This window comes from Pseudomonas arsenicoxydans (assembly GCF_006438915.1).
GTDB classification, from domain to species: domain Bacteria; phylum Pseudomonadota; class Gammaproteobacteria; order Pseudomonadales; family Pseudomonadaceae; genus Aquipseudomonas; species Aquipseudomonas arsenicoxydans_A.
Map to the genome: position 1 here is coordinate 57,124 of NZ_RCZE01000015.1, position 55,305 is coordinate 112,428.

Here is a 55,305-nt window from a genome sequence, read left to right on the forward strand (position 1 = left end):
ACCGCCGGGGCTCATGATCGCTTCACCTTTAGGGTGAACCTTGATCGCCTCGGAAAACAGCATGTTGAAGTCGAAGTTGACGTGCTTCATCACCATCAGCGCCATGAACGAGGCACCGGACAGCAACAACACAGCCTTGATGATCTGCACCCAAGTGGTTGCCAGCATGCCGCCGAACAACACGTACATGCACATCAGGATACCGACCAGAATCACTGCAACGTAGTAGTCGAGACCGAACAGCAGCTGGATCAGCTTGCCGGCGCCGACCATTTGCGCGATCAGGTAGAACGCCACCACCACCAGCGAACCGCAAGCGGACAACGTGCGGATCTGGGTTTGCCCAAGGCGGTAGGACGCCACGTCGGCAAAGGTGTATTTACCCAGGTTACGCAGGCGCTCGGCGATCAGGAACAGAATGATCGGCCAGCCCACCAGGAAGCCGATCGAGTAGATCAGGCCGTCGTAGCCAGAGGAGAACACCAGGGCGGAAATACCCAGGAAGGACGCCGCGGACATGTAGTCACCGGCAATCGCCAGACCGTTCTGGAAGCCGGTGATCTTGCCGCCCGCTGCATAGTAGTCAGCGGCCGAGTTGTTGCGCTTGGAAGCCCAGTAAGTGATACACAGGGTCAAACCGACGAACGCCACGAACATCAGGATCGCGGAAACGTTGAGCGGTTGTTTATGCACTTCACCCGTCAGGGCTTCAGCCGCCCACGCACCCGGCGCGAAGGCCGCGATGCTCAATAGAGCCATTAGACGCCGGATCATTGCTGAGCCTCCTTGAGAATCGCATTGTTCAGGTCGTCGAATTCGCCATTGGCGCGTCGCACGTAAATTGCAGTCAGGATAAAGGCCGAGAGAATCAGCCCGACACCAATCGGTATCCCCCAGGTAATCGAAGATTCAGGGCTGATTTTCGCTCCCAGAATATGCGGCCCGTAAGCAATCAAAAGGATGAATCCGGAGTAAAGCCCAAGCATGATCGCGGAGAGTATCCAGGCGAACTTTTCTCGCTTGCTAACCAGCTCCTTGAAGCGCGGGCTGTTTTGAATCGAGAGGTAAATGCTGTCGTTCATTGTTTTTATCCTCGCAGCACAGATTAAAGTTGGAACGTTATCCACTCTATGCGGCTGCGGAACAGGTTCCAGACGACCTTAGTATTAGAACGACATGACAGAATCGCCATTTTCCAGCAGACACGCCCACAAGGAAAAGCAAAAGGCCGCTTGGCGGTTATACCAAGCGGCCTTCAGAGGTGCTGACCAGACGCATCAGCTCAAATCATTTGGTCCATTCGGCAACACGCTCCGGGTGTTTGGCCACCCAATCTTTCGCCGCGGCTTCCGGCTTGGCACCATCCTGGATCGCTAACATGACTTCGCCGATTTCGTCTTTCGACGCCCACTGGAAGTTCTTCAGGAACTTGGCCACTTCCGGTGCCTTGGTGGCGAGCTCTTTGCTGCCGATGCTGTTTACAGTTTCAGCAGCGCCATAAACGCCTTTCGGATCGTCCAGGAAGCGCAGTTTCCACTTCGCGAACATCCAGTGCGGCACCCAACCGGTCACGGCAATGGATTCGTTTTTCTTCTCGGCACGGGTCAGCTCGGCAATCATGCCAGCACCGGAACTGGCCTTGAGTTGATACCCGGTCAGGTCGTAATCCTTGATGGCCTGTTCGGTCTTGAGCATCACACCTGAACCGGCGTCGATGCCGACGATGCGTTTTTTGAAGCTGTCGTCGGTTTTCAGATCGTCGATGGTCTTGGCTTTCACGTACTCCGGCACGATCAGACCAATTTTTGCATCTTTGAAGTTCGGACCGTAATCGACGACCTGGTCCTTGTTCTTGGCCCAGTAATCACCGTGCGTTACTGGCAGCCAGGCCGACAGCATGGCGTCGAGTTTGCCGGTGGCCACGCCTTGCCACATGATCCCGGTGGCGACGGCTTGCAGCTTCACGTCATAACCGAGTTTCTGTTTGATCACTTCGGCCGCTACGTGAGTGGTCGCGACGCTGTCGGACCAGCCGTCAACGTAACCGATGCTCAGGGTCTTGCTCTCGGCGCTGGCCATGGTGGAGCCAATCGCAAGCACCAGTGCGGCACCTGCGCCTAAAAGTCGTCGCATCTTCATCGTTACTTCCCCGAAAGTGCTGCGCTCGACGGATGCCGAGTCGCGTCAACGTATTGTTATGGTGCACAGCGCCCCCATCACGCCCACCGCAAACTCGTCCGACCATCAGCGTGATTTATCTATGGGTGCACTGATGCGTCGATAATCAACCTGACGACAACCGCGACCTGCTCTGTCAGCGACCTCAAGGCATCGAGAAACGACATCAGAACGCCATTAATCTTGAGTCGTCAAAACGCCCCCGCCAGTCCGCCCGAACTTTGCATGTCAAAATTGTGCAGGCCTCCTGACCCGGAGCAAATGCAGGTAACATGCGCGGCTTTGCTCCCAGACGGCCTGACCATGCCCGCGACATCTCGCTTTCCTTTTTTTGCCTATCTATTCGCCTGCCTGCTGGGGCTGTTTGCCTTCGGCGGCTTCTGGTACGGCCTCGGCAAGCCGGTAATTCTGCCGGACGTGGCCAGCGCGACGCACAAGCTGCAATGCGCCTCCTACACCCCGTTCGACAAGGATCAATCGCCGTTCGATCAGCCGTTCAAATTGCGCCCCGAGCGCATGGACGCCGACCTCGCGCTGCTGGCCAAAAGCTTCGAATGCATCCGCACCTATTCCATGACCGGCCTGGAGGCGCTGCCTGATCTGGCGCGCAAGCATGGTTTGAAGCTGATGATCGGTGCCTGGGTCAACAGCAACCCGGTCGATACCGAGAAAGAAGTCGACCTGCTGATCGCCTCGGCGAATGCCAACGCCGACGTGGTGACCGCGGTCATCGTCGGCAATGAGACCTTGCTGCGTAAAGAGGTCACCGGCGCGCAACTGGCCAAGCTTATTAACAAGGTCAAAAGCCAGGTCAAGCAGCCTGTCACTTACGCCGATGTCTGGGAGTTCTGGCTCAAGCACCCGGAAATCGCCCCGGCGGTGGACTTCCTGACCATCCACTTGCTGCCGTACTGGGAAGATGATCCCTCGAACATCGACGCGGCCCTGCAACATGTGGCCGAAGTGCGCCAGGTGTTCGGCAACAAGTTCGCCCCCAAGGACGTGATGATTGGCGAAACTGGCTGGCCGAGCGAAGGCCGTCAACGTGAAACCGCCCTGCCGAGCCGGGTCAATGAAGCCAAGTTCATTCGTTCTTTTGTGATCATGGCCGAGCAACAAGGCTGGCACTACAACCTGATCGAAGCGTTCGACCAGCCGTGGAAGCGTGCCAGCGAAGGTGCGGTCGGCGGTTACTGGGGGCTGTTTGACGCGGACCGCCAGGACAAGGGCGTGCTGGCAGGACCGGTGTCGAACGTGCCGTACTGGTCGCAATGGTTGGCCGTGGGCGGCGTGATTTTTCTTGTGACACTGATGCTTGGCGGCCGCGTTCGCAGCACCCGCGCGGCGCTGGTGCTGCCACTGCTCGGCGCATTGGCAGCGTGCTCGATTGGCGCTTGGGGTGATCTGGCTCGTGTCACCACGCGATTTGCCAGCGAATGGTTATGGGTGGCGCTGCTGACGGCGGTGAACCTGTTGGTGCTGGCCCACGCCGCGCTAACGTTGAGCGCTCGCACCGGTTGGCGTGAGCGGGCATTCAATGTGCTGGAACGTCGGGCGGGCTGGTTGCTCGCGGCCGCAGGGTTTGCCGCGGCGGTGATGATGCTGGAACTGGTGTTCGATCCGCGTTATCGCAGCTTCCCGAGCGTGGCATTCATCCTGCCGGCACTGGTTTACCTGTGCCGCCCGGTGAGTGTGCCACGTCGGGAAATTGCGTTGCTGACCTTCATCATCGGTGCAGGCATTGCGCCGCAGCTGTTCCGTGAAGGTTTGCAGAACCAGCAGGCCTGGGGATGGGCGCTGGTGAGTTTGCTGATGGTTGCTGCGTTGTGGCGCAGTTTGCGGGTTCGCAAAGCTTAAATCTTCAGCGGCCTTGACGGCCTCTTCGCGAGCAAGCCCGCTCCCACATTCGACCGAGCTCTTTCAGGGAAATGCGGTTAAATGTGGGAGCGGGCTTGCTCGCGAAGGCGATTTATCAGGCGCTACGAGACGCCCTGACCAACCGCAACCCAGCAATCACCACCGCAAAAACCGCCAAAGTCGTGTTGTACAACGCCAACGCCGGAAACCCGAACACCAGCGCCAGCACCGCAAGCCACCACCCTGCCCGGCCCGGCAGGACGAAGCCGATCACCGCTGCAGCAATCGCCGCCCAACCCAACACTCCGAAGTGAATCATCAAGCCCAGGTTGGAGCGAACCCCACATTCCCAACGGCTCGCCTCGTCCACGCAGATGCCGACCCACTGCGCATCCTCCATGAAGCCATAACGCGCGCCGTAACTGGCGGCCAGCCATAAGGGCAGCAAAACGAGCAGCAAAATCACGGGCAGACGGCGGGACATGAAACACTCCAATAGGCGAAAACGGCGGCCAGCTTAATCCCCTGCCAGCGGGATGCAAACGCGGGTAACAGAAAACTGGTCACGAAATCGCTGCAAAGTGTATCGTCCAGCTACTATTATCCGAAAATAAGCCTGTTTGGTGCCGATGCGTGGCACTTTGGCGCAACACCTGTGGTCATAGCCTGCGAACTTCATTCGGCACCTTCTTCCAAGGGATCTAGTCATGCTCCGCTTCTTGCGCTTCGCCGCCCTCTTTGGCGGCCTTATATTGAGTGCGTCCGCACTGGCGGTCGATATCGACGCCGCCAGTTATGGCTACCCCTTGACCAACCCGTTCGAGGCCACCATCGCCACGACACCGCCAGACCTGCGTCCGACGTTGCCGCTGGACGAAGACATCAACCAGAAGGACCGCAGCCTCACGCTGCGCCCGGAGCGTGAATTCGAACTACCGGACAACTTCTGGGCAGTGAAGAAGCTCACTTACCGAATCGCTACACAAGATAAACCGGCCCCCCTGATTTTTTTGATCGCCGGCACGGGCGCACGCTATGACAGCAGCCTTAACGAGTACCTGAAAAAGCTCTACTACCAGGCCGGCTACCACGTGGTGCAACTGTCGTCGCCGACCAGTTTTGACTTCATGAGCGCCGCCTCCCGCTTCGCCACACCAGGCGTGAGCAAAGAAGACGCCGAAGACATGTACCGGGTGATGCAGGCCGTGCGCGCACAAAACCCGAAACTGCCGGTGACCGACTACTACCTCACCGGTTACAGCCTGGGCGCACTGGATGCAGCCTTCGTCGCACACCTGGACGAGACGCGCCGTAGCTTCAACTTCAAGAAAGTCTTGCTGCTGAACCCGCCGGTCAACCTGTACACCTCAATTACCAACCTGGACAAGCTGGTCCAGACCGAGGTCAAGGGCATCAACAGCAGCACGACGTTTTATGAACTGGTGTTGAACAAACTGACCCGCTACTTCCAGCAGAAAGGCTACATCGACCTCAACGATGCCCTGCTTTATGACTTCCAGCAGTCCAAGCAGCACCTGACCAACGAACAGATGGCCATGCTGATCGGCACCTCGTTCCGCTTCTCGGCGGCCGACATTGCCTTCACCTCGGACCTGATCAACCGCCGCGGCCTGATCACCCCGCCGAAATTCCCGATCACCGAAGGCACCAGCCTCACGCCGTTCCTCAGGCGTGCGCTGCAGTGCGACTTCGACTGCTACATCACTGAACAGGTCATCCCGATGTGGCGCGCCCGCACCGACGGCGGCAGCCTGTTGCAACTGGTCGACCAGGTCAGTCTTTATGCCCTCAAGGACTACCTGCACGACAGCCCGAAAATCGCTGTGATGCATAACGCCGACGACGTGATCCTGGGCCCGGGCGACCTCGGTTTCCTGCGCAAGACCTTCGGCGATCGCTTGACCGTTTATCCACTCGGCGGCCATTGCGGCAACCTTAACTACCGCGTCAACAGCGACGCCATGCTGGAGTTCTTCCGTGGCTAAATATCTCCTGCTAATCGCTGCGTTACTCTGTGCAGGCGTCGCCAATGCCGACAACAGCAAAGCCAACGCCCCCGTTGTGGTCGACAGTGACGGCTTCAAAGAGCCGCTGAGCAAACTCAAGTTCAACCCGGGGCTGGACCAGCGCGAGTTCGAACGCTCGACGCTCAGCGCGCTGTCCGTCTATGACCCGCTGGAAGAGTGGAACCGTCGGGTGTATCACTTCAACTACCGCTTCGACCAATGGGTGTTCCTGCCCGTGGTCGACGGCTATCGCTACGTCACGCCAAGCTTTCTGCGTACCGGCGTGAGCAACTTCTTCAACAACCTCGGCGACGTGCCGAACCTGGTGAACAGCCTGCTGCAACTCAAGGGCAAGCGTTCGATGGAAACCTCGGCGCGCCTGTTGCTCAATACCACCATTGGCATCGCCGGCCTGTGGGACCCGGCTACCGCCATGGGTCTGCCGCGCCAGAACGAAGACTTCGGTCAGACCCTGGGCTTCTACGGTGTACCGGGAGGCGCCTATCTGGTCTTGCCAATCCTCGGCCCTTCCAACCTGCGCGACACGAGCGGCCTCGCGGTCGATTTCACCGTAGAGGACGCAATCAATTACCTGAACGTGGCTGAAGTCAGCTCCAACCATCCTGAAGTCTGGATCCTGCGGGGCATCGACAAACGCAACCAGACCAACTTCCGTTATGGCCAGTTGAACTCCCCGTTTGAGTACGACAAAGTGCGCTTCGTGTATACCGAGGCGCGCAAGTTGCAGATCGCCGAGTAAATTCGGCAGCCACAAAAAAGGCCATTCGATGCGAGTCGAATGGCCTTTTTACATTCCCGCCGCACCACACCCCCCAGTAGGAGCCGAGCTTGCTCGCGATGCGGTGTATCAGCCGACATCCATGTTGAATGTGGCACCCTCATCGCGAGCAAGCTCAGCTCCTACAGTTGGACAGCGTTTAGCTTTAGCCTTTGAGCGCTTTCCAGATCTTGCTGGCAACCATCACACCCGCCAACACCACCGCACCCGCGACAATCCCCGCCACCGCGTTCAGCAGCGTCGGCACGATAAACCCGGCACCACCCGCCGCGGCGCTGACGCTTTCGATCCAGTGATGAACCACCGGCACGCCGTGAGTCAGGATCCCGCCACCGACCAGGAACATCGCCGCCGTACCGATCACCGACAGGCTTTTCATCATGTAAGGCGCTGCTCGCAAAATACCGCCGCCGATGCTTTTTGCCATCTGCCCAGGCTTTTGGGTCAGCCACAAACCGAGGTCGTCGAGTTTGACGATGCCCGCCACCAAGCCATACACACCGACGGTCATGACGATGGCAATGCCCGACAGCACGATCACTTGCTGGGTCAGCGAAGCCTCCGCCACGATGCCGAGGGTGATGGCGATGATTTCTGCTGACAGGATGAAGTCGGTGCGTACCGCGCCTTTGATCTTGTCCTGTTCGAAAGCCACCAGATCCACCGCCGGATCGGCGACCGCCTCGACCAGTTCCGCATGTTCGGCCTGGTCTTCAGCCTTGCTGTGCAGGAATGTGTGCGCGAGTTTCTCGAAACCTTCGAAACACAGGTAAGCGCCGCCGACCATCAACAACGGCGTCACCAGCCACGGAATAAACGCGCTGATAGCCAATGCCGATGGCACCAGGATCAGCTTGTTGCGAAACGAGCCCTTGGCCACGGCCCAGACCACCGGGATTTCCCGCTCGGCCCGCACGCCGCTGACTTGCTGGGCATTGAGCGCCAGATCGTCGCCGAGCACGCCGGCGGTCTTCTTGGCGGCCATTTTGGTCATCAATGCCACATCGTCGAGTACCGCGGCGATGTCGTCGATCAGCACCAGCAAACTGCTTCCTGCCATGAATCAGGTTTCCTTCTTGAATGAATGCCGCGCAGCATAGCGCGGCCGAGTGCCACACGGGGCATTCTTGAGCGCCGCGCGAGCCCGGTGATACCATGCGCAACCGCCAGAACAGGCAAGGAACCCCCTGGTTTATGAGCACTATCCGCGAGCGCAACAAAGAACTGATCCTGCGTGCCGCCAGTGAAGAATTTGCCGACAAGGGCTTCGCTGCGACCAAAACCAGTGACATTGCAGCCAAGGCGGGATTGCCCAAGCCCAACGTCTACTACTACTTCAAATCCAAGGAAAACCTCTACCGCGAGGTCCTGGAAAGCATCATCGAGCCTATTCTGCAGGCCTCGACCCCGTTCAATCCTGAAGGTCAGCCCAGCGAAGTACTGAGCGGCTATATTCGCTCGAAAATCCGCATCTCCCGCGACTTGCCGTTCGCCTCGAAAGTGTTCGCCAGCGAAATCATGCACGGCGCCCCGCACCTGAGCGCCGACCTGGTCGAACAGCTCAACAGTCAGGCCAGGCACAACATCGACTGCATCCAGACCTGGATCGACCGCGGCCAGATCGCCGCCATCGACCCCAACCACCTGATGTTCAGCATCTGGGCCGCGACCCAGACCTATGCTGACTTTGACTGGCAGATTACGGCGATTACCGGCAAAGCCAAGCTGGATGAGGCGGATTATGAGGCGGCGGCGCAGACGATCATTCGGTTGGTGCTTAAAGGGTGTGAGCCGGATCGATAGACCGCGGTGCGCCCTTCGCGAGCAAGTCGAATCGTCGCACCGCCGCTCCCACACTCGACCGCGTTCTCAATTTGAAACCCGGTTAAATGTGGGAGCGGGCTTGCTCGCGAAGGGGCCGACACGTTTCAAATCAAACCCAGATCGCATCCCACAGCGGATAGTCGCCCAACTTCTCTACCAGTCTCGCCCGCAATGGGTTAGCAACGACATACCGCGCAATCCTGACCAGGCTTTCTTCCTGTCGCAGTGAATGATCATGAAAACCCTGCTGCCAGAGGCTTCCCGTTCTACCCGTCGCCGCATTGATTGATCGCGCACTCAACGACTTGGTCTGGCACATCAACTCCCCGAGTGAACCTCGGTGCAGTTGTATTAACCAGTGAAAATGGTCAGGCATCACGACGAAAGCCAAGGTATCGGCGAAGCCTTGCTCCTGCACTTTCCTGAATTGGTGCGCAACCTTCCTGCCCAAGACATAGCCCCTGAAGACAGGCTCCCGTTTGAGTGTGTTTGCAGTCAAATGATAGATGCGGTTTTGTTCGGCATAGCGGCCGATGCGCAGGCGATGTGAAGCAGACAGTTCAGGCATTCCTTTGCCCTCCTCATGAATCAGGAATGAGAAGGCTAGACCGATGAATGCCTGAAGGTAGGGCAGACTTTTAGCTGGATGTGTCTGTGAGGCCGCCTTCGCAAGCAAGCCCGCTCCCACATTTGATCTGCGTCGTACACAAATCCAGTGTGGGAGAGAGCGTGCTCGCGAAAGCGGTAGCTCAATCACCCACTTATCAAGCCGTAACCCCAGCATCCGCCGTCAACCCCAGCGCCTCAATGGCGGTGATCGCACACTGCTCATCCACATCCGAAAGATCCCCGCTGATCCCCACCGCCCCCAGCACGTTGCCGTCCTGATCCCGAATCAGCACACCACCCGGTGCCGGCACCACGCTGCCCTGCCCCAGGCTATTAAGGGCGGCAATAAACGCCGGACGCTGTTGCGCGTCCAGCGCCAGCAGGCGCGAGCCTTTGCCCAGTGCGATCGCGCCCCAGGCTTTGCCGATGGCGACCTGCGGGCGTAGCAGGCTCGCGCCGTCTTCGCGTTGCAGGGTGATCAGGTGACCGCCGGCATCCAGTACCGCGATGGTCAAGGGTGCTGCCGAGATTGCACGCCCTGCAGAGATGGCCTGGTTGATCAGGTTGACTGCAACTTTCAAGGTTAAAGCGCTCATGGTGCCGTCCTCATTTTGTTTTTCGGAAAGGCGTTGGGCTGCGCCGTTGTGCCGCAGGCCGATGCAACAAATAGAACACAATGAGTTATTTTTTTGTATACAATAATTATCGAAAAGCGCCACATGCGACGAAAAGCCACACTAGATAAGGCTTTCGACGAATGAAACGCTCGCTTGAGAAAATGGATTGACCTGCGCCGTCCGCCGTGAATACACTCTGCGCAAAGCCACTTGTATACAATTACAAAACGTAAGAGGCACAAAACCATGAGCAAAATGAGAGCAATCGAAGCCGCCGTTCTGGTGATGCGCCGTGAAGGGGTTGATACCGCTTTTGGCATCCCGGGCGCCGCGATCAACCCGCTGTACTCCGCCTTGCAGAAGGTCGGTGGCATCGATCACGTCCTCGCTCGCCACGTTGAAGGCGCCTCGCACATGGCCGAGGGTTACACCCGCACCAAGGCCGGCAACATCGGCGTGTGCATCGGCACCTCCGGCCCTGCCGGTACTGACATGGTCACCGGGCTCTACAGCGCCTCGGCCGACTCGATCCCGATTCTCTGCATTACCGGCCAGGCCCCCCGCGCCCGTATGCATAAGGAAGACTTCCAGGCTGTCGACATCACTGCCATCGTCAAGCCAGTGACCAAGTGGGCAACCACCGTCATGGAACCGGGCCAGGTGCCTTACGCGTTCCAGAAAGCCTTCTACGAAATGCGCTCCGGCCGTCCAGGTCCCGTGCTGATCGACCTGCCGTTCGACGTGCAGATGGCGGAAATCGAATTCGACATCGACGCTTACCAACCGCTGCCGCTGGCCAAGCCCACCGCGAACCGCGTGCAAATCGAGAAGGCCCTGGCCATGCTCGATCAGGCCGAGCGTCCACTGTTGGTGGCCGGTGGCGGCATCATCAATGCTGACGCCAGCGACTTGCTGGTCGAGTTCGCCGAACTGACCGGCATTCCAGTCATCCCGACCCTGATGGGCTGGGGCACCATTCCGGACGATCACCCGTTGATGGTCGGCATGGTTGGCCTGCAAACCTCGCACCGCTACGGCAACGCGACGATGCTCAAATCCGACGTAGTGTTGGGCGTGGGTAACCGTTGGGCCAACCGCCACACCGGCTCGATCGACGTCTACACCGAAGGCCGCAAGTTCATTCACGTTGATATCGAGCCGACCCAGATTGGCCGTGTGTTCAACCCGGACCTGGGCATCGTCTCCGACGCCGCTGCCGCACTGACCGTGTTCATCGAAGTCGCCCGTGAATGGCAAGCCGCCGGCAAGCTGAAAAACCGCAGCGCCTGGCTGCAAGACTGCCAGCAACGTAAAGCCAGCCTGCAACGCAAGACGCACTTCGACAACGTGCCGGTCAAGCCGCAACGCGTTTACGAAGAGATGAACCAGGTGTTCGGCAAAGACACCTGCTACGTCAGCACCATCGGTCTGTCGCAAATTGCCGGCGCGCAGTTCCTGCACGTCTACAAGCCGCGTCACTGGATCAACTGCGGCCAGGCCGGCCCGTTGGGCTGGACCATTCCAGCGGCACTGGGCGTGGTCAAGGCTGATCCGACTCGCAAGGTCGTGGCGCTGTCGGGCGACTATGATTTCCAGTTCATGATCGAAGAATTGGCGGTGGGTGCGCAGTTCAAACTGCCGTACATCCACGTTGTGGTAAACAACTCGTACCTGGGGCTGATTCGTCAGGCCCAGCGCGGTTTCGACATGGACTACTGCGTGCAGCTGTCCTTCGATAACCTGAACGCTCCGGAGCTCAATGGTTACGGTGTCGACCACGTCGCGGTCGCCGAAGGCCTCGGCTGCAAGGCACTGCGTGTGTTTGAACCAAGCCAGATCCAGCCTGCCCTGCGCAAGGCTCAGGAACTGATCGAAGAGTTCAAGGTGCCGGTGATCGTCGAGATTATTCTGGAGCGCGTGACCAACATTTCCATGGGCACCGAGATCAACGCCGTCAACGAATTCGAAGACCTGGCGCTGGTCGGCAACGACGCACCGACGGCGATTTCGTTGCTTGATTAACTGCTGATCGTTCCCACTGTGGGAGCGGGCTTGCTCGCGAAGACGGCTTCACATCCAACAAAGATGTTGACTGACCCACCGCTTTCGCGAGCAAGCCCGCTCCCACAGGGGACCTCATACACATTCAGGAGACCACCATGCCGCGTTTCGCAGCCAACCTGTCCATGCTGTTCACTGAGCAGGATTTTCTTGCCCGTTTTGAAGCGGCCGCCAAGGCCGGTTTCAGTGGTGTCGAGTACCTGTTCCCTTACGACTTCAGCTCCGCCGAGATCAAGGCCAAGCTCGATGCCAACGGTCTGACCCAGGTGCTGTTCAACCTGCCGGCCGGTGACTGGGCCAAGGGCGAACGCGGTATTGCGTGCCTGCCGGACCGAGTTGAAGAATTCCGCGCCGGTGTCAACCTGGCTATCGCCTACGCGCAAGTGCTGGGCAACACCCAGGTCAACTGCCTGGCGGGTATTCGTCCACAAGGCGTCGACGATGCCACCGTGGAAAAAACCTTCGTCGCCAACCTCAAATACGCGGCCGAAAAACTGCAAGCGGCGGGCATCAAGCTGGTGATGGAAGCGATCAACACCCGCGACATCCCGGGCTTCTACCTGAACAACACGGCGCAAGCCCTGTCGATTCGCGAGCAGGTGGGCAGCGCCAATCTGTTCCTGCAATACGACATCTACCACATGCAAATCATGGAAGGCGACCTGGCCCGCACCATGGCCGCGCACTTGGGCGAGATCAACCACATCCAGTTGGCCGATAACCCAGGGCGCAACGAACCGGGCACCGGTGAAATCAACTACCGCTTCCTGTTCGAACACCTGGACCGGATCGGTTATCAGGGGTGGGTTGGCTGTGAATACAAGCCGCTGACCACCACCGAAGCGGGCCTGGGCTGGTTGAAAACCCATAACGCGATCTGATCTGACACGTAACCACTGTGGCGAGGGAGCTTGCTCCCGCTCGGCTGCGAAGCAGTCGTAAAACCTGCAAACCAGATTTACTTGATATACCGCGCTGGCTGATTTGGGGCCGCTTCGCGCCCCAGCGGGAGCAAGCTCCCTCGCCACAGGTGTATCGCGCACATTATTTGGCAAGACAAAAACAAGAGGAATTTCTCATGGCTAAAATCGGATTTATCGGCACCGGCATCATGGGCCACCCAATGGCGTTGAACCTGCAGAAAGCCGGTCACAGCCTGTTCCTGTCGGCGCACCACGACGCCGCGCCTGCTGACCTGATTGCTGCTGGCGCCGTTGCCCTGGCCAACCCGAAAGAAGTCGCGCAAGAAGCCGAATTCATCATTGTCATGGTGCCGGATACCCCACAGGTAGACGACGTGCTGTTCCGCGCCGACGGCGTTGCAGCCGGCGTGGGCAAAGGCAAAGTCGTCATCGACATGAGCTCGATCTCGCCCACCGCGACCAAAGCCTTCGCAGCCAAAATCAATGAGAAAGGTGCGCAGTACCTCGACGCGCCGGTGTCTGGCGGTGAAGTCGGCGCTAAAGCCGCGAGCCTGAGCATCATGGTCGGCGGCGATGCCGATGCCTTCGAACGCGCCCTGCCGCTGTTCCAGGCGATGGGCAAGAACATCACCCTGGTCGGCGGTAACGGCGACGGTCAAACCGCGAAAGTGGCCAACCAGATCATCGTTGCGCTGAATATCCAGGCGGTGGCCGAAGCCCTGCTGTTCGCCTCGAAAAACGGTGCCGATCCAGCCAAGGTTCGTGAAGCACTGATGGGCGGTTTCGCTTCCTCGAAGATTCTTGAAGTGCACGGCGAGCGCATGATCAAAGGCACCTTCGATCCAGGCTTCCGCATCAGCCTGCACCAGAAAGACCTGAACCTGGCCCTGCAAGGCGCCAAGGAGCTGAACATCAACCTGCCGAACACCGCCAACACCCAGCAAGTGTTCAGCACCTGTGCGGCCATCGGTGGCAGCAACTGGGACCACTCGGCGCTGATCAAGGGCCTGGAACACATGGCGAATTTCTCGATTCGCGATAAGTAAGCCCTGCACAAAACCCTGTGGGAGCGGGCCTGTGGCGAGAGGGCTTGCCCCCGTTTGAGTGCGAAGCACTCACAAGATCGTTGTCGCATCACAGATTTTGGGGCTGCTTCGCAGCCCAACGGGGGCAAGCCCCCTCGCCACAAGTCGCTCCCACAGGGACCTGAGTCGTTCTCCAATAACAAGAATTCCGGGAGCCCGCCATGTCGGTCGATCCGCAACAATTCCTGCGCGAGCTGTTCGCCACAGCCATCGACGCCGCTCATCCGCAGCAAGTCCTCGAAGCCCATTTACCCAAAGACCGCAGCGGTCGGGTGATCGTCATCGGCGCCGGCAAAGCCGCGGCCGCCATGGCGCAAGTGGTCGAGCGGTGCTGGCAGGGTGAAGTGTCCGGTCTGGTGGTGACGCGTTACGGTCACGGCGCCCCATGCGAAAAAATCGAAGTGGTCGAAGCGGCGCATCCGGTGCCGGACGCTGCCGGCCAAGCTGTCGCCAAGCGAGTCTTTGAACTGGTCAGCAACCTGAGCGAAGACGACCGCGTGATCTTCCTGCTCTCGGGTGGCGGCTCTGCTCTGCTGGCATTGCCAGCGGCCGGCATCACCCTCGCCGACAAGCAATCGATCAACAAAGCCCTGCTCAAATCCGGCGCAACCATCGGCGAGATGAACTGCGTGCGCAAGCACCTCTCGGCGATCAAGGGCGGCCGCCTCGGCAAAGCCTGCTGGCCGGCCACTGTTTATACCTACGCGATTTCCGATGTGCCGGGCGACCTCGCCACGGTCATCGCTTCCGGCCCGACCGTGGCCGACCCAAGCACCTCCGCCGAAGCGCTGGCGATCCTCAAGCGCTATGGCATCGACGTACCGGCCTCGGTGCGTAACTGGCTGCAAAGCCCGGAATCGGAGACGGTCAAACCCGGCGACCCTGGCTTGGCACGCAGTCACTTCCAGCTGATCGCCCGTCCACAGCAATCGCTTGAAGCCGCCGCGGTGAAGTGCCGTCAGGCCGGTTTCAGCCCGCTGATCCTCGGCGATCTGGAAGGCGAATCCCGCGAAGTGGCCAAGGTGCATGCTGGTATCGCCCGTCAGGTCGTGCTGCACGGCCAACCATTGGCGGCGCCTTGCGTGATCCTCTCGGGCGGTGAAACCACCGTGACCGTGCGCGGCAATGGCCGTGGCGGGCGCAACGCCGAATTCCTATTGAGCCTGACCGATAGCCTCAAAGGCCTGCCCGGCGTGTTCGCCCTGGCCGGGGACACCGACGGCATCGACGGCTCCGAAGACAACGCCGGCGCGATCATGACCCCGGACAGCTACGCCCGCGCGGTCGCACTCGGTCTGAGCGCCAGCGACGAGTTGGACAACAACAATGGCTACGGCTATTTCGAGGCGCTGGACGCGCTGATCGTCACCGAGCCGACCCGCACCAACGTCAACGACTTCCGTGCCATCCTGATTCTCGAGAGCCCTAAAAATGACGCCTGACAAGAAGGTTAAAATCCTCGCCACCCTCGGCCCTGCCACCGACGGTATCGACGACATCCGCGAACTGGTGCAGGCCGGGGTCAACATTTTCCGCCTGAACTTCAGCCACGGTGATCACGCCGACCACGCTCAGCGCTACCAGTGGATTCGTGAAGTCGAGCGCCAGCTGAATTACCCGCTGGGCATTCTGATGGACCTGCAAGGCCCGAAACTGCGGGTCGGCAAGTTCGCCGAAGGCAAGGTGCAACTGCATCGCGGTCAGGCCTTGCGCCTGGACCTGGACCCGACGCCGGGCGACGAGCGCCGCGTTAACCTGCCTCACCCGGAAATCATCGCCGCGCTCGAGCCGGGCATGGACTTGCTGCTGGACGACGGCAAGCTGCGTCTGCGCGTGGTGACCACGTACGCCGACGCCATCGACACCACCGTGCTCAATGGCGGGGAACTGTCGGACCGCAAAGGCGTGAACGTGCCGCAAGCGGTGCTGGAACTGAGCCCGCTGACTGCCAAGGATCGCCGTGATTTGAGCTTCGGCCTGGAGCTCGGTGTGGACTGGGTCGCGCTGTCGTTTGTGCAACGTCCGGAAGACATTCGCGAAGCTCGCGAGTTGATCGGCGACAAGGCGTTCTTGATGGCCAAGATCGAGAAACCGTCGGCGGTGACTCAGCTACGGGAAATCGCTGAATTGAGCGACGCGATCATGGTCGCTCGCGGTGATCTGGGCGTGGAAGTGCCGGCCGAAAGCGTGCCGCAGATTCAGAAAAACATCATCACCCTCTGCCGTGAGCTCGGCAAACCAGTAGTGGTGGCGACGCAGATGCTGGAATCGATGCGCTTCTCCCCGGCACCGACCCGCGCCGAGGTCACCGACGTGGCCAACGCCGTGGCTGAAGGTGCGGATGCGGTGATGCTGTCGGCGGAAACCGCCTCGGGCGAATACCCGCTGGAAGCCGTGCAGATGATGAGCAAGATCATCCGCCAGGTGGAAAACGGCCCGGACTATCAGGCGCAATTGGACGTGAGCCGGCCGAAAGCCGAGGCCACGGTGTCTGACGCGATCAGCTGTGCGATTCGGCGTATCAGCAATGTGCTGCCGGTGGCCGTGCTGGTGAACTACAGCGAGTCCGGCACCTCGAGTTTGCGCGCAGCGAGGGAACGGCCGACGGTGCCGATTCTCAACCTGACGCCGAACCTGCAGACCGCTCGCCGCCTGACCGTGGCGTGGGGCGTGCACTCGGTGGTCAATGATCGGCTGCGGCAGGTGGATGAAGTGTGTTCGACGGCGCTGGAGATTGCCCAGGCCCAGGGCATGGCTCAGCGGGGCGACACGTTATTGATCACCGCGGGTGTGCCGTTTGGGCAGCCGGGGTCGACTAACTCATTGCGCATCGAAACCCTGATTTAGCGCCTGTACTGGCCTCTTCGCGAGCAAGCCCGCTCCCACATTAGATTTGTGTTGATCACAAATTTAAAACTGAACACAGATTCAGTGTGGGAGCGGGCTTGTTCGCGAAGCAGGCAACTCGGTCCTCCAGACACCCCACAGACTCCTTCATGCCTGCCAATCACTTCAACACCCACTGCCCCGACTGGGCGACTGCCCTGCTCAACGGTTTCAGTCAGATCTTCCTCCAGCGAAATCCGCTGTGCGGCCTGCTGTGCCTGTTGGCCATTCTGTTTACCGCGCCCACCCTGCTCGGCGGCGCGCTGCTGGGCGGTGTCGCCGGATTGCTTACCGCGCAACGTCGCAACTACGCCAAGGAAGATCGTCAGGCTGGACTGTTCAGCTACAACGGTGTCTTGCTCGGCTTGCTGCTGAGCCTCTATTTCCCCTGGTCCGCCATGCTGCCGCTGATGATCATCGCCTGCGGTGGCCTGAGCGCGATGCTGACTCAACAATGGCTCAAACGCTCCCGGTTCAGCCAATACCTGCCCGCCTACACCGCGCCCTTCGTGGTGTTGGGCTGGTTGCTGCTGTGCTTTGCCACGCCGTCGACCCAGGCGCACCTGATCGAAGTCAACGCCCTGAACATGCTGGCCGCCCCCTTCAAAGGCCTCGGTCAGGTGATATTCCTCGGTCATCCGCTGGCCGGTGCGCTGATCGCCGCAGGGTTGCTGATCGCTGACCGTCGCGCCTTCTGCTGGGCGATGTTGGCGTCTGTCGCGGGCATGGGCTGGAGCCTGCTGCACCACGATTTCTACACCGCCCTGCTCGGCCTCGGCGGTTATAACGCCGTGCTTGCCGCCCTCGCCTTCAGTTCGCAGCGCCAACAACCATGGCTGCCACCGATCGGTATCGCATTCGCGCTGCTGCTGACACCCGTGTTTTCGGCTATTGGACTGCCCACATTGACAGCGCCGTTCATCCTCGGATGCTGGCTGATCCGTGCGACCGCTCAAGTGCTCGGCAAAGCCACGCGGACCACTGCGCCTTGCGCTCCTGGGGAGAATCAACCTAGGCTGCGCTGATCATTGGTTCAGGCGGTATTCATGGACAGCAGCAAAAACTGGCGTGAAGAGCTTTACGTCATGGTTTTCCAGAGCGACACCAAGGCCGGGCGACGTTTCGACGGCATCCTGTTGTTGATCATCCTCGCCAGCATCGTCATCGTGATGCTCGACAGCATCGACGCGGTTCACCAGAACTACGCCGATCTGCTGGCGTATATCGAGTGGGGCTTCACCTTCGTTTTCGCCGTCGAATACATCCTGCGGTTGTATTGCTCACCCAAGCCGTTGCGCTACGCGTTCAGCTTCTACGGTCTGGTGGATTTGCTGGCCATCGTGCCCGGCATCCTCGCGCTGTATTACGCCGATGCGCAGTACCTGCTGATCATCCGGATCATTCGGATGCTGCGGATTTTCCGCGTGCTCAAGCTCAGCCCGTACCTCAAGCAAGCCAACTACCTGATGTCGGCGTTGCGCGGCAGCAAACAGAAAATCGTGGTGTTTCTGGTCAGCGTCTGCACATTGGTGACGGTGTTCGGCACCTTGATGTACGTGATCGAAGGTCCGGAGCACGGCTTCACCAGCATCCCCAAAGGCATTTACTGGGCGATTGTCACGCTGACCACCGTGGGCTTCGGCGACATCGTGCCGAAGACGCCGCTGGGCCAGGTGATTTCGTCGCTGGTGATGATCACTGGTTACTCGATCATCGCCGTGCCCACCGGGATTTTCACCGCCGAGCTGGCTAACGCGATGCGTGGCGAACAGCTGCAACACGACTGCCCGGTGTGCAAGAAAAACAGCCACGAACACGGTGCAGCATTCTGCTCGCAATGCGGCAACGCTCTGTTTAAGAAACTGGAATAAGCAAAGAGCTTTTTAATCTTTAAAGGCCTATGCGAGCCCGGCTATAGTCGCTGGCAAATTGCCTCACTTTTAAATTAGAACAAGGACTGCGCAGTGAAAAAACTCTTTGGCGCCTCACTTCTGGCCGCTGGCCTGGCATTGACCAGCGTGGCTCAGGCCGCGCCCACCCTGCTCAACGTTTCCTACGACGTGATGCGCGATTTCTACAAGGATTACAACACTGCCTTCCAGAAACACTGGCAAGCCGAGCACAACGAAAACATCACCCTGCAGATGTCCTTCGGCGGCTCCAGCAAACAGGCTCGCTCGGTGATCGACGGCCTGCCGGCTGATGTCATCACCATGAACATGGCGACCGACATCAACGCCCTGGCGGACAACGGCAAACTGGTGCCGGAGAATTGGGTCACGCGCCTGCCGAACAACAGCGCGCCGTTTACTTCCGCCACTGTATTCATCGTCCGTAAAGGCAACCCGAAAGCCCTGAAAGACTGGCCCGACCTGCTCAAAGACGGCGTTCAGGTGATCGTGCCGAACCCGAAAACCTCGGGTAACGGTCGCTACACCTACCTGTCGGCCTGGGGCTATGTGCTGAAGAATGGCGGTGACGAGAACAAGGCCAAAGAGTTCGTTGGCAAGCTGTTCAAACAAGCCCCTGTGCTCGACACCGGTGGCCGTGCAGCCACCACCACGTTCATGACCAACCAGATCGGCGACGTACTGGTGACCTTCGAAAACGAAGCGGAGATGATTGCCCGCGAGTTTGGTCGTGACCAGTTTGAAGTGATCTACCCAAGCGTTTCTGCCGAAGCTGAGCCACCCGTGTCGGTGGTCGACAAAGTGGTCGACAAGAAAGGCACTCGCGCGGCAGCCGAGGAATACTTGAAGTACCTGTGGTCGCCGGAAGGTCAGGAGATTGCGGCGGCGAACTACCTGCGTCCGCGTGATCCATCGGTGTTGGCCAAGTACACCGACCGTTTCCCGAAAGTGGACTTCCTGTCGGTTGAGAAGACCTTTGGTGACTGGCGCACGGTGCAGAAGACCCACTTCAATGATGGCGGGATTTTTGATCAGATTTACACCGGTCAGTAATTCCTGAGCGAAATGAAAAAGGCGACCTGAGCAGGTCGCCTTTTTTGTGCCTGAACACAAACCCAAATTTACTGAAGATCCCTTGTGGGAGCGGGCTTGCTCGCGAAGAGGCGGTGTCAGTCGACATCATTATTGAATGACACCCCGCATTCGCGAGCAAGCCCGCTCCCACAGGATTTTGCCTTGCCATTACATCGGCGGTGTCACGCCATCCTTGCCCGCCGAGATCGACTGCGCCGTCAGCGTGCCATCCGCACTCTGCGTCACAAACGTCACGATCTTCACCCCCACCTTGAGCAAACTGCGATCCCCCGGCATCAGGTTCACAATCGGCACGTCCATCGGCACCAGGATCTTCTGCTGCCCGCCCTTGTAGTTAACCGTCAACACCCGGCCATTGCTGACCACCAGATCGCCGACGCTGCCATTGGTCATGCTGCTGCCCTTGACCAGATCAAACGGCCGATGCCCGTCGCCACTGCCGGCCAGTTCCGGCGGGAAGACGTGGACTTCCAGCGCTTTGAGGGTGCCATCGTCCTGAGGAATGGCCGCCGAGCCGATGTAGCTGCCGGGTTTGATGTCTTCGATGTTGGCCAGGGTGACGGCGCGGATTTTGGTGTCATTGGTCAGGTTGATGACCACGTTTTCTCCGCTGTTGGCGTGGACTTTCAACACATCAGGGCTGACCCCGGTGATCTCGCCACGCACACCGATGCGCAAGCCCGGCGCGTCGGCGGCCTGGGCCAGGCCAGTAGTAAACAAGGTCATCAGTGTCAGGGCTGAAGCGCCGCGAATCAGGTGGCGAATCATCGCATTCATGGCAGTGCCTTCCAGTTATGAAACGTGAGAGAGAACATAAGCACGCTATCGAACAGGATGTAAGTGAATGTATCATCGGACCTCACATTTTTTGGACGCAAGGTGCATCGGCAAACAGCACATGGCCGGCGCCACTCATTCCGCAATGGAATGATTACTATCACCTCAACCTCTCTTCCGCCGTTTGGGCTTGCCGCTTAGCCTTCGCGCATTCCCTTTTGTCCAGCGAGACCCGTTATGAAACCAGTGACCCAGGCGCCCCACGGTGCCGCGACAATGACCAAAGGCATGGTGCTGCTCTTCGCCTTCTGCTGCGGCGCCATCGTGGCCAATATTTACTATGCCCAGCCGATCATTGGCCTGATCGCGCCGGACATCGGCCTCACCAGTACCATGGCCAGCCTGATCGTTTCGTTGACGCAGATTGGCTATGCGCTGGGGTTGTTCTTCCTGGTGCCACTGGGTGATTTGCTGGAAAACCGTCGATTGATGATCATCACCACCGTGGTGGCGATCGCCAGCTTGCTGGGCGCTGCGTTCACCGATCAACCCAATGTGTTTTTGCTGATCTCGTTGCTGGTTGGGTTCAGCTCGGTGTCGGTGCAAATCCTGATTCCACTGGCGGCGCACCTCGCACCGGAAGAATCTCGCGGCCGCGTGGTCGGCGGGATCATGGGTGGTTTGCTGCTGGGCATTCTGTTGGCACGACCGGTGTCCAGTGTGGTAGCTGACCACTTCGGCTGGCGCGCGATGTTCATGATTGCGGCCGCGTTGATGGCAGCGATCAGCATCGTGCTCGCGCTGACCATTCCCAAGCGCCAGCCTGATCACAGTGCGTCTTACGGGCAGTTGCTGGGCTCGTTGTGGACGCTGTTGCGCCAACAACCGGTCTTGCGTCAGCGTGCGTTTTATCAGGGTTGCATGTTCGCCACGTTCAGCCTGTTCTGGACCGCCGTGCCGCTGGAACTCGCCCGCAATCACGGCCTGTCGCAAACCCAGATCGCGATCTTCGCCCTGGTCGGTGCCATCGGCGCCATCGCCGCCCCCATCGCCGGTCGCCTGGCCGATGCCGGCCACACGCGCATCGCGTCGTTGCTGGCCCTGATATTCGCCAGCCTGAGCTTCCTGCCGGCGTTCATCCATCCGCTCTACAGCGTCATCGGCCTGGCCGTGACCGGCGTGGTGCTCGACTTCTGCGTACAGATGAATATGGTCCTCGGCCAACGCGCGGTCTACGCCCTCGACGCCAAGAGCCGCAGCCGCCTGAATGCGCTGTACATGACCAGTATCTTCATCGGTGGCGCATTCGGTTCGTCGGTGGCCAGCGCAGTGTATGAACACGGTGGCTGGTTGTGGATCGTGATGGTGGGGAGTGCGTTTCCGCTATTGGCGTTGTTGCGGTTTTTGAGTGCTTCGCAGAAGACTTCGTTGGCGACGGCTTAAGCAGTCTAAAAGTCTGGCGGGCAAGCTCCAGAGTCGAGCTTGCCCGCCAGATGCATATCAAGTCACTCAGTGTCGAACCAGCTTCTCCATTGCCGCATCCGCCAGAAAAGAAGAGCGGCTTTTCACATTGTGCTCACGCACATATCGATCAATGCGCTGAATCACATAGCCAGGCAGAGTCACGTTGACCTTCTCGGTTTTGCCCATGTACGGCGAAATGTCCAACTCGAGCATTCCCCAGCCCATATCCGCGAAGTCCGGATTCCCACGGTGAGTAGCCGCAGAGGTAGGCATGGGAATCGACTCCCCGTCCGCTGCAATCTCCTGAAGCAGGATGTGCGCTATCTCGACTGCCGCATTGTAGGCATCTTCAAACGTATCCCCGGCCGTTGCGGCGCCTGGAATATCGGGGATCTGAATACCGATGGCGGTGTTCTCGTCGCCCCACTCGATACAGATTGGATATTGCATTATGGATCTCCTGCGTAACTGGCTCCCGGGCAGTACAGCCCGGCGCGCCTCCTGATGCTCTTGGCCGTCCCGACCGGCAAATCCTTTTTCGGGTGAGGGACGGGAATCGTGTAAGGGTTGTATCGATGTTTAAAGAGGTGGTGGCTTCCGGTAATCCGATCCAGAACCCAGCCGGCCTCCTCCAATTCCTTGATCAATAGCCTGCTCTGCACCAATAGCCTCCTTGCTCAAGCCCAAACAAAAGTAACCCTAGAGTTATATTTACTCAAGCACAAAAATGCGGATCGCGACGCTCGGTTGTTTTACAGGGTGTGATTTAACGTGCCCTCATTCCCCCCAAGAATGAATCCTATGCCCCCCACCTGCGTTCCGCCCTCCCCGCCCCAAGGTCACTATCGATCCCAGCCAACCGGCTTCCTCACCCAGGACTACGATCATGACCCTGCAAGCAAAACTCGATGCGTTCAAAGCTGATTTCAAAGCGGGCAAGCCGCCCTACAACGCGCCCGCTGAAATCCACCCGATCATGGAGCGGGCTACCGCTGAACTGATTGCTTCCAGTGCGGCAAGCAAGGCGTTAAAAGTGGGAGACAAGGCGCCGCTGTTCACGCTCAAGGACCCCGACGGGCATCCGGTGTCTTCCGCCGATCTAGTGGCCAAAGGTCCGTTGGTGCTGACGTTCTACCGTGGCGTGTGGTGCCCGTACTGCAACATGGAGCTGCAAGCATTGCAGGAATTCCTGCCGACGCTGCGCGAAGCCGGCGCAACTCTGGTGGCGATTTCGCCGCAAATTGCTGCCAACAGCCGCAAGTCTGTGCGCACCAACGGCCTGGAATTCCCGATCCTCAGTGATACCCACAATGAGGTGGCGCACGCCTTCGGTTTACGTTTTGAGTTGCCGGATTATCTGATTGAGCTGTACAAGAATCTGCGCAACGACTTGCCGACTTTCAACGATGATCCTTCGTGGACGCTGCCAATGCCGGCGCGTTATGTGATCGGTCAGGATGGCGTGATTCGTTACGCCGAGGTCAACCCGGATTACACTCAGCGTCCTGAGCCTGAAGCGATGCTGGATGCGATTCGCGGCTGACCCTTTTACTGCCGCCCGCCCCGGCGGCAGGTTTTTTTCAAGGAGTGTGAAATGACCCGTCGTACTTTTCTCATCACTGGCGCCAGCAAAGGCATCGGTCGCGCGGTGGCCGAGCATCTGGACCGCGCCGGGCACCGGGTGGTCGGGATTGCCCGAACCCCTGACCTGACGTTCCCCGGCATTCTGTTTCCGCTGGATTTGAGCGACCGGGCGCTGACGCAGGAAGTCATCGCGGATCTGGCCAGGACCTACGAGTTTGATGGGCTGGTGAACAATGTCGGTCTGGTACGCCCGCAAGTGTTGGGCGAGATAGATCTGGATACGTTCGACGATGTGATGCGGGTCAACCTTCATTCGGCGTTGCAGGCCACCCAGGCACTGTTGCCGAACATGCGCGCCAAAGGCTGGGGTCGGGTGGTGAATATTTCCAGTTTGACTGTGCTCGGGATCACCCAACGCACGGCGTATGCGGCGGCGAAAGCGGCGCTGATCAGCTTCACGCGATCGTGGGCGCTGGAGCTGGCGAAAACTGGCGTGACAGTGAACGCCGTGGCACCGGGGCCAACCGAAACCGAATTGTTCCGTACCAATAATCCGCCGGGCAGTGAGGGTGAAGCGCGGTATCTGGCAGGCGTGCCGATGGGGCGTTTAGGGCAGCCGCAAGAGATTGCGGCGGCGATTGCGTTTTTGCTGTCCGAGCAAAGCGGTTTTATCACCGGGCAAACGCTGTTTGTCGACGGCGGCTCCTCCATCGGCAAAGCCGCGTTCTAACCAACAACACAAAACCCCGTAGGAGCTGAGCTCCTACAGGGGGCTTCCTGAAGGCATCAGACTGCACAAGGGTTTCGAATGGACCGCCTCGCCGCAATGGAAACCTTCGTCTACGTCGTGGAAACCGGCTCGTTTTCCGCCGCCGCCCGGCGTCTGAATATCGGCCAGCCCGCCGTGTCGAAAGCCATTGCTCAACTCGAATCACGCCTGGCCGTGCGACTGCTGTTGCGCTCGACCCGAGGCCTGACGCCCACCGAGGCCGGCCTGGCGTTTTTCGAGCGCGCCAAGCGTGCCATCGAAGAATCCGATGAGGCCGACAACGCCGCGCGCGGTGCCGCCAGCGGGCTGACCGGCAACCTGCGCATTTGCGCCGCTGTGACCTTCGGCCGAATACATATCGTGCCGCACCTCGGGCGGTTCCTCGAACAGAACCCGGACCTGAACATCGACCTGCTGCTCGACGACCGCAACCTCAATCTGGTCGAAGAAGGCGTCGACATCGCGCTGCGCATGGGCGCCCTGAGCGACTCCGGCCTCACCGCCCGCAAGATCGCCGAATGCCGACGCGTGGTGCTCGCCACGCCGGCCTACTTCGAAAAACACGGCGAACCCACCTGCCCCGCTGACCTGTGCAAACACCAGGCTGTGGTCTACGCCCTGGGCGGTGGCGCCAACTGGCAATTTCGCAACGCGAATGAAGAACAGTCAGTGATCATCAACGGCCGAATTCGCGTCAGCGCCGCCGAAGGATTGCGCGAAGCGGTCTTCGCCCATCTCGGGCTGACCATGGCCTCCGAATGGATGTTTGCCCCGGAGCTGGCCAGTGGCGCCGTCAGGGAAGTGATGACGGACTGGACATTGCCGAACCAGGATTTGTGGGCGGTGTTTCCTACTGGAAGAATGGCCAGCGCAAAGGCTCGGGCGTTTGTGGGGTATGTGCAGGGGTTGTTGGTGAAAGGAGCCTGACGTTTCGATTTTCGATTTTCGATTTTCGATTTTCGATTTTCGATTTTCGATTAATTCGAAGCTCGCGGCGGGCAACGCCGTCAAAGTGGTTCCGGTTCACGCCGAACTCACCCCCCAGGAAGCCGTCGACCTGCTCAACGTCTCACGTCCGCACCTGATCAAACTGCTCGAATCCGGCGACTTGTCCTACCACAAAACCGGCAAGCACCGACGTGTGCGCTTCGCCGATTTGATGGACTATAAAAACCGGCGCGACACTGCCAGCGAGCAAGCAATGACGCTTCTCGCGGAGCAGGCACAAGCGTTAAGGACAGGATACGAGTGAGGCATTCCACTTTCACCGCTGTATATGACGCCTGTGTTTTGTACTTTTAAGAACAGGCCGTTCGGCCGCGTCGCTTTTGCTTTAGCTTTGGATTTTGATCTTGATCTGCCCCGTCGGAAGGCCGAGCGGAGGTTCTGCGCAGTGGGCACCGCGGCAAGGAAGCCGCGGTAGCCGCCCCCGGCCATGGATGGCCGATGGCGGCGGGCCCACGGAGCAGGACCGGAGCGAGGGCATGCCGAGCCTGGGCGAGGCACCGGACGTCAGGGGCGAAAGCGTTTGGTTACTTTGCGCTTTTCAAAGTCACCAGCCGTAAGGGCGGAACCAATAGGCGGCCATTACCGCAGAAACGGATATGTACACCATCGAAAACCGCATCTTTCTTTTCCAGCGCCCACAAAAAAGGCGACTCGAAAGTCGCCTTGTGCGTTATTCCCCGAATTGACGCCCCAACCCACCCGGCACGCCATGGATATTGGTCTCTTCCCACGGCCCGTTCGGACTGATCGACCGGCTCCAGCCATTGTTCCAGCGGTAATAGGTGCGCTGACGGTAGAAGGTGTTTGGCTGATCATCAAGCACATAGACGCCAAGCTTGGCATCCCAATGGCTGTTGCCACCCGGTGGCGGTGCGAAGCTGGCGGAGGTGCGCGGCATCGGTTTGGCCGGCTTGGCGGGGATGCCCGGTTTACTCGGCGAAGGTGATGTCGACGGTGTAGGTTTTGGCTGCGAGGGCGGAATCGGCTGCGGCGACTCGCGCTCCGGCGGCTGGACCGCACATGCACTCAACCCCAAAACCAGACTGAGCAGGGTGATTCGAGCGATGGCGGTCATGGGCGTTTTCCTGTTATTTGTCCGGGCTGTCGATGGTCAGTGTCTGCGTCGCGGTGGTGCTGCTGGCCAGAGGCTGGCTGCGACCGACCCATTCACCGGCAGTCGGCTGGCCGGCACGGGAGACGCGCGCAACCAGTTGGACTTCAGGGAAGTTCGACAGTTTCAACTGCGGCATCATTGCGTCGGCATCACCCAGTTCGACGGTCACCGGCAAGTCGGCCACGGTCAGGCGTTTGGCGGCCAACGGCGCAGGTGGGCCTGAGGTGGCGCGGGCGAAGATGAAGACGCTGTCACCCGGCTGGACCTTGGCTTTGAGCGCTGGCGCCAGGTCTACGGTGACTTTCAGCAACGCTGCAGTCTTCGCCGCAGGTGCCTGGGCAACCTTGCCGCCGCTGGCTTCCAGCTTCTCGGTGGCCCGGGCGATACCGCCTTGCAGGGCGGCGCGGGAGCTGTCCTCGGGCGGCAGCTGCGCCAGCAGGCGATTCCAATAGTCAATGGCGTCCTGGTAACGCTGCGCTTCGAACGCCGCGATGCCCAGCAAGCCAAGGCTGGTGACTTCTTTCGGATCGGCTTTCAGCGCTTCATCGGTCAGCGCCTGAATCTTGTCAGACCACTTTTTGCCATCGGCAAAGTATTGGGCCTGCGCCCATTGGCCGAGCAGCTCCGGTTGACGACCGGCCAGGTTCACCGTGCGTTCGAAGATCTTCGCCGCATCGCCCGGACGGTCTTGAGCCATGTAGGTGCGACCGAGGAAATACAGGCCTTCAGCCGATTCCGGCTGAGCCGCGACGGCGCGTTCCAGGCGACGGGTCATCTCTTCCATCGACTGTGGCGCCTGGGAAAACTCGCGGGTCAGTTCGACTTTGTCGCTGGCGCCGAAATGCAGGTACAACCCCAGGCCGAGCACCGGAACCAGTACCGCCGCCAGCAACGGCAACGGCTTGCCCAAGCGGCCCACACGCGGCGCCGCAACGCCTTCGGTATCGGCGAGCAGCTCACGGGCTGCTTCGGCACGGCCGGTGTCCATTTGCCCGGCGTCGAGCACGCCCTCTTCCTGCTGAGTCTGCAACTCAGCCACGCGCTCTTGGTACAGTGCGACGTTCAGGGCGGTACGATCCTCTTCAAGTTGAGCGCGACGAACGCGCAAAACTGGGATCAACAGAAAACTCAGGGCAACCAGAAGTAGCAGACCTGCAGCGAGCCAGAAATCAATCATTCTTGGTTTTTATCCAACAGGTGGTCGAGGCGCTCACGCTCCTCGGCAGAAAGCGCGTCCGGGGTTTCGGCGCGTTGCGCACGACGACGGCGGACGATCACGGCGATGATCACGAAACCGCCCAGCAGCAGGCCGGCCGGGCCGAACCAGAGCAGTGCAGTCTTGGCGTTGAGAGCCGGTTTGTAGCGGACGAAATCACCGTAGCGGTCGACCATGAAGTCGATGATCTGCTGGTTGTCCTTGCCCTCGCCGAGCATGCGAAAAATCTCTTTGCGCAGGTCGGCGGCAATCGGGGCGTTGGAGTCGGCGATGTCCTGATTCTGGCACTTGGGGCAACGCAGCTCTTTGGTCAGCTCGCGAAAACGCTCGCGATCACCCTCTTTGGCGAACTCGTAGGTGTCGATGGCCGCGTGTGCCACGCCGGCCATGCTCAAACCCAGTACCGCTGCAGCTATCCAGCGCTTCATGGCTTGGCCTCATCGACCAGCGCCTGATACTTGGCGGCCAGTTTTTCACGCCAGACCTGCTCGTCGATCACGCCGACGAACTTGTCGCGGATGATGCCCTTGGCGTCGATGAAAAAGGTTTCCGGCGCGCCATACACACCCAGGTTCAGGCCCAGGGTGCCGGCGTCGTCACGGATGTTCAGTTGATACGGGTTGTGGAATTCCACCAGCCACTTCAAGGCGTCGGCGTTGACGTCCTTGTAATTGATGCCGTAGATCACCACGCCCTGCTGGGCCAGTTTGTTCAGCACCGGGTGCTCGACCCGGCAGGAAATGCACCAGGTGCCCCAGACGTTGACCAGCGCCGGTTTGCCCACGATGTCTGCCTTGGTCAAGGTCTTGTCACCTTGCACCGATGGCAGGGAAAACTCCGGGAACGGCTTGTTGATCATCGCCGAAGGCAACTCGGCCGGGTCGAGGTACAACCCGCGATACAGGAAAACAGCCACCACCAGAAAAATAATCAGTGGCAACAGCATCAACCAACGTCTCATGCAGTGGCTCCCTTCATGCCCAGTGCTTCACGCACCCGGCTTTTCACCTTGACCCGATAACGCCGATCCAGCGCCGCCAGTAACCCACCGAAACCAGTCAGCAAGCCACCGAACCAGATCCAGCGCACGAACGGTTTGACGTGAACGCGCACGGCCCAGGCGCCATCACCCAGCGGTTCGCCGAGGGCGACGTAGAGGTCGCGGGTGAAACCGGCGTCGATCCCGGCTTCGGTCATCACCGAATTCTGCACGGTGTACAGGCGTTTTTCCGGGTGCAGCACGCTGACTTCCTTGCCGTCGCGGATCACCCGAATGGTGCCCTTGTCGGAGGTGAAGTTCGGGCCTTCGAAGTGCTTGGCTCCTTCGAACACGAAGTGATAACCGGCCAGGTCCATGGACTCGCCCGGCGCCAGGCGCAAGTCGCGCTCGGCACTGTTCTGGCTCGACAACACGACACCCAGCGCGCACACGGCAATGCCGAGGTGAGCAACCTGCATGCCCCAATAGCTGCGAGTCAGGGTCGGCAGGCCTTTGATCAGGCCTTTGTGACGGGTCTTGTCGAGAATATCCCGGACACCGGCGAGCAATACCCAGGCCGCGAGCATGAAGGTCGCGATCACCGCCCAGTTGAAATCGCCATAAGCGACGCCGGCGATCACGGCCAACGCAGCGCTCCCCAGCAATACCGGGGTCAGCATGCTCATCAGCCATTTGACCGGGGTGTCTTTCCAGCGCACCAGCATCCCGACGGCCATCACCACCATCAGCAACGCCATCAACGGAATGAACAGCGCGTTGAAGTACGGCGGGCCGACGGACAGTTTGGCGCCGGTCATCGCGTCGAGAATCAGCGGGTACAAGGTGCCGAGCAGGATCATCGAAGCCGCCACCACCAGCACCAGGTTGTTCCCCAGCAGCAGGGTTTCCCGGGACCAGAGGTTGAAGCCGACCTGGCTCTTGACCACCGGTGCCCGCAGGGCGAACAGCGTCAGCGAACCGCCGACCACAAACAGCAGGAAAATCAGGATGAACACACCGCGCTCAGGGTCGGACGCAAACGCGTGAACCGAGGTCAGTACGCCGGAACGCACGAGGAACGTACCGAGCAAGCTCAGCGAGAACGCGGCGATGGCCAGCAACACGGTCCAGCTCTTGAACACGCCACGTTTTTCCGTGACCGCCAACGAGTGAATCAGCGCCGTACCGACCAGCCAAGGCATGAAGGAGGCGTTTTCCACCGGGTCCCAGAACCACCAGCCGCCCCAGCCGAGTTCGTAATAAGCCCACCAGGAACCGAGGGTGATACCAATACCGAGGAAGGCCCAGGCGACGATGGTCCACGGGCGCGACCAGCGTGCCCACGCCGCATCGAGGCGACCGCCCATCAGCGCCGCAATGGCGAAGGCGAAGGCCACCGAGAAACCGACATAACCCATGTACAGCATCGGCGGGTGAACGATCAGGCCGATGTCTTGCAGCAACGGATTGAGGTCGGCGCCATCACTCGGCACTTGCGGCAGGATGCGCTTGAACGGGTTGGACGTGAGGATCAGGAACAGCAGGAAACCGGTGCTGATCATGCCCATCACCGCCAGCACACGGGCCAGCATGACCTGCGGCAATTGCCGGGAGAATACTGATACTGCGAAGGTCCAGCCGCCGAGGATCAATGCCCACAACAGCAATGACCCTTCGTGTGCGCCCCACACTGCACTGAATTTGTAGTACCACGGCAAGGCGCTGTTGGAGTTGCTGGCGACGTAGCCGACCGAGAAGTCGTCGGTCATGAACGCGTAGGTCAAGCACCCGAAGGCGAATACAAGAAAGGTGAACTGGCCCCAGGCAGCGGGTAGAGCAAGGCTCATCCACAAGCGGTCACCGCGCCAGGCACCGAGCAACGGCACCACGGCTTGAACCAGCGCGAAACACAACGCCAGAATCATAGCCAGATGACCCAGCTCCGGGATAAAGATTGCAGAAGTCATCTATTAACCCTCTTTCGCAGGAGTAGGTGCCGACATGCCGCTGTCTTTCAGGGCCTTGGTCACTTCCGGCGGCATGTATTTCTCGTCGTGCTTGGCCAGCACTTCGTCGGCCACCACCACGCCGTCGGCGTTGATTTTGCCCAGGGCGACAATGCCCTGCCCTTCACGGAACAGGTCCGGAAGAATGCCGCGATAGGTGATGGTCACGGATTTGTTGAAGTCAGTGACGACGAATTTGACGTCCAGCGAATCGCCGGAACGTTGCAGCGAACCTTTCTCGACCATGCCACCCGCCCGAATACGCGTGTCTTGCGGCGCTTCGCCGTTGGCGATCTGGGTCGGGGTGTAAAACAGATTGATGTTCTGCTGCAGGGCGCTCAGGGCCAGGCCGACGGCTGCGCCGACCCCCACCAGGATCGCGAGAATGATGATAAGACGCTTTTTGCGCAGCGGATTCACTTGCCGTTCTCCCGGCGCAGACGACGCGCCTCTTGTTGCAGATACCGCTTGCGGGCCAGGATCGGCGCCGCCACGTTGAGGGCCAGCACCGCCAGGCAGATGCCATAGGCGGACCAGACATACAGGGCGTGATGGCCCATGGCGAGGAAGTCGCCGAATGAAGCAAAACTCATCGAGCGGCCTCCAGACTGTTCTGTACTTCGGCCTTGACCCAACTGGCCCGCGCTTCGCGCTTGAGCACTTCAAGGCGCATGCGCAGCAACAGGACCGCGCCGAAGAAACAGTAGAAACCCAGCACCGTCAGCAGCAGAGGCAGCCACATCTCGGCCGGCATCGCCGGTTTTTCGGTGAGGGTGAAGGTCGCGCCCTGGTGCAGGGTGTTCCACCACTCCACCGAGTACTTGATGATCGGGATATTGATCACGCCGACAATCGCCAGCACCGCACAGGCCTTGGCGGCGCTGTCACGATTGCTGATGGCGTTGCCCAGCGCAATAAGACCGAAGTACAGAAACAGCAGAATCAGCATGGACGTCAGTCGCGCATCCCAGACCCACCACGAACCCCAGGTCGGTTTGCCCCAGATCGCGCCAGTGACCAGCGCCACAGCGGTCATCCAGGCACCGATGGGCGCCGCGCATTGCAGGGCGACGTCGGCCAGTTTCATCTTCCAGACCAGCCCGACGATCCCGCACACGGCCAGCATCACATAGCAGGACTGCGCCAGCATGGCGGCCGGAACATGGATATAGATGATGCGAAAGCTGTTGCCTTGCTGGTAATCGGGCGGCGCGAAGGCCAGGCCCCAAACGACACCGACGCCGATCAGCAGCAACGCCGCGACGCTCAGCCAGGGCAGCAGTTTGCCGCTGATGCCGTAAAACCATTTGGGCGAGCCGAGCTTGTGAAACCACGTCCAGTTCATACTGTTTCCATCACGGTTGCCCTTCGCTGTGAAGGGCTGGGTCTTTACTGGTTAAATTTTAACCAGACCTCATTATTCGCCGACGCTGATCTTCAGGCCAGCAGCTATTGCAAAAGGTGTCAGGGTTATCGCCAGGGCGGTCAGGCTACCAAGCCACAAGAGATAACCGGTCGCCGGCATGCCCTGCAAGGCTGCCTGCAAGGCGCCACTGCCGAGAATCAACACCGGGATGTACAGCGGCAAAATCAGCAGCGCCAGCAACAGGCCACCGCGCTTCAATCCGACCGTCAGAGCTGCGCCCACCGCACCGAGCAGGCTCAGCACCGGTGTACCCAGCAATAAGGAAAGCAGCAACACCGGCAGACAAGCGGCAGGCAAACCGAGCATCAACGCCAGCAGTGGAGCGAGCAAAACCAGTGCCAGGCCAGAGAAGGCCCAGTGTGCCAGTACCTTGGCCAAAACCAGAAGAGGCAGGGGGTGCGACGAAAGGACCCACTGTTCAAGCGAACCGTCTTCAAAATCACTGCGAAAAAGCCCGTCCAGCGAGAGCAGAACCGATAAAAGCGCGGCCACCCAGACCAGTCCCGGAGACAAGGTTTGCAACAATTGAGCCTCGGGGCCGACCGCCAGCGGGAACAACGCCACCACGATGGCGAAGAACACCAGCGGATTAGCCAGTTCCGCAGGACGGCGAAACAATAAACGGGCCTCACGGGCGACCAACAGGCCGAAAACACTCATACGGCCCAATTCCCCAGGTCAATGTCGCGATAGCCGGCCGGCATCCGGCTCAGCGTGTGGTGCGTAGTCAACACGACCATGCCGCCGCGCTCGCAGTGCGCGGCCAGGTGTTCTTCAAGTTGCGCCACGCCTTGTTTATCGAGCGCGGTGAACGGTTCATCGAGAATCCACAGCGGCGGGCTGTCCAGGTACAACCGCGCCAGCGCCACGCGACGATGTTGGCCAGCCGACAAGATGTGGCAGGGAACATCCTCGAAACCGCGCAGCCCCACCGCAGCCAGCGCCTCCCAGATCGCTTCATGGGAAGCCGGGTGATGCAGGGCACAGAGCCAGCTGAGGTTTTCCTCAGGGGTCAGCAACTCCTTGATACCGGCGGCATGACCGATCCACAGCAGGTTGCGCGCCAGCTCGAAACGTTGCTCATTGAGCGGCTGGCCGTTGAGCAGCACCTGACCGGCGGTCGGCTGCATCAGGCCACACAGCAGGCGCAACAGGCTGGTCTTGCCACTGCCGTTGGGGCCGCTGATTTGCAACATTTCGCCACTGGCCAGTCTCAAATCGAGATTTTCGAAGAGCAGCCGAAGGTCTCGCTCACAAGCGAGGGCAACGGTTTGCAGGACTGGGCTGGTCAAGGGATTACGGGCCTTTTGCGGTTCAAGTCGGCGGCGAAGCGGCCGCTAAAGAGATGCAGCATAGATGCATTGGCGGCCTGTTCTAGAGAGCTGCGTCAAACAATTGCAATGTTTTCGCCACTCCCCGAAAGACGGGCGGCATTATACATGCCATGCCCTACTCTAAAGAGTGCATTTTCCTCAGGTTGTGACCGCGTATGACAGGCGAAATGAACATCCTTCCGCTACCCCAGACCACGCCCGCGACTTCGCGGCCACTGGTGGTGAGTGGCGATCTGCTGCAGTTGCTCAAGCCAATGGAGGGCCTGATCGACGTCGGGCAGACCGCCAAGGCTGAAGTACTGTCGCTCAAGCAGACGGATCAGACTTTTCAACTGCTGCTCAAAGTCACCCTCGACAGCGGTCGCCAGACCACCGTGCAGGCCACCAGCACGCAACCGCTGCCCCAAGGCACCAGCCTGGCGATCACGCAGCCGTCGGCGAGCAATCTGGCAATCACCGTGCAACAAGCCATCGCTTCCAGCATCGCCACCCTCACCCGCATCGACACGGCGCAACTACCGGTCGGCACCTTGCTGCAAGGCAAAGTGTTGACCTCGCAGGTGCTGCCGCAGGTGCCGGGGCAACCGACGGTGTTTCGCTCGATGGTGAGCTTGTTGAACACCGTGCTGAGCGGCAGCACCTTGAGCATCGACAGCCCGACGCCGCTGCGCATCGGCACGTTGTTGAGCGCCATGGTGCAAGACACCCAGACGCTGAAGTTCGTCCCGTTAAGCAGCCGCCAGGAACAATTGGCGGTGACACAGCAACTGGTCAGCCAGCAAAGTCGCCAGGGCTCGCTGGATGGCTTGATCAAGGCCCTGCAAAACCTGCCCTTGCCGTCCGCGTCCGCGTCCGCAGACCAGACTTCCAACGACTTGCGCGCTGCCGTAGAAAAACTCCTCGCTGGTTTGCCGGATGTTCAGCAATTGAGTACGCCAAAGGGTCTGGCTCAGGCGCTGGCCAACAGTGGTCTGTTCCTCGAAGCGAAACTGCTCACCGGACAGAACCCGACGCTGACTCCAGACATGAAGGGCGATTTGCTCAAGCTGATCGCGCAACTGACGCCGGGGCTGCCGGCTAACACCAACCTCAATGCAATCATCGCCGCCAACACATTGGTGCAGGCGATGCCAAGCTTTGTGCGCAGCGCACTCGGCATGCTCGGCCAGGTCAGCGCCAAACCGCTGCCGACCAGCTTCCCGCTGCCCGAGCGTCTGCTGCAAAGCCAGGACGGTGAAGGTGATCTGGAGCACTTGCTGCGTTTGGCTGCGGCGGCGGTTTCGCGCCTGCAAAGCCATCAACTGTCGAGCCTGGAGCAAACCGGTCTGACAGACGATGGGCGGCTGGTCAGCACCTGGCAACTGGAAATTCCGATGCGCAACCTGCAGGACATCGTGCCGTTACAGGTCAAGTTCCAGCGCGAAGAAGCCCCCGAGAAAGAACAACCGCACGAACGTCGCGACGAACGTGAGCCCAAGCAACAATTGTGGCGCGTCGACCTGGCGTTCGACATGGAGCCGCTAGGCCCCTTGCAGATTCAGGCGCAGTTGATCAAGGGCAGCCTGTCCAGCCAACTCTGGGCTGAACGCCCCTACACCGCGAGCCTGATCGAAAGCAACCTGGCCGGGCTGCGTGAACGCCTGCTGGCCTCGGGCCTGAACGTCGGCGATCTGGATTGCCACCTCGGCAAACCGCCGCAAGGCCCGCAAACCCGTCTCGAACAACGCTGGGTCGACGAAACCGCATGAGAAATCCCAACGCCCCACGCCAGGCCATCGCCCTCAAATACGACGGCAGCCACGCCCCTACCCTCACGGCCAAGGGTGACGAAGCGCTAGCGGAAGAGATACTGCGGATCGCCCGCGACTACGAAGTGCCGATCTACGAAAACGCCGAACTGGTGAAACTGCTGGCGCGGATGGATTTGGGCGAGAGTATTCCGGAGGAGTTGTACCGCACGATCGCCGAAATTATTGCGTTTGCGTGGAATCTGAAGGGCAAGTTTCCGGCGGGGCATGATGCGGAGGCGGTCATGCTGGAGAAGGACATTACTGATCGCGGGGATGACTACTGATCGTTCCCACGCTCTGCGTGGGAATGAAGCACGTGACGCTCTGCGTCAGATTCAACAGCTGAACGCGGAGCGTCCCCAGAGGCATTCCCACGCGGAGCGTGGGAACGATCTCTGACAGGTGTCAGTTCTTGTGAAGCTTGCGCATCAACTCCGCCTCAGCCTGGGTCAACCCGCAGGACTGAGTCAGTTCATCCACTGTAGCGCCCATTCCGACCAGTCGCGCCGCTTGGGCAAACGACAGGCTCGACGGGTCGCGCTGTTCCAGTTGCGCCAGTTTGTCCGGCAGCGGGCCGACCACCGCGCGCAGCTCGTGCAGGTCTTCACCCATGCGCACGTTGCCGCGCTGATAGTCGTCCACGCGTTTGCCCAGGTCCTTGATGCGCTGATCCCGCAGCGCATCGCCCTGAGCCTGTTGCGCGGCGATCAGTCGTTGACCGCGTATGTACGCCAGAAACATCGCCAGCGTGCCTGCCCAGAAAAGGAACAGGACAATGACCGCTACCTCAAGAATCAATCAAATATTCTCCAGATCCGACCATTCTTCTTCGCTCATCATCTTGTCCAGCTCGACCAGGATCAGCAGTTCGTTATTCTTGTTGCACACGCCTTGAATGAACTTGGCGGATTCTTCGTTACCGACGTTTGGCGCGGTTTCGATTTCCGACTGACGCAGGTAAACCACTTCGGCAACGCTGTCGACCATGATCCCGACCACTTGCTTGTCGGCTTCGATGATGACGATACGGGTGTTGTCGCTGATCTCGGCATTCATCAGGCCGAAGCGCTGACGGGTGTCGATCACGGTGACCACGTTACCGCGCAGGTTGATGATGCCCAGCACGTAGGACGGGGCACCCGGGACCGGGGCGATTTCGGTGTAGCGCAGGACTTCCTGAACGCGCATCACGTTGATGCCGTAGGTTTCGTTGTCCAGCTTGAAAGTTACCCATTGCAGGATCGGATCTTCGGAACCCTTTGCATTTGTCGCTTGATTACTCATACCTGACCCCTCGAAAAACCGCCCTGGCGGTGTGTGTTCTGTGCGCCGGCAGTCACTGCCGTTGCGTGTTTTTTATGTTGGTTTGTGAGCCGGTTTCTTGATACTGCTCAGGTGCTTTGCCCCGCCGCTGGCGATCAGATCGGCCAGCGCGGAAACGTCGAGCAAGGCACACATGTGTTCAATCACGGTGCCCGCCAGCCACGGTCGTTGACCACGGTGGCTGCGCCATTTGATTTCGTTGGGGTCCAGGCGCAACGAGCGGCTGACCTGATGCACCGCCAGCCCCCACTCATAGCCCTGAACCGAAATGACGTATTGCAGGCCCTGGCGGAAGTCATCGCGGTAGCGGTCGGGCATGACCCAACGCGCGGTATCGAGAACTTTCAGGTTGCCGGCCTGGCTCGGAAGAATCCCGAGGAACCATTCCGGCTGACCGAACAGCGGTGTCAGCTCGTGACCAGCCAATGAATAAATCGAACCGAGGCATACCAGCGGCACCGCCAGCGTCAGGCCGGCCACGTCGAACAACAGGCATTCGAAGGGCTCGGCGGCCCACGATGGACGCCCGTCGGTTTCGACCGGAGGCGGCGTGTTGCTCGGTGGGAGATGAACTTCGACGAGCGGCGGCACCAGCGTTTGCAGCAGCGGTGCGATAGTCGATACCGGCGCGAGGATCGGTGCCGGTGCTTCCATGACAGGTGCTGGTGCTGGTGCTGTTTCTTTCACTGCAGGCGCAACCACGGGTGCAATCACCGGCGCCGGCCGTGCATCACGCGCCTGTTCTTCGAGCACCGCCAACTGAAACTCGTCGAGGGCACTTTCAGGTTCAATCACTTCGATGGGCGCTTCGATGACAGGCGCCAGTTCCTCGGTCGCGTCCTGAAGCAAGCTGTCCAGATAACTCTGGAGCGCGAGTTGCGGGCGAGAGGTGACTTTCACCGGCCGATTCATTTAAGCACCACGCAAGGAAGGTTCATCTCACGCCACCTGCGCAACGGATTGCTGCGCCAGCAAATGCTTGAGCAGCGCGCGGTAAGCCAGAACGCCACGGCTCTTGCCGTCGAACTGCGAAGGCGTGAGCCCGGCCCGGCTGGCGTCACGCAGACGAGTATCGACCGGGATGTAGCCTTGCCAGATTTCTTCAGGGTACATGTCGCGCAGCACGCGCAGGGTTCCGAGGGACGCCTGGGTGCGGCGGTCAAACAAGGTCGGGATGATGGTGAACGGCAGCGCCTGTTTGCGTGAGCGGTTGATCATCGCCAAGGTGTTGACCATGCGTTCCAGACCTTTGACGGCCAGGTGCTCGGTCTGCACCGGGATCACCAACTGCTGGCTCGCCGCCAAGGCATTGACCATCAGCACGCCGAGCAACGGCGGGCTGTCGATCACCGCGTAATCGAAGTCCTGCCACAACTGCGCGAGGCTCTTGGCGATCACCAGGCCCAAACCGCTCTGCCCCGGCGACTGGCGCTCAAGCGTGGCCAGCGCGGTACTGGAGGGCAACAGGGAAATGCTTTCGTGGCTGGTGGGCAACAGCAACTGACCGGGCAAGCCTTGCGGCACGCTGCCCTTGTGCAGGAACAAGTCGTAACTGCTGTGTTCCAGGGTGTCGGGGTCGTAGCCGAAGTAGCTGGTCATGGAGCCGTGCGGGTCGAGATCGACCACAACCACGCGCTTGCCCGCCTCGGCCAGTAAACCGGCTAAAGCGATAGAGGAAGTGGTTTTACCAACACCACCCTTTTGATTGGCAACTGCCCAGACTCTCATTCGAAGGGTTCCGCCCGGTCGACAGGGTCGACCGAGAAATAGCTCAACGTGTTAATACGGGTGACGGAGAATTGACGGCGCTCTCTCGTACCGGCGACTTGACCGGGGTCGGTGCAGTTTGTGTGCCAGCACGCTTCAACGCGGCGTCCGGTTGTGCATGAGCGGTACCGGTGCCGGTCAGGCTGCGGCGCACATCGAGATTGCGCGACACCACCATCACCACTCGACGGTTGCGTGCGCGGCCTTCAGCGGTGGCGTTGTTGGCCACCGGCTGGAATTCGCCGTAGCCCACGGACGCCATACGGGCAGGGTTCACGCCCTGCATCGCCAGAATTCGCACAATGCTCGCCGAACGGGCCGAGGACAGTTCCCAGTTGGTCGGGTACTGCGCGGTACGAATCGGTTGATCGTCAGTAAAGCCTTCGACGTGGATCGGGTTGTCGAACGGCTTCAGAATCCGGGCGACCTTGTCGATGATGTTGAACGCGATGTCGCTGGGCATGGCATCGCCGCTGCCAAACAACAGGCTGGAATTGAGTTCGATCTCGACCCACAACTCGTTACCGCGCACGGTCATCTGGTTGGAGCTGATCAGGTCACCGAACGCCGCGCTGATGTCATCGGCGATGCTTTTCAGCGGGTCACTGGAACCGGCAACACCGGCATCGACCTGTTCGCTGTCTTTCACCAACGGCTTGGCAGGGGTCACGGTCATCGGTCGTTCTTCTCCGACCGGGATTGGCTTGAGCGAGCGATCGGCGTCGGTGAAGACCCCGATCAACGCTTGCGAGATGACTTTGTACTTGCCTTCGTTGATCGAAGAGATCGAGTACATGACCACGAAGAACGCAAACAGCAAGGTGATGAAGTCGGCATAGGAAACAAGCCAGCGTTCATGGTTTACATGTTCTTCAGGTTGCCGGCGACGAGCCATAGTCCATTACTCCCATCAATCCATGAAGCCCTGAAGCTTCAACTCAATAGAGCGAGGGTTTTCACCTTCGGCGATCGACAGGATCCCTTCCAGCAACATTTCGCGATAACGCGACTGACGCAAGGCCACGGACTTGAGCTTGGAGGCAATCGGCAGCAACACCAGGTTGGCACTGGCCACACCATAGATGGTCGCGACGAAGGCCACGGCAATGCCGCTGCCCAGTTGGGTCGGATCGGCCAGGTTGCCCATGACATGGATCAGGCCCATCACCGCACCGATAATCCCGATGGTCGGCGCGTAGCCGCCCATGCTTTCGAAGACTTTGGCGGCTTCGATGTCGCGGCTTTCCTGGGTGTAGAAATCCACTTCCAGAATGCTGCGAATCGCTTCCGGCTCGGCACCGTCAACCAGCAGTTGCAGGCCTTTGCGCGAATAGCTGTCGGGTTCGGCATCGGCCACCCCTTCCAGACCGAGCAGACCTTCCTTGCGGGCCGTCAGGCTCCAGTTCACCACGCGATCAATGCCACCGGCCAGGTCAACGCGCGGCGGAAACAGAATCCAGCCAAGAATTTGCATGGCACGCTTGAAAGCGCTCATCGGCGATTGCAGCAAGGCTGCGCCGATGGTCCCACCCAAAACGATCAGGGCGGCCGGGCCGTTGGCCAGCGCGCCGAGGTGGCCACCTTCAAGGTAGTTGCCGCCAATGATGGCGACGAACGCCATGATGATGCCAATCAGGCTTAAAACATCCATCAGATACACGCCTCGACCAGGTGCTTGCCAATATCTTCCAGCCCATAGATCGCATCGGCGAGATCGGCTTTGACGATGGCCATCGGCATGCCGTAGATCACGCAACTGGCTTCATCCTGAGCCCAGATCGCGCTGCCGCTCTGCTTGAGCAGGCGAGCCCCTTCACGACCGTCGGCGCCCATGCCGGTCAGCACGACCGCCAGAACTTTGTCGCCGTAGGACTTGGCGGCTGAACCGAAGGTGATGTCCACGCTTGGTTTGTAATTCAGGCGCTCGTCGCCTGGCAGGATTTTCACCGCGCCACGGCCATCGATCATCATTTGCTTGCCACCCGGTGCCAGCAGCGCCAGGCCAGGACGCAAGATGTCGCCATCCTCGGCTTCCTTGACGCTGATGCGGCAGAGCTTGTCCAGGCGTTCAGCGAAGGCCTTGGTGAACGCCGCCGGCATGTGCTGGATCAACACCAGCGGTGCCGGGAAGTTGGCCGGCAACTGGGTCAGGACCCGTTGCAGCGCAACCGGACCGCCCGTGGACGTGCCGATGGCCACCAGTTTGTAGGCTTTGCGTTTCGGTGCAGGCGACGATGGGCCGGACGACACAGGCGCATGGGTGCGTGCCGGAATCGGAGCTGGCGCTGGCGCTGGACGCGACGGTGTGTGGCTGCCGTAGCTGCTGACGCTTGCAGGCGCAGGCGTCGGGGCTGGCGCGGCGACCGGAGCCGGTGCGCTGTAGGTATTGGCGCGACGGTTACTGCGCGAAATGCTCAGGATCTTTTCGCACAGCAGTTGCTTGACCTTCTCCGGGTTACGGGAGATGTCTTCGAAATTCTTCGGCAGGAAATCCACGGCGCCGGCGTCCAGCGCATCGAGGGTGACCCGGGCGCCTTCGTGTGTCAGCGAGGAGAACATTAACACCGGCGTCGGGCAGCGCTGCATGATGTGTCGCACGGCGGTGATGCCGTCCATCATGGGCATTTCGTAGTCCATCGTGATCACGTCCGGCTTGAGGGCCAGGGCCTGATCGATCGCCTCTTTTCCGTTGGTCGCCGTGCCGACGACCTGGATATTCGAATCCGCTGAAAGAATTTCCGAGACGCGGCGGCGGAAAAACCCCGAATCGTCCACCACCAGGACTTTGACTGCCATAAACACTCCGTTAGACGGAGCGAGGCTCAGTCGCCCCGCTCCACCAGAATCAAATACGCCGCGTGGCGTAACGCTTGAGCATGCTCGGAACATCGAGAATCAGCGCAATGCGGCCGTCACCGGTGATGGTGGCGCCCGACATGCCTGGGGTTCCCTGGAGCATTTTGCCCAATGGCTTGATGACCACTTCTTCCTGGCCCACCAACTGATCGACGACAAAGCCGATTCGTTGCGTACCCACCGAAAGGATCACCACATGGCCTTCGCGCTGCTCTTCGTGAGCGGCGGAGCTGACCAGCCAGCGCTTGAGGTAGAACAGTGGCAGCGCCTTGTCGCGCACGATCACCACTTCCTGGCCGTCCACCACGTTGGTGGTCGACAGGTCGAGGTGGAAAATTTCGTTGACGTTGACCAGCGGGAACGCAAACGCCTGGTTGCCGAGCATGACCATCAGCGTCGGCATGATCGCCAGGGTCAACGGGACCTTGATGACGATCTTCGAGCCCTGGCCCTTGGTCGAGTAGATGTTGATCGAACCGTTGAGCTGGGAAATCTTGGTCTTCACCACGTCCATGCCCACGCCACGACCCGACACGTCGGAGATTTCGGTCTTGGTCGAGAACCCTGGTGCGAAAATCAGGTTGTAGCACTCGGTGTCGCTCAAGCGATCCGCCGCATCCTTGTCCATCACACCGCGTTTTACCGCGATGGAACGCAAGACGTGCGGGTCCATGCCTTTGCCGTCATCGGAGATCGACAGCAGGATGTGGTCGCCTTCCTGTTCCGCCGCAAGGACGACTCGACCGCCACGGGACTTGCCCGAGGCTTCGCGTTCTTCCGGCGACTCGATGCCGTGGTCGACCGCGTTGCGCACCAAGTGGACCAGCGGGTCGGCCAGGGCCTCGACGAGGTTCTTGTCGAGGTCGGTTTCTTCGCCGACCAGTTCCAGGTTGATCTCTTTCTTGAGCTGGCGAGCCAGGTCGCGAACCAGGCGCGGGAAGCGCCCGAAAACTTTCTTGATCGGTTGCATCCGGGTCTTCATGACCGCGGTTTGCAAATCAGCCGTGACCACGTCGAGGTTCGACACCGCCTTGGACATGGCTTCGTCGGCGCTGTTGGCACCCAGGCGAACCAGGCGGTTACGCACCAGTACCAATTCGCCGACCATGTTCATGATTTCGTCGAGACGCGCGGTATCGACCCGCACGGTGGTCTCGGCTTCGCTGGCCGGTTTTTCCGGTGGCGGCGCGGCCGGAGCACGGGCCGGGGCCGGTGCAGCAGCGGCAGCCGGTTTCGGTGCCTCGGCTTTCGGTTCTGGCGCCTTGGCCACGGGTGCCGCTGCCTTGGCAACGGGCGCCGGGGCAGTGACGACAGTGCCTGTCGCCACGTCGGTGAACTTGCCTTTACCGTGCAATTCGTCGAGCAGCGATTCGAACTCGTGATCGGAGATCAGATCCCCACCCACCGCCGCTGCAGTTGGCGCAGGTGTAGCCGGTACCGAAGCAATGGCCGACTCCAGCGCGTCTACCGCAAAGTTGCCTTTGCCGTGCAACTGGTCGAGCAGTGCTTCAAATTCGTCGTCGGTAATGTCGGAGCTGTCGCCCGCCGCTTTCGGCGCAGCCGGTGCCGCTGGCGCAGGGGCCACGGCATCGACGGCGAACTGGCCTTTGCCGTGCAGTTGATCGAGCAACGACTCGAACTCGGCATCGGTGATTTCGTCGCCGGCAGCGGCATCGCTGACAGGCGTTGGTACAACCACGGGTGCCTCGGCCTGAGCCTTGACGGCGTTCAGCGAGTCCAGCAGTTGTTCGAATTCGTTATCGGTGATGTCGCCCGATTCGCTTTCGGCGGCAGGTTCTTCAGCCACGTGAGCAACCGGTGCAGCTTCATCAGCCGTTTGCGGCTCGGCCAGACGGGCCAGGGCCTCTAGCAATTCAGGTGTGGCAGCCGTGACCGGGCTGCGCTCGCGGACTTCGCCGAACATGCTGTTCACCGCGTCCAGCGCTTCGAGGACCACGTCCATCAGTTCCGAGTCGACGCGACGCTCACCCTTGCGCAGGATGTCGAACACGTTCTCGGCGATGTGGCAGCACTCCACCAGCTCGTTGAGCTGGAGGAAGCCGGCGCCCCCTTTTACAGTGTGAAAACCGCGAAAAATTGCATTGAGCAAATCCGCATCATCCGGTCGGCTTTCCAGCTCGACCAGTTGTTCGGACAGTTGCTCTAGAATCTCGCCGGCCTCAACCAGGAAATCCTGAAGGATCTCTTCATCGGCGCCGAAGCTCATTAAGGGGGTGCTCCTACAGGTCTAAAAACCTAAAAAACCTAGAATGCTAAAACGCTAAAATCCCAGGCTGGATAGCAAATCGTCCACATCGTCCTGACCGGACACAACGTCTTCTCTTTTATCGGCATGAATCTGCGGACCTTCACCCTGAGAGAGATGTTTTTGTGGATCTTTTTCGGCCAGCATCGATTCACGGTCATGTTCGATACCCGCAAAGCGGTCTACCTGGCTGGCCATGAGTACGAGCTTGAGCAAATTACTTTCAACTTCGGTGACCAATTGGGTCACGCGCTTGATCACCTGACCGGTGAGGTCCTGGTAATCCTGAGCCAGCAGAATGTCGTTGAGGTTGCTCGACACCGTGCGGTTGTCCTGGGTGCTGCGTGTCAGGAAACCGTCGACGCGGCGGGCCAGCTCACGGAACTCTTCAGCCCCGACTTCGCGGCGCATGAACCGGCTCCAGTCCGTGCTCAACGCATGGGCTTCTTCGCTCAGGCTGTTGACCAGCGGCGTGGCGCTTTCCACCAGGTCCATGGTGCGGTTGGCCGCGGCCTCGGTCAGCTTGACCACATACCCCAGGCGCTCGGTGGCGTCCGTAATTTGCGACACTTCCTCGGCTTGCGGCATGTTCGGGTCAATCTGGAAATTGACGATCGCGCTGTGCAGCTCGCGAGTGAGCTTGCCCACTTCCTGATACAGGCCACGGTCACGGGTCTGATTGAGCTCATGGATCAGTTGCACAGCCTCGCCGAACCTGCCTTTTTCAAGGCTGGCGACCAGTTCGACGGCATGTTTTTTCAGGGTCGATTCAAAATCGCCCTGTGAAGATTCTTTATGCTCCATAGCTCCCCCGTGGCGCAGTGGATCAACCGATGCGTTCGAAAATCTTCTCGATTTTGTCTTTCAACGCCTGGGCCGTGAAAGGTTTGACCACATAGCCGTTTACACCGGCCTGGGCTGCTTCGATGATCTGTTCGCGCTTGGCTTCTGCGGTCACCATCAGCACTGGCAGGTGCTTGAGCTTTTCATCGGCGCGCACGTGGCGCAGCAGATCGATACCGGTCATGCCAGGCATGTTCCAGTCCGTTACCAGAAAGTCGATGCTCCCGCTGTTGAGAACCGGAATGGCAGTAGTGCCATCGTCGGCCTCGACCGTGTTGGTGAACCCAAGGTCACGCAACAGGTTTTTTATGATCCGCCGCATCGTTGAGAAGTCATCAACGATGAGGATTTTCATGTTCTTGTCCAATTCGACCTCCAAGCAGTCTTAAACGCGCCCAGCACCTGGACACGCCATTTCAATCAATTCGGCAATTCACTCGATGACTGTCTGGAGCACAACAGATCGCGACCGGTGCCGTTCAAATCCGCACCAGCCACGTTCGCAGTGTCCCCACACTGCCTTCAGCGCGCTCGCCACTCCCCCAAACGCCCCCGCAAACGGGCCGCGCACTGGCTATGTAACTGGCTGACCCGCGATTCGCTGACCCCCAGGACCTCACCGATTTCCTTGAGATTCAACTCTTCGTCGTAGTACAGCGCCAACACCAGTCGCTCGCGCTCCGGCAAATTGGCAATCGCGTCCGCCAGCGCCGCCTGGAAGCGTTCATCTTCCAGATCGCGTGACGGCTCGAGATGAGCACTCGCGCCATCCTCGTGCAGCCCTTCGTGTTCGCCGTCCTGCAACAGATCGTCGAAGCTGAATAAGCGGCTGCCCAGGGTGTCGTTCAAAATCCCGTAATAATCGTCGAGACTCAATTGGAGTTCGGCCGCAACCTCGTGATCTTTAGCGTCACGGCCGGTTTTAGCTTCAATAGAGCGAATTGCGTCACTGACCATACGGGTATTTCGGTGGACCGAGCGTGGCGCCCAGTCCCCCTTGCGTACTTCATCGAGCATGGCGCCGCGGATTCGTATGCCCGCGTACGTCTCGAAACTTGCGCCTTTGCTGGCGTCGTATTTGGTCGACACTTCAAGCAGGCCGATCATCCCGGCCTGGATCAGGTCTTCAACCTGGACACTGGCCGGCAGACGGGCCAGCAAGTGGTAAGCAATGCGTTTGACCAGTGGCGCGTAACGCTCGATCAGCTCGTACTGCGCGTCACGTGCCGACTTCTTGTAGAGGTTGTAGCCACTGGCTGTCATAGGACGGGTCCTGCGGTCTGTTGCACGAGGCGCTCGACGAAAAATTCAAGGTGCCCGCGTGGGTTGGCAGGCAGCGGCCAGGTATCAACTTTCTGCGCGATGGCCTTGAACGCCAGGGCGCACTTGGAACGCGGGAAGGCTTCATACACGGCACGTTGTTTCTGCACAGCCTTGCGCACGCTTTCGTCGTAAGGCACCGCGCCGACGTATTGCAAGGCAACGTCGAGAAAGCGGTCGGTGACCTTGGTCAACTTGGCGAACAGATTGCGACCTTCTTGCGGGCTCTGGGCCATGTTGGCCAGGACGCGGAAGCGGTTCATGCCGTAATCGCGGTTAAGCAGCTTGATCAGCGCGTAGGCGTCGGTGATCGAGGTCGGCTCGTCGCAGACCACCAGCAAGACTTCCTGCGCCGCGCGAACAAAACTGACTACCGAGTCACCTATACCCGCAGCGGTGTCGATCACCAAAACGTCGAGGTTGTCGCCGATGTCGCTGAACGCCTGGATCAGGCCGGCGTGTTGAGCCGGGCTCAAGTGAACCATGCTCTGGGTGCCGGACGCGGCCGGGACAATTCGAATACCGCCCGGCCCCTGCAATAGAACGTCGCGCAGCTCGCAGCGGCCTTCGATCACGTCGGCGAGGGTACGTTTGGGCGTCAGTCCCAGCAGGACGTCGACGTTCGCCAGGCCCAGGTCAGCGTCCAACAGCATGACGCGACGGCCGAGCTCAGCCAGGGCCAGCGACAAATTCACTGACACGTTAGTCTTGCCGACGCCACCTTTGCCGCCGGTCACCGCGATCACCTGTACGGGATGCATGCTGCCCATGTTATTTCTTTACCTTGTCTTGCATAGACGGAGGCCACATTACTGGCTGCGCGTTCGCGAATGGAACAATGCATGGCAGACCATCGATGTAGGTACAAAAACGGTTCATGACTACCTTAGCCAACCTGCTTGGTCGGGCTGTGGTAAATATCAGCGAACATGTCAGCCATGGCTTCTTCGCTGGGTTCTTCCTGCATTTGCACGCTCACGGCGCGACTGACCAACTGATGACGGCGCGGCAGATGCAAATCATCCGGAATCCGCGGGCCATCGGTCAGGTACGCCACCGGCAAATCATGACTGATCGCCAGGCTCAGCACCTCGCCCAGACTTGCCGTTTCATCCAGTTTAGTCAGGATGCAGCCAGCGAGCCCGCAGCGCTTGTAACTATGATAAGCGGCTGTTAGAACCTGTTTCTGGCTGGTGGTTGCGAGCACCAGGTAATTTTTTGATTTGATGCCTCGTCCGGCCAGGCTTTCGAGCTGCATGCGCAGGGCCGGATCGCTGGCCTGAAGGCCTGCGGTATCGATCAGCACCACGCGTTTGCGCAGCAGTGGCTCCAGCGCCTGAACCAGCGATTGGCCCGGATCGACGTGGGTCACCGACACATTGAGAATCCGCCCCAGCGTCTTGAGCTGCTCCTGGGCGCCAATGCGAAAGCTGTCCATGCTCACCAGCGCGATGTTCTGCGCGCCGTACTTGAGCACGTAACGGGCCGCAAGCTTGGCCAGCGTGGTGGTCTTGCCCATGCCGGCAGGACCGACCATGGCGATCACGCCGCCCTCTTCCAGCGGTTCGACTTCCGGTGTGGCGATCATCCGCGCCAGGTGCGCCAGCAACATGCGCCAGGCCTGACGGGGCTCATCGATATCGCCGATCATCGCCAGCAGATCGCGCGACAACGGGCCGGACAGGCCGATGCGTTGCAGGCGACGCCACAGGTTGGCCTGGGCCGGACGGCTGCCTTGCAGCTGATTCCAGGCCAGCGAGCCGAGCTGCACTTCCATCAGTTCGCGCAGGCTGTTGAGTTCGAAACGCATCGAGTCGAACGCACGTGGATCGACGCCGCCAGCGGCAGGTGCCGGAGCAGGCGCCGAGCGACGCGGTTCGGCGTAGGTCGGTTCGATCAGCGGCTCGGCAGCGGTGAGTGGCAGGCCGGCGAACAACTGGCGATTGGTGGTCTTGTCGCCTTCGGTCTCGCCATCGCCACGCAGGCTCAATTCGGCCTGGGCAGTGACGATGCGCGATTGGGTCTTGCGCAGCTCATCCTCGAGTTCCATGTTCGGAACACGCGGGGCCAGCGCCGACAATTTGTAATCCAGCGCAGCCGTCAACTCGACACCACCGGCGATCCGGCGATTGCCAATAATGGCGGCATCGGCGCCCAGCTCATCACGAACCAGTTTCATGGCCTGACGCATATCGGCGGCGAAAAAACGCTTAACTTGCATAAACCACTACCTCAGCCGTTGGGCCCTACTGTCGCAACAATGGTCACTTGCTTGTTGTCAGGGATTTCCTGATAAGCCAACACATGCAAACCCGGGACTGCCAGTCGGCCAAATCGCGACAACATGGCGCGAACCGGGCCGGCCACCAGCAGAATCACCGGTTGACCTTGCATTTCCTGACGCTGCGCCGCATCGATCAACGAGCGCTGCAGCTTCTCTGCCATGCTTGGCTCCAGCAGAACGCCCTCTTCCGAGCCTTGTCCTGCCTTCTGAAGACTATTGAGCAATATCTGTTCCAACCTTGGCTCCAGGGTGATCACTGGTAGCTCGGAGTCAGTGCCTACAATGCTTTGGACGATTGCGCGGGATACGCCGACCCGCACAGCAGCCACCAAAGCGGCAGTATCTTGACTCTTGGCGGCATTGTTGGCGATCGCCTCGGCGATGCTGCGAATGTCGCGCACAGGCACCTGTTCGGCCAGCAGCGCCTGCAATACCTTGAGCAGTTGCGACAGCGAAACCACCCCTGGCACCAGCTCCTCAGCCAGTTTAGGCGAGCTTTTGGCCAGCAATTGCATGAGTTGCTGGACTTCTTCGTGACCGATCAGTTCGCTGGAGTGCTTGTACAGGATCTGGTTCAAGTGCGTGGCAACCACGGTACTGGCATCAACCACGGTGTAACCGAGTGACTGCGCTTGGGCGCGCTGGCTGATTTCGATCCAGACCGCCTCCAACCCAAAAGCCGGATCTTTGGCGGTTATGCCATTAAGCGTACCGTAGACCTGCCCCGGGTTGATCGCCAATTCGCGATCCGGGTAAATCTCCGCTTCCGCCAGGATCACGCCCATCAGCGTGAGGCGATAGGCACTCGGCGCCAGGTCGAGGTTGTCACGGATATGCACAGTCGGCATCAAGAAGCCCAGGTCCTGGGACAGCTTCTTGCGCACGCCCTTGATCCGCGCCAGCAACTGGCCACCCTGATTGCGGTCCACCAGCGGAATCAGGCGGTAGCCGACCTCCAGGCCAATCATGTCGATAGGCGTGACGTCATCCCAGCCAAGTTCTTTGGTTTCCATCGCGCGGGCCGGCGAAGGCAGCAGTTCCTGCTGACGCTTGACCTCTTGCAGGGCCTGGACCTTGACCACGTTTTGCTTCTTCCAGAACAGGTACGCGCCACCGGCGGCGACCGCAGCCATGCTCAGGAAGGAAAAGTGCGGCATGCCGGGCACCAGGCCCATCACCGCCATCAGACCCGCCGCTACGGCCAAGGCTTTAGGCGAGGCGAACATCTGGCGACCGATCTGCTTGCCCATGTCTTCCGAGCCGGAAGCACGGGTCACCATGATCGCGGCCGCTGTTGATAACAACAGTGATGGCAACTGCGCCACCAAACCGTCACCGATGGTCAACAACGCGTATACCTTGCCGGCGTCACCGAAGCTCATGCCGTGCTGGAAGATGCCGACTGCCATGCCGCCGATCAGGTTGATGAACAGAATCAGCAGGCCGGCGATGGCGTCACCGCGCACAAACTTGCTGGCACCGTCCATGGAACCGTAGAACTCGGCTTCCTGGGCGACTTCCATCCGGCGCAGCTTGGCCTGGTTCTGGTCGATCAGGCCGGCGTTCAAATCGGCGTCGATTGCCATTTGCTTGCCTGGCATCGCATCGAGGGTGAAGCGCGCGCTCACCTCGGAAATCCGCCCGGCACCCTTGGTCACTACGACGAAGTTGATGATCATCAAAATCGCGAAGACCACGATACCGACCACGTAGTTACCGCCGATCACCACCTCACCGAAGGCCTGGATCACCTTACCGGCGGCGGCATGCCCTTCCTGGCCGTGGAGCATCACCACCCGCGTGGACGCCACGTTCAGCGCCAGGCGCATCAGCGTCGCGACCAGCAGAATCGTCGGGAACACCGCGAAGTCCAGCGGCCGCAAGGCATAAACGCAAACCAGCAGCACAACGATCGATAGCGCAATGTTGAACGTGAAGAACACGTCCAGCAGGAACGGCGGCACCGGCAGCATCATCATGGCCAGCATGACCAGCAGCAACAACGGCACGCCCAGATTGCCCCGACTTAAGTCGGCAACGTTTGTGCGAGCACTGTTGAATAACTGAGAGCGATCCACGGTTTTCCCCGTTCCTTTAAAGCAAACTTTTGACGCCTGAAGCTGGCGCAAAGCGGCTATTGCAAGAAGCCTTCCAACTTTTGCAGAAGGCGCAAATACACCTTCGAAGAACGAGCGCCCACTTGCGACCACTAATCCGAAATACGCTCGTACCTGTTAGATCTGACAGTAGTTGTGCGCAGCAACTTGATGCCCAATGGGAGACTCATCTCAGCAACAGGAACAGACTCATGAACACGCCTTGTTCAAACACCGTTGCGCCACTGACCGCCCCCGCAGTGTCGGTCAGACTTGATACGCTGAATTTAAGGGACCACGCCGTGAGACTGGCGTCCCGAGAGGGTTTCTTCCCAAACAACGGACTGACTGTAAACATCACCAACACGAGCATGACGCCAAACGACGAACTGGAACTTTTGCTCGACAACGAAGTAATTGGGCGACACATCGTCACGACCACAGATGCGGGTGCACCTTTTACGATGAATACGGCGGAGCTGACCGAAGGTCCACATGAAGTGACCTATCGATTCAAAAAAAAAGGCCAGCCATATGAAACATGCGAGCAACCCGCAGCAATTCACGTTGCACTCAAATCGCAGACAGACCTGCACTTGGGCAAGGCGCCCTCCACCCACAGCGGTCTGTTTGCGCAGATCAACATCAGCTATCCAAAAGATGAAAAAAGTGCCGCCTCCTCGACGACGCTGGCAAATGAAAACATCACAATGGTTCAAGGCATACAGGGTCTCAATTTAAGCCGGGATGCCACTCTCCTATATTTCGTCCAAGCGAAAGACAGTGTCAGCTATGTTCGCGCTATGGATACCCGCACTCAGACGATTGTCCATAGCTACTCCCCAGAAGTTGGAGGCGAAAGGTTAAGCGGTCTCCTCCCGGACGGCACCCACGCCTATATCAACAGTCCCCGCTCGAATTACATCTGGGATGCCAACACTCAAACCCATTACGTCAATAAAGGCGCCGACCTCGCGTACGGCGTCAACTATATGGTGATGAGCCCAACCGGCGAACGCCTCTTTGCCTGTGGCACAGTGGACTTTACAAAGGGCTATCTGAAGGTAATCGATGCATCCACCCAGACAGTTGTCCAGTCCCGGACAATCGAACCATGGCCTTATGGCATCGCAATCAATCCCACCGGCTCGCATTTGTATCTGGCTAATGTGGGCGACGCGCAGTCCGATTCCGACCCAACCGCAATCGACGTCATTGATACCCAAAATTTAAAGACTGTCGCAAGAATTTTGGTCCCTGGATTTGCCTACTCAATGGCCCTGAGCGCTGACAATCAACGTCTGTACGTGGCTGATTTTACGGCCAGTACAATTTTGATGATTGATACGGCGACCCATAAAATCATCGGAGCTGTCCAGAGCCAGCGATTTCCGAATCACATAGTGGTGAGTGCCGACGGCAAACACCTCTACGTCACTACACAAACATCACCGTTCGTTTGGATTTTGGATGCAGAAAGCCTGGCGGCTGTAAGTTTTTTTAACACTGAGAAGAACGAACTGAGGGAAGTTCTTGCTAAACCTGATAACGGCATGTACGTGCTGTACAGAAATTAGCCCCCAAAAAAAAATCCGTTATCGGATTGAGTAAAAGGCGGGGTTACTCCGCCTTCCTCTCATATCACCGCTCCTACGATTTCGCATACGGCGATGCCTGCCTACCGATAATCAACATTGAGGATGTTCTCCGGCTCGAGCATAGCCTCACACGCCCGACAACGGGCAACTAGTCCGGCGCTTTCGCGAGCAAGTCGAAGTGGCGCTCGGCGACAGCACGAAACTCAAGAATCGCGTCGCAAATCCGGTGGAATCGGCAGGTCGTCGTTGAGCGGCTCAGGCGGTTTGCCCTTGCCGGCGCGGTGCTGGCGGATCTGGTAGACGTAGGCCAATACCTGGGCGACTGCCAGATACAGCCCACCGGGAATTTCCTGCTCCAGCTCGGTGGAGTAATAGATCGAACGCGCCAAGGCAGGCGATTCGAGCAGCAGCACATTGTTGGCCACGGCGATTTCGCGGATTTTCAAAGCCAGGAAGTCGCTGCCCTTGGCCAGCAGCACCGGCGCGCTACCTTTGTCCGGGTCGTATTTGAGCGCCACGGCATAGTGCGTCGGGTTGGTGATGACCACATCGGCCTCAGGAATAGCCGCCATCATCCGCCGCTGCGACATCTCGCGCTGCAATTGACGAATGCGCTGTTTGACCTCCGGCCGCCCTTCCTGATCCTTGTGCTCGTCGCGCACTTCCTGCTTGGTCATCAGCAGTTTCTTGTGGCTTTCCCACAGTTGCACCGGGACGTCGACGGCGGCGATGACGATCAGCCCGCAGGCCATCCACAGGGTGCTCCAACCCACCACTTGCAAGCTGTGGATGACGGCCATCTCCAACGGTTCGTGCGCGATGCGCATCAAGTCGTCGATATCGGAGGACAACACCGCCAGCGCCACGAACAGCACGATCAGAAACTTTGCCAGCGCCTTGAGCAGCTCGACGAGCGCCTTGGGCGAGAACATCCGCTTCAACCCGGCAGCGGGGTTCATGCGACTGAATTTCGGCGCCATCGAACCCGCCGCGAACAACCAGCCACCGAGGGCAATCGGGCCGATCAATGAGGCCAGCAGCAAGGTGATCATCACCGGCTGGATCGCCACCAGTGCAATTTGCCCCGAATGCAGGAGAAAGGTGCCCATGTTGCGTTGATCCAGAATCACTTCCCGCGACAGCGTGAAGTTCATCCGCATCAGCTCCATCATTTCCTGCGCCAGGGCGCCGCCGAAAATCAGCAGGCCGCCGGCGCCGGCGAGCATGATCGCGAGGGTATTGAGCTCCTTGGAGCGCGCAATTTCGCCCTTGTCCCGGGAGTCCTTTTTGCGTTTCTCCGTGGGGTCTTCTGTTTTGTCCTGACCGCTTTCGCTCTCAGCCATGACTCAGCGAGCCCGTGCCAGATCGCGTAAAAACTGCAGGGCCTCGGTGGCCAGCGGTTGATACTGATTGATGATGTCCGCCAGCCCGACCCAGACGATGAACAGCCCGAGCACCAGGGTCAGCGGAAAACCGATAGAGAAGATATTCAGCTGCGGCGCGGCCCGGGTCATCACGCCGAACGCGATGTTGACCACCAGCAGCGCCGTGATCGCCGGCAGCACCAGCAACAACGCAGCCCCGAGGACCCAGCCGAGCTTTCCGGCCAGCTCCCAGAAATGATTGACCAACAACCCGCTGCCCACCGGCAGGGTAGTGAAGCTTTCCGTCAGGACTTCGAACACCACCAGATGCCCGTTCATGGACAGAAACAGCAGCGTCACCAGCATGGTAAAGAATTGCCCGATCACCGCCACCGAAACACCGTTGGTGGGATCGACCATCGACGCGAAGCCCATGCCCATCTGAATCGAGACGATCTGCCCGGCGACCACGAAGGCCTGAAAGAACAGCTGCAAGGAAAAACCCAGAATCGCGCCAATCAGGATCTGCTCGGCAATCAGCAGCAATCCGCTCAAGTCCAGGGCATTGACCGGCGGCATCGGTGGCAGGCCCGGCGCAATCACCACGGTGATCGCCAATGCGAAGTACAGTCGCACGCGCTTGGGTACCAGGGACGTGCCAAACACGGGCATGACCATCAGCAGCGAACCGATACGAAACAACGGCAACATGAAGGTCGCCACCCAAGTACTGATCTGGGTGTCGGTCAGCTGCAACAGCGACGGCATGGTTTAGCCAATGACCTGAGGAATGCTGCCGTACAACTGCAGGATGTATTCCATGAACGTCTGCACCAGCCATGGGCCGGCAACGATCAGCGTCACCAGCATGACCAGCAAACGCGGGAGGAAGCTCAGGGTCTGTTCGTTGATCTGCGTGGCGGCCTGGAACATCGCCACCAACAGGCCGACCAGCAGACTCGGGATTACCAGCACGGCAACCATCATGGTGGTCAGCCACAGCGCTTCGCGAAAGATGTCTACCGCGACTTCCGGCGTCATGGCGACACACCACCGAAGCTGCTCGCCAACGTACCGATGATCAACGCCCAGCCATCCACCAGCACGAACAGCATGATCTTGAACGGCAGGGAAATGATCAGCGGCGAGAGCATCATCATACCCATCGCCATCAGCACACTGGCCACGACCAGGTCGATGATCAGGAACGGAATGAAGATCATGAAGCCGATCTGGAACGCGGTTTTAAGCTCCGAGGTGACAAACGCCGGCACCAGAATGGTCAGCGGCGCCTGATCCGGCGATGCGATGTCGGTACGCTTGGACAGGCGCATGAACAGCTCAAGATCGCTGCTGCGCGTCTGCGCCAGCATGAAGTCCTTGATCGGTACCTGAGCCTTGGCGACGGCATCCTGAGCGGTAAGTTTTTCCGCCAGATACGGCTGCAAGGCGTCCTGATTCACCCGATCAAATACTGGCGCCATGATGAACAGCGTCAGAAACAGCGCCATGCCCGTGAGGATCTGGTTCGACGGTGTCTGTTGCAGGCCCAGGGCCTGACGCAAAATCGAAAAGACAATGATGATCCGCGTGAAGCTGGTCATCAGCATGACGAACGCCGGGATGAAACTCAGCGCAGTCATGATCAGCAGGATTTGCAGGCTGACCGAATATTCCTGAGCGCCATTGGCGTTGGTGCCCAGGGTGATCGCCGGGATCGACAACGGATCGGCGGCGAACGCCAGCGGCGCAGCCAGCATCAGGGCCAGCGTCAAGACGATGCGTAACGCACCCATTACTTCTTATCCTTTTGATCCTTGCCGAGCATCTCCAAAAGACGCTGGGCAAACTCCGGGGTCGCTTTTTCAGTCACGCCTGGCACTTGCACCGGCTCTTTGAGCACATGCAACGCGGTGATGGTGCCGGGGCTGAGGCCAAGCAGGATCTGCTCGTTGCCGACCTGCACCAGCATCAAACGGTCACGGGGACCGAGTGCGCGGGAACCGATCAGCTCGATCACCTGCCCTTTGCCGGCCGGACCCGCCTGCTGGACCCGGCGCAACAGCCAGGCGAGGAAGAAGATCAACCCCAGCACCAGCAGCAAGCCGAACACCAACTGCGTCAATTGCCCGGCCACGCCGCTGCTGACCGCCGGAGCGGCCGCGGTCGCAGCGGTCGCTATCGGCTCGGCAGCCAGAACACTGAACGGCATCGCCAGTACAAACCCCAGAACTTTTTTCACTTAGCGCA

General features: G+C 59.7%; 59 protein-coding genes and 1 pseudogene (2 of these 60 cut by a window edge). 20 read left to right on the plus strand and 40 right to left on the minus strand.

All coding sequences use genetic code 11. The features are described from left to right. The 3 genes from EAH78_RS26795 to EAH78_RS26805 all read right to left on the minus strand — a co-directional run. Positions 1 to 774, minus strand: partial view of a cation acetate symporter gene (locus EAH78_RS26795; protein WP_140670648.1) — the beginning only. It extends 885 nt beyond the left edge of the window; 774 of the gene's 1,659 nt are visible here — the first part of the coding sequence; it begins with the start codon at positions 772 to 774; its stop codon lies beyond the left edge, outside the window. Continuing rightward, the gene (locus EAH78_RS26800) at positions 771 to 1,082 is read right to left on the minus strand and encodes a DUF485 domain-containing protein (RefSeq protein ID WP_008148580.1); all 312 of its coding nucleotides are present in this window, start codon (positions 1,080 to 1,082) and stop codon (positions 771 to 773) included. The genes EAH78_RS26795 and EAH78_RS26800 overlap by 4 nt, the downstream gene beginning before the upstream one ends. Positions 1,083 to 1,287: 205 nt before the next feature. Further along, the gene (locus EAH78_RS26805; RefSeq protein ID WP_123434088.1) at positions 1,288 to 2,139 is read right to left on the minus strand and encodes a glycine betaine ABC transporter substrate-binding protein; all 852 of its coding nucleotides are present in this window, start codon (positions 2,137 to 2,139) and stop codon (positions 1,288 to 1,290) included. Positions 2,140 to 2,439: 300 nt separating this feature from the next. Here EAH78_RS26805 and EAH78_RS26815 point away from each other — a divergent pair, with 300 nt between their 5' ends. Next, complete coding sequence (locus EAH78_RS26815; RefSeq protein ID WP_140670650.1) at positions 2,440 to 4,035, plus strand: beta (1-6) glucans synthase; 1,596 nt, start codon at positions 2,440 to 2,442, stop codon at positions 4,033 to 4,035. Between the two features lie 115 nt (positions 4,036 to 4,150). On the opposite strand, the gene EAH78_RS26820 is transcribed toward EAH78_RS26815, so the two are convergent. Beyond that, positions 4,151 to 4,519, minus strand: a complete 369-nt coding sequence (locus EAH78_RS26820; RefSeq protein WP_140670652.1) for a hypothetical protein — start codon at positions 4,517 to 4,519, stop codon at positions 4,151 to 4,153. 223 nt (positions 4,520 to 4,742) lie between these two features. On the opposite strand from EAH78_RS26820, the gene EAH78_RS26825 reads away from it, so the two are divergent. Together EAH78_RS26825 and EAH78_RS26830 are read left to right on the plus strand one after the other, a co-directional pair. Continuing rightward, positions 4,743 to 6,041 carry a serine/threonine protein kinase gene (locus EAH78_RS26825; RefSeq protein ID WP_140670654.1) on the plus strand — a complete coding sequence of 433 codons (1,299 nt, stop codon included), beginning with the start codon at positions 4,743 to 4,745 and terminating at the stop codon, positions 6,039 to 6,041. Next, positions 6,034 to 6,822, plus strand: coding sequence for an MlaA family lipoprotein (locus EAH78_RS26830; protein ID WP_140670656.1), 789 nt, complete (start codon positions 6,034 to 6,036; stop codon positions 6,820 to 6,822). The genes EAH78_RS26825 and EAH78_RS26830 overlap by 8 nt, the downstream gene beginning before the upstream one ends. Positions 6,823 to 7,006: 184 nt before the next feature. Here EAH78_RS26830 and EAH78_RS26835 read toward each other — a convergent pair whose 3' ends face one another. Beyond that, the gene (locus EAH78_RS26835; protein ID WP_140670659.1) at positions 7,007 to 7,921 is read right to left on the minus strand and encodes a DUF808 domain-containing protein; all 915 of its coding nucleotides are present in this window, start codon (positions 7,919 to 7,921) and stop codon (positions 7,007 to 7,009) included. Between the two features lie 134 nt (positions 7,922 to 8,055). Between EAH78_RS26835 and EAH78_RS26840 the strand changes: the two genes are divergently transcribed. Continuing rightward, positions 8,056 to 8,664 (plus strand): TetR/AcrR family transcriptional regulator, encoded by a 609-nt coding sequence (locus tag EAH78_RS26840; protein ID WP_140670661.1) that lies wholly within the window; start codon positions 8,056 to 8,058, stop codon positions 8,662 to 8,664. 130 nt (positions 8,665 to 8,794) lie between these two features. Here the strand turns inward: EAH78_RS26840 and EAH78_RS26845 are convergent, their stop codons facing one another. Together EAH78_RS26845 and EAH78_RS26850 are read right to left on the minus strand one after the other, a co-directional pair. Next, complete coding sequence (locus EAH78_RS26845) at positions 8,795 to 9,253, minus strand: REP-associated tyrosine transposase (protein ID WP_140670663.1); 459 nt, start codon at positions 9,251 to 9,253, stop codon at positions 8,795 to 8,797. 196 nt (positions 9,254 to 9,449) lie between these two features. Beyond that, positions 9,450 to 9,890: a GlcG/HbpS family heme-binding protein gene (locus EAH78_RS26850; RefSeq protein ID WP_140670666.1), complete on the minus strand. Its 441-nt coding sequence runs from the start codon at positions 9,888 to 9,890 to the stop codon at positions 9,450 to 9,452. A gap of 267 nt (positions 9,891 to 10,157) precedes the next feature. Here EAH78_RS26850 and gcl point away from each other — a divergent pair, with 267 nt between their 5' ends. The 8 genes from gcl to EAH78_RS26895 all read left to right on the plus strand — a co-directional run bounded on the left by gcl (position 10,158) and on the right by EAH78_RS26895 (position 19,829). Continuing rightward, positions 10,158 to 11,933, plus strand: a complete 1,776-nt coding sequence (gene gcl, locus EAH78_RS26855; RefSeq protein WP_140670668.1) for a glyoxylate carboligase — start codon at positions 10,158 to 10,160, stop codon at positions 11,931 to 11,933. A 137-nt stretch (positions 11,934 to 12,070) separates the two neighbouring features. Beyond that, complete coding sequence (hyi, locus tag EAH78_RS26865; RefSeq protein ID WP_140670672.1) at positions 12,071 to 12,853, plus strand: hydroxypyruvate isomerase; 783 nt, start codon at positions 12,071 to 12,073, stop codon at positions 12,851 to 12,853. Positions 12,854 to 13,050: 197 nt separating this feature from the next. Then, positions 13,051 to 13,941 carry a 2-hydroxy-3-oxopropionate reductase gene (locus EAH78_RS26870; protein WP_140670674.1) on the plus strand — a complete coding sequence of 297 codons (891 nt, stop codon included), beginning with the start codon at positions 13,051 to 13,053 and terminating at the stop codon, positions 13,939 to 13,941. A gap of 200 nt (positions 13,942 to 14,141) precedes the next feature. Further along, complete coding sequence (locus EAH78_RS26875; protein WP_140670676.1) at positions 14,142 to 15,422, plus strand: glycerate kinase type-2 family protein; 1,281 nt, start codon at positions 14,142 to 14,144, stop codon at positions 15,420 to 15,422. After that, entirely contained in the window at positions 15,412 to 16,827 is a 1,416-nt protein-coding gene (gene pyk, locus EAH78_RS26880; RefSeq protein WP_140670678.1) for a pyruvate kinase, read from the plus strand. The genes EAH78_RS26875 and pyk overlap by 11 nt, the downstream gene beginning before the upstream one ends. A 149-nt stretch (positions 16,828 to 16,976) precedes the next feature. After that, positions 16,977 to 17,891, plus strand: a complete 915-nt coding sequence (locus EAH78_RS26885) for an urea transporter (RefSeq protein ID WP_140670680.1) — start codon at positions 16,977 to 16,979, stop codon at positions 17,889 to 17,891. A gap of 21 nt (positions 17,892 to 17,912) precedes the next feature. Next, positions 17,913 to 18,737 (plus strand): ion transporter, encoded by an 825-nt coding sequence (locus tag EAH78_RS26890; RefSeq protein ID WP_140670682.1) that lies wholly within the window; start codon positions 17,913 to 17,915, stop codon positions 18,735 to 18,737. A gap of 93 nt (positions 18,738 to 18,830) precedes the next feature. Beyond that, a complete protein-coding gene (locus tag EAH78_RS26895; protein ID WP_140670684.1) occupies positions 18,831 to 19,829 on the plus strand; it encodes a sulfate ABC transporter substrate-binding protein in 999 nt (332 codons plus the stop codon). A 189-nt stretch (positions 19,830 to 20,018) separates the two neighbouring features. Here the strand turns inward: EAH78_RS26895 and EAH78_RS26900 are convergent, their stop codons facing one another. Next, on the minus strand, positions 20,019 to 20,648 hold the full coding sequence (locus EAH78_RS26900) for a DUF5666 domain-containing protein (RefSeq protein WP_193560105.1): 630 nt from the start codon (positions 20,646 to 20,648) through the stop codon (positions 20,019 to 20,021). A 237-nt stretch (positions 20,649 to 20,885) separates the two neighbouring features. On the opposite strand from EAH78_RS26900, the gene EAH78_RS26905 reads away from it, so the two are divergent. Then, complete coding sequence (locus EAH78_RS26905) at positions 20,886 to 22,091, plus strand: MFS transporter (RefSeq protein WP_140670686.1); 1,206 nt, start codon at positions 20,886 to 20,888, stop codon at positions 22,089 to 22,091. 66 nt (positions 22,092 to 22,157) lie between these two features. Here EAH78_RS26905 and EAH78_RS26910 read toward each other — a convergent pair whose 3' ends face one another. Then, a complete protein-coding gene (locus EAH78_RS26910) occupies positions 22,158 to 22,562 on the minus strand; it encodes a type II toxin-antitoxin system HicB family antitoxin (RefSeq protein WP_123434067.1) in 405 nt (134 codons plus the stop codon). Next, on the minus strand, positions 22,562 to 22,774 hold the full coding sequence (locus EAH78_RS26915; protein WP_140670688.1) for a type II toxin-antitoxin system HicA family toxin: 213 nt from the start codon (positions 22,772 to 22,774) through the stop codon (positions 22,562 to 22,564). Before EAH78_RS26915 ends, EAH78_RS26910 begins: the two co-directional genes overlap by 1 nt. Before the next feature lie 224 nt (positions 22,775 to 22,998). On the opposite strand from EAH78_RS26915, the gene EAH78_RS26920 reads away from it, so the two are divergent. The 4 genes and pseudogenes from EAH78_RS26920 to EAH78_RS26935 form a co-directional block, all read left to right on the plus strand. After that, a complete protein-coding gene (locus EAH78_RS26920; RefSeq protein ID WP_140670690.1) occupies positions 22,999 to 23,655 on the plus strand; it encodes a peroxiredoxin-like family protein in 657 nt (218 codons plus the stop codon). Between the two features lie 51 nt (positions 23,656 to 23,706). After that, entirely contained in the window at positions 23,707 to 24,426 is a 720-nt protein-coding gene (locus EAH78_RS26925; RefSeq protein WP_140670692.1) for an SDR family oxidoreductase, read from the plus strand. 78 nt (positions 24,427 to 24,504) lie between these two features. Next, the gene (locus tag EAH78_RS26930; protein ID WP_140670695.1) at positions 24,505 to 25,392 is read left to right on the plus strand and encodes a LysR family transcriptional regulator; all 888 of its coding nucleotides are present in this window, start codon (positions 24,505 to 24,507) and stop codon (positions 25,390 to 25,392) included. A gap of 49 nt (positions 25,393 to 25,441) precedes the next feature. After that, a pseudogene (locus EAH78_RS26935) lies at positions 25,442 to 25,717 on the plus strand (excisionase family DNA-binding protein); the annotation flags it as partial. 426 nt (positions 25,718 to 26,143) lie between these two features. Here EAH78_RS26935 and EAH78_RS26940 read toward each other — a convergent pair. The 10 genes from EAH78_RS26940 to ccmA form a co-directional block, all read right to left on the minus strand. Beyond that, complete coding sequence (locus EAH78_RS26940; protein WP_140670697.1) at positions 26,144 to 26,548, minus strand: hypothetical protein; 405 nt, start codon at positions 26,546 to 26,548, stop codon at positions 26,144 to 26,146. Positions 26,549 to 26,561: 13 nt separating this feature from the next. Beyond that, entirely contained in the window at positions 26,562 to 27,764 is a 1,203-nt protein-coding gene (gene ccmI / locus EAH78_RS26945) for a c-type cytochrome biogenesis protein CcmI (protein WP_140670699.1), read from the minus strand. Then, on the minus strand, positions 27,761 to 28,231 hold the full coding sequence (locus tag EAH78_RS26950; RefSeq protein ID WP_140670701.1) for a cytochrome c-type biogenesis protein: 471 nt from the start codon (positions 28,229 to 28,231) through the stop codon (positions 27,761 to 27,763). Before EAH78_RS26950 ends, ccmI begins: the two co-directional genes overlap by 4 nt. Then, positions 28,228 to 28,764, minus strand: coding sequence for a DsbE family thiol:disulfide interchange protein (locus EAH78_RS26955; RefSeq protein ID WP_140670703.1), 537 nt, complete (start codon positions 28,762 to 28,764; stop codon positions 28,228 to 28,230). The genes EAH78_RS26950 and EAH78_RS26955 overlap by 4 nt, the downstream gene beginning before the upstream one ends. Next, positions 28,761 to 30,749 carry a heme lyase CcmF/NrfE family subunit gene (locus EAH78_RS26960; RefSeq protein ID WP_140670705.1) on the minus strand — a complete coding sequence of 663 codons (1,989 nt, stop codon included), beginning with the start codon at positions 30,747 to 30,749 and terminating at the stop codon, positions 28,761 to 28,763. Before EAH78_RS26960 ends, EAH78_RS26955 begins: the two co-directional genes overlap by 4 nt. A gap of 3 nt (positions 30,750 to 30,752) precedes the next feature. Then, positions 30,753 to 31,208, minus strand: coding sequence for a cytochrome c maturation protein CcmE (ccmE, locus tag EAH78_RS26965; RefSeq protein ID WP_140670707.1), 456 nt, complete (start codon positions 31,206 to 31,208; stop codon positions 30,753 to 30,755). Next, complete coding sequence (gene ccmD / locus EAH78_RS26970; protein WP_008145547.1) at positions 31,205 to 31,381, minus strand: heme exporter protein CcmD; 177 nt, start codon at positions 31,379 to 31,381, stop codon at positions 31,205 to 31,207. The genes ccmE and ccmD overlap by 4 nt, the downstream gene beginning before the upstream one ends. Further along, a complete protein-coding gene (locus EAH78_RS26975) occupies positions 31,378 to 32,133 on the minus strand; it encodes a heme ABC transporter permease (protein ID WP_007946756.1) in 756 nt (251 codons plus the stop codon). The genes ccmD and EAH78_RS26975 overlap by 4 nt, the downstream gene beginning before the upstream one ends. A 72-nt stretch (positions 32,134 to 32,205) precedes the next feature. Next, positions 32,206 to 32,874 (minus strand): heme exporter protein CcmB, encoded by a 669-nt coding sequence (ccmB, locus tag EAH78_RS26980; protein WP_007946758.1) that lies wholly within the window; start codon positions 32,872 to 32,874, stop codon positions 32,206 to 32,208. After that, positions 32,871 to 33,506, minus strand: a complete 636-nt coding sequence (ccmA, locus tag EAH78_RS26985) for a cytochrome c biogenesis heme-transporting ATPase CcmA (protein WP_140670709.1) — start codon at positions 33,504 to 33,506, stop codon at positions 32,871 to 32,873. Before ccmA ends, ccmB begins: the two co-directional genes overlap by 4 nt. 197 nt (positions 33,507 to 33,703) lie before the next feature. Between ccmA and EAH78_RS26990 the strand changes: the two genes are divergently transcribed. Then, positions 33,704 to 35,296, plus strand: a complete 1,593-nt coding sequence (locus EAH78_RS26990; protein WP_140670711.1) for a flagellar hook-length control protein FliK — start codon at positions 33,704 to 33,706, stop codon at positions 35,294 to 35,296. Next, positions 35,293 to 35,622 carry an EscU/YscU/HrcU family type III secretion system export apparatus switch protein gene (locus tag EAH78_RS26995; protein ID WP_140670713.1) on the plus strand — a complete coding sequence of 110 codons (330 nt, stop codon included), beginning with the start codon at positions 35,293 to 35,295 and terminating at the stop codon, positions 35,620 to 35,622. Before EAH78_RS26990 ends, EAH78_RS26995 begins: the two co-directional genes overlap by 4 nt. A 121-nt stretch (positions 35,623 to 35,743) precedes the next feature. Here the strand turns inward: EAH78_RS26995 and EAH78_RS27000 are convergent, their stop codons facing one another. The 14 genes from EAH78_RS27000 to flhA all read right to left on the minus strand — a co-directional run bounded on the left by EAH78_RS27000 (position 35,744) and on the right by flhA (position 50,075). Further along, the gene (locus EAH78_RS27000; protein WP_140670715.1) at positions 35,744 to 36,136 is read right to left on the minus strand and encodes a DUF2802 domain-containing protein; all 393 of its coding nucleotides are present in this window, start codon (positions 36,134 to 36,136) and stop codon (positions 35,744 to 35,746) included. Next, complete coding sequence (locus EAH78_RS27005) at positions 36,137 to 36,622, minus strand: chemotaxis protein CheW (RefSeq protein WP_008155806.1); 486 nt, start codon at positions 36,620 to 36,622, stop codon at positions 36,137 to 36,139. Between the two features lie 72 nt (positions 36,623 to 36,694). Beyond that, positions 36,695 to 37,573 carry a chemotaxis protein CheW gene (locus EAH78_RS27010; protein WP_140670717.1) on the minus strand — a complete coding sequence of 293 codons (879 nt, stop codon included), beginning with the start codon at positions 37,571 to 37,573 and terminating at the stop codon, positions 36,695 to 36,697. A gap of 27 nt (positions 37,574 to 37,600) precedes the next feature. Next, on the minus strand, positions 37,601 to 38,389 hold the full coding sequence (locus tag EAH78_RS27015; protein WP_140670719.1) for a ParA family protein: 789 nt from the start codon (positions 38,387 to 38,389) through the stop codon (positions 37,601 to 37,603). A gap of 43 nt (positions 38,390 to 38,432) precedes the next feature. Then, a complete protein-coding gene (gene motD, locus EAH78_RS27020) occupies positions 38,433 to 39,323 on the minus strand; it encodes a flagellar motor protein MotD (protein WP_140670721.1) in 891 nt (296 codons plus the stop codon). 15 nt (positions 39,324 to 39,338) lie between these two features. Beyond that, a complete protein-coding gene (locus tag EAH78_RS27025; RefSeq protein WP_027922374.1) occupies positions 39,339 to 40,079 on the minus strand; it encodes a flagellar motor protein in 741 nt (246 codons plus the stop codon). Next, the gene (locus tag EAH78_RS27030) at positions 40,079 to 41,224 is read right to left on the minus strand and encodes a protein-glutamate methylesterase/protein-glutamine glutaminase (protein WP_140670723.1); all 1,146 of its coding nucleotides are present in this window, start codon (positions 41,222 to 41,224) and stop codon (positions 40,079 to 40,081) included. The genes EAH78_RS27025 and EAH78_RS27030 overlap by 1 nt, the downstream gene beginning before the upstream one ends. Positions 41,225 to 41,273: 49 nt before the next feature. Beyond that, positions 41,274 to 43,511 (minus strand): chemotaxis protein CheA, encoded by a 2,238-nt coding sequence (locus EAH78_RS27035; RefSeq protein ID WP_140670725.1) that lies wholly within the window; start codon positions 43,509 to 43,511, stop codon positions 41,274 to 41,276. 54 nt (positions 43,512 to 43,565) lie between these two features. Next, entirely contained in the window at positions 43,566 to 44,354 is a 789-nt protein-coding gene (locus tag EAH78_RS27040; protein ID WP_140670727.1) for a protein phosphatase CheZ, read from the minus strand. 22 nt (positions 44,355 to 44,376) lie between these two features. Next, positions 44,377 to 44,748 (minus strand): chemotaxis response regulator CheY, encoded by a 372-nt coding sequence (locus EAH78_RS27045; RefSeq protein WP_024012118.1) that lies wholly within the window; start codon positions 44,746 to 44,748, stop codon positions 44,377 to 44,379. 167 nt (positions 44,749 to 44,915) lie between these two features. Continuing rightward, positions 44,916 to 45,656 carry an RNA polymerase sigma factor FliA gene (gene fliA / locus EAH78_RS27050; RefSeq protein ID WP_007894214.1) on the minus strand — a complete coding sequence of 247 codons (741 nt, stop codon included), beginning with the start codon at positions 45,654 to 45,656 and terminating at the stop codon, positions 44,916 to 44,918. Then, entirely contained in the window at positions 45,653 to 46,483 is an 831-nt protein-coding gene (fleN, locus tag EAH78_RS27055) for a flagellar synthesis regulator FleN (RefSeq protein ID WP_003222917.1), read from the minus strand. The genes fliA and fleN overlap by 4 nt, the downstream gene beginning before the upstream one ends. Positions 46,484 to 46,599: 116 nt before the next feature. Beyond that, positions 46,600 to 47,934 (minus strand): flagellar biosynthesis protein FlhF, encoded by a 1,335-nt coding sequence (gene flhF, locus EAH78_RS27060; RefSeq protein ID WP_140670729.1) that lies wholly within the window; start codon positions 47,932 to 47,934, stop codon positions 46,600 to 46,602. 11 nt (positions 47,935 to 47,945) lie between these two features. Beyond that, positions 47,946 to 50,075 (minus strand): flagellar biosynthesis protein FlhA, encoded by a 2,130-nt coding sequence (gene flhA / locus EAH78_RS27065; RefSeq protein WP_140670731.1) that lies wholly within the window; start codon positions 50,073 to 50,075, stop codon positions 47,946 to 47,948. 230 nt (positions 50,076 to 50,305) lie between these two features. On the opposite strand from flhA, the gene EAH78_RS27070 reads away from it, so the two are divergent. Next, positions 50,306 to 51,670 carry a YncE family protein gene (locus EAH78_RS27070; protein ID WP_140670733.1) on the plus strand — a complete coding sequence of 455 codons (1,365 nt, stop codon included), beginning with the start codon at positions 50,306 to 50,308 and terminating at the stop codon, positions 51,668 to 51,670. A gap of 224 nt (positions 51,671 to 51,894) precedes the next feature. On the opposite strand, the gene flhB is transcribed toward EAH78_RS27070, so the two are convergent. The 6 genes in view from flhB to fliN are tightly spaced (at most 3 nt apart) and all read right to left on the minus strand, a layout consistent with a single transcriptional unit that may run on beyond the window. Next, on the minus strand, positions 51,895 to 53,034 hold the full coding sequence (gene flhB / locus EAH78_RS27075; RefSeq protein WP_140670735.1) for a flagellar biosynthesis protein FlhB: 1,140 nt from the start codon (positions 53,032 to 53,034) through the stop codon (positions 51,895 to 51,897). A gap of 3 nt (positions 53,035 to 53,037) precedes the next feature. After that, on the minus strand, positions 53,038 to 53,823 hold the full coding sequence (gene fliR / locus EAH78_RS27080; protein WP_140670737.1) for a flagellar biosynthetic protein FliR: 786 nt from the start codon (positions 53,821 to 53,823) through the stop codon (positions 53,038 to 53,040). A gap of 3 nt (positions 53,824 to 53,826) precedes the next feature. After that, positions 53,827 to 54,096 carry a flagellar biosynthesis protein FliQ gene (fliQ, locus tag EAH78_RS27085; RefSeq protein WP_007948918.1) on the minus strand — a complete coding sequence of 90 codons (270 nt, stop codon included), beginning with the start codon at positions 54,094 to 54,096 and terminating at the stop codon, positions 53,827 to 53,829. Continuing rightward, positions 54,093 to 54,851, minus strand: a complete 759-nt coding sequence (gene fliP, locus EAH78_RS27090; RefSeq protein ID WP_027922366.1) for a flagellar type III secretion system pore protein FliP — start codon at positions 54,849 to 54,851, stop codon at positions 54,093 to 54,095. The genes fliQ and fliP overlap by 4 nt, the downstream gene beginning before the upstream one ends. Beyond that, positions 54,851 to 55,297, minus strand: a complete 447-nt coding sequence (fliO, locus tag EAH78_RS27095) for a flagellar biosynthetic protein FliO (RefSeq protein WP_140670739.1) — start codon at positions 55,295 to 55,297, stop codon at positions 54,851 to 54,853. The genes fliP and fliO overlap by 1 nt, the downstream gene beginning before the upstream one ends. Then, positions 55,298 to 55,305 carry the 3' portion of a flagellar motor switch protein FliN gene (gene fliN, locus EAH78_RS27100; protein WP_027922364.1) on the minus strand. 451 nt of this gene lie beyond the right edge of the window, so the window shows 8 of its 459 coding nt (coding positions 452–459); the start codon falls outside the window, past its right edge; its stop codon occupies positions 55,298 to 55,300.

What these genes read in the sequence shown, in the direction of transcription:
- EAH78_RS27005 (WP_008155806.1), bottom strand. Translation starts at nt 36,622, where the DNA reads ATGAGTAATCAAGCGACAAATGCAAAGGGTTCCGAAGATCCGATCCTG.
- fliR (WP_140670737.1), bottom strand. Translation starts at nt 53,823, where the DNA reads ATGCCGTCGCTGTTGCAGCTGACCGACACCCAGATCAGTACTTGGGTG.
- EAH78_RS26870 (WP_140670674.1), top strand. Translation starts at nt 13,051, where the DNA reads ATGGCTAAAATCGGATTTATCGGCACCGGCATCATGGGCCACCCAATG.
- fliA (WP_007894214.1), bottom strand. Translation starts at nt 45,656, where the DNA reads ATGACAGCCAGTGGCTACAACCTCTACAAGAAGTCGGCACGTGACGCG.
- EAH78_RS26825 (WP_140670654.1), top strand. Translation starts at nt 4,743, where the DNA reads ATGCTCCGCTTCTTGCGCTTCGCCGCCCTCTTTGGCGGCCTTATATTG.
- EAH78_RS27070 (WP_140670733.1), top strand. Translation starts at nt 50,306, where the DNA reads ATGAACACGCCTTGTTCAAACACCGTTGCGCCACTGACCGCCCCCGCA.
- EAH78_RS26900 (WP_193560105.1), bottom strand. Translation starts at nt 20,648, where the DNA reads ATGAATGCGATGATTCGCCACCTGATTCGCGGCGCTTCAGCCCTGACA.
- EAH78_RS27035 (WP_140670725.1), bottom strand. Translation starts at nt 43,511, where the DNA reads ATGAGCTTCGGCGCCGATGAAGAGATCCTTCAGGATTTCCTGGTTGAG.
- EAH78_RS26940 (WP_140670697.1), bottom strand. Translation starts at nt 26,548, where the DNA reads ATGACCGCCATCGCTCGAATCACCCTGCTCAGTCTGGTTTTGGGGTTG.
- EAH78_RS26955 (WP_140670703.1), bottom strand. Translation starts at nt 28,764, where the DNA reads ATGAGACGTTGGTTGATGCTGTTGCCACTGATTATTTTTCTGGTGGTG.
- EAH78_RS26820 (WP_140670652.1), bottom strand. Translation starts at nt 4,519, where the DNA reads ATGTCCCGCCGTCTGCCCGTGATTTTGCTGCTCGTTTTGCTGCCCTTA.
- EAH78_RS26840 (WP_140670661.1), top strand. Translation starts at nt 8,056, where the DNA reads ATGAGCACTATCCGCGAGCGCAACAAAGAACTGATCCTGCGTGCCGCC.
- EAH78_RS27025 (WP_027922374.1), bottom strand. Translation starts at nt 40,079, where the DNA reads ATGGATGTTTTAAGCCTGATTGGCATCATCATGGCGTTCGTCGCCATC.
- ccmD (WP_008145547.1), bottom strand. Translation starts at nt 31,381, where the DNA reads ATGAGTTTTGCTTCATTCGGCGACTTCCTCGCCATGGGCCATCACGCC.
- EAH78_RS26885 (WP_140670680.1), top strand. Translation starts at nt 16,977, where the DNA reads ATGCCTGCCAATCACTTCAACACCCACTGCCCCGACTGGGCGACTGCC.
- EAH78_RS26890 (WP_140670682.1), top strand. Translation starts at nt 17,913, where the DNA reads ATGGACAGCAGCAAAAACTGGCGTGAAGAGCTTTACGTCATGGTTTTC.
- EAH78_RS27030 (WP_140670723.1), bottom strand. Translation starts at nt 41,224, where the DNA reads ATGGCAGTCAAAGTCCTGGTGGTGGACGATTCGGGGTTTTTCCGCCGC.
- gcl (WP_140670668.1), top strand. Translation starts at nt 10,158, where the DNA reads ATGAGCAAAATGAGAGCAATCGAAGCCGCCGTTCTGGTGATGCGCCGT.
- EAH78_RS26975 (WP_007946756.1), bottom strand. Translation starts at nt 32,133, where the DNA reads ATGAACTGGACGTGGTTTCACAAGCTCGGCTCGCCCAAATGGTTTTAC.
- fliQ (WP_007948918.1), bottom strand. Translation starts at nt 54,096, where the DNA reads ATGACGCCGGAAGTCGCGGTAGACATCTTTCGCGAAGCGCTGTGGCTG.
- EAH78_RS26960 (WP_140670705.1), bottom strand. Translation starts at nt 30,749, where the DNA reads ATGACTTCTGCAATCTTTATCCCGGAGCTGGGTCATCTGGCTATGATT.
- EAH78_RS26920 (WP_140670690.1), top strand. Translation starts at nt 22,999, where the DNA reads ATGACCCTGCAAGCAAAACTCGATGCGTTCAAAGCTGATTTCAAAGCG.
- flhF (WP_140670729.1), bottom strand. Translation starts at nt 47,934, where the DNA reads ATGCAAGTTAAGCGTTTTTTCGCCGCCGATATGCGTCAGGCCATGAAA.
- EAH78_RS26905 (WP_140670686.1), top strand. Translation starts at nt 20,886, where the DNA reads ATGAAACCAGTGACCCAGGCGCCCCACGGTGCCGCGACAATGACCAAA.
- flhB (WP_140670735.1), bottom strand. Translation starts at nt 53,034, where the DNA reads ATGGCTGAGAGCGAAAGCGGTCAGGACAAAACAGAAGACCCCACGGAG.
- pyk (WP_140670678.1), top strand. Translation starts at nt 15,412, where the DNA reads ATGACGCCTGACAAGAAGGTTAAAATCCTCGCCACCCTCGGCCCTGCC.
- EAH78_RS26805 (WP_123434088.1), bottom strand. Translation starts at nt 2,139, where the DNA reads ATGAAGATGCGACGACTTTTAGGCGCAGGTGCCGCACTGGTGCTTGCG.
- EAH78_RS26950 (WP_140670701.1), bottom strand. Translation starts at nt 28,231, where the DNA reads ATGAAGCGCTGGATAGCTGCAGCGGTACTGGGTTTGAGCATGGCCGGC.
- ccmB (WP_007946758.1), bottom strand. Translation starts at nt 32,874, where the DNA reads ATGAGTGTTTTCGGCCTGTTGGTCGCCCGTGAGGCCCGTTTATTGTTT.
- EAH78_RS27045 (WP_024012118.1), bottom strand. Translation starts at nt 44,748, where the DNA reads ATGAAAATCCTCATCGTTGATGACTTCTCAACGATGCGGCGGATCATA.
- EAH78_RS26850 (WP_140670666.1), bottom strand. Translation starts at nt 9,890, where the DNA reads ATGAGCGCTTTAACCTTGAAAGTTGCAGTCAACCTGATCAACCAGGCC.
- EAH78_RS26995 (WP_140670713.1), top strand. Translation starts at nt 35,293, where the DNA reads ATGAGAAATCCCAACGCCCCACGCCAGGCCATCGCCCTCAAATACGAC.
- fleN (WP_003222917.1), bottom strand. Translation starts at nt 46,483, where the DNA reads ATGGGCAGCATGCATCCCGTACAGGTGATCGCGGTGACCGGCGGCAAA.
- EAH78_RS26910 (WP_123434067.1), bottom strand. Translation starts at nt 22,562, where the DNA reads ATGCAATATCCAATCTGTATCGAGTGGGGCGACGAGAACACCGCCATC.
- EAH78_RS27010 (WP_140670717.1), bottom strand. Translation starts at nt 37,573, where the DNA reads ATGAATCGGCCGGTGAAAGTCACCTCTCGCCCGCAACTCGCGCTCCAG.
- EAH78_RS26925 (WP_140670692.1), top strand. Translation starts at nt 23,707, where the DNA reads ATGACCCGTCGTACTTTTCTCATCACTGGCGCCAGCAAAGGCATCGGT.
- EAH78_RS26815 (WP_140670650.1), top strand. Translation starts at nt 2,440, where the DNA reads ATGCAGGTAACATGCGCGGCTTTGCTCCCAGACGGCCTGACCATGCCC.
- EAH78_RS26835 (WP_140670659.1), bottom strand. Translation starts at nt 7,921, where the DNA reads ATGGCAGGAAGCAGTTTGCTGGTGCTGATCGACGACATCGCCGCGGTA.
- hyi (WP_140670672.1), top strand. Translation starts at nt 12,071, where the DNA reads ATGCCGCGTTTCGCAGCCAACCTGTCCATGCTGTTCACTGAGCAGGAT.
- EAH78_RS27015 (WP_140670719.1), bottom strand. Translation starts at nt 38,389, where the DNA reads ATGAGAGTCTGGGCAGTTGCCAATCAAAAGGGTGGTGTTGGTAAAACC.
- ccmI (WP_140670699.1), bottom strand. Translation starts at nt 27,764, where the DNA reads ATGATTGATTTCTGGCTCGCTGCAGGTCTGCTACTTCTGGTTGCCCTG.
- motD (WP_140670721.1), bottom strand. Translation starts at nt 39,323, where the DNA reads ATGGCTCGTCGCCGGCAACCTGAAGAACATGTAAACCATGAACGCTGG.
- EAH78_RS26875 (WP_140670676.1), top strand. Translation starts at nt 14,142, where the DNA reads ATGTCGGTCGATCCGCAACAATTCCTGCGCGAGCTGTTCGCCACAGCC.
- fliP (WP_027922366.1), bottom strand. Translation starts at nt 54,851, where the DNA reads ATGGGTGCGTTACGCATCGTCTTGACGCTGGCCCTGATGCTGGCTGCG.
- EAH78_RS27040 (WP_140670727.1), bottom strand. Translation starts at nt 44,354, where the DNA reads ATGGAGCATAAAGAATCTTCACAGGGCGATTTTGAATCGACCCTGAAA.
- EAH78_RS26990 (WP_140670711.1), top strand. Translation starts at nt 33,704, where the DNA reads ATGACAGGCGAAATGAACATCCTTCCGCTACCCCAGACCACGCCCGCG.
- EAH78_RS26845 (WP_140670663.1), bottom strand. Translation starts at nt 9,253, where the DNA reads ATGCCTGAACTGTCTGCTTCACATCGCCTGCGCATCGGCCGCTATGCC.
- EAH78_RS26800 (WP_008148580.1), bottom strand. Translation starts at nt 1,082, where the DNA reads ATGAACGACAGCATTTACCTCTCGATTCAAAACAGCCCGCGCTTCAAG.
- EAH78_RS26930 (WP_140670695.1), top strand. Translation starts at nt 24,505, where the DNA reads ATGGACCGCCTCGCCGCAATGGAAACCTTCGTCTACGTCGTGGAAACC.